Source organism: Vibrio sp. SCSIO 43133 (genome assembly GCF_023716845.1).
Classification (GTDB): domain Bacteria; phylum Pseudomonadota; class Gammaproteobacteria; order Enterobacterales; family Vibrionaceae; genus Vibrio; species Vibrio mediterranei.
The window spans coordinates 632,830-690,500 of sequence record NZ_CP068025.1 but is presented as its reverse complement, the minus strand read 5'-3'; the positions used below and the strand labels follow the sequence as shown (position 1 = coordinate 690,500).

The following is a 57,671-nucleotide window of genomic DNA, read 5'->3' as shown; positions in this document are numbered from 1 at the left end:
CTTTGATCGAGCAATTCACTGATTGCGTTACTGGTTTGTGTTGCGTGGTCATTGGCCAAACTATAATCCATACCAAGATAGCCTTGAATATATAGCCATATATGCGTGACGAGTTGCAACTCTTCCAGCACCGGTAGCCGAAAAGCCTTCGCATGTTTCTCTTCAAGCTGTTGATCGAATATGGATTTCATTTCAGAGATTTGCTCTATATGAGATTCAACTGAGGAAAGAGCTTCAACGTTTAACTTAGTGAAAAGGCCAAGAAGCAGGTGAGTTGGGCTAGATTCTGGCTTGTTCTCTTGAGCTGTTGCATACAGCAAGTTTTCTCGTTCACACAAATTATCCAGTGCTTCAGACTGAACATTGACAAGTTGAATTTGATTAACCTTAATACTGTTGAGCGCTTCCCTCAATTCGATCATTTGTCTTGCAACTCCTCAATCGTCACTTCTGCTGATCCAGTCTCTGCGTCAACAAATAATGAGGTTCCGGTAATCATGACTGAGAGATCCATTGTGCGAGTGACTAGCGAAGAGAGGGCTTCAATCGAGTCATTATTGAAACGATAAACACTGGCATCGAGGTAACCGAATTTACCTTGGTTTTGCTGCCACCATACGTCGCTTTTAGTGTTGAAGCTGTATACTTTGGTCTTTTTAGCCAAACGTGTCGCTTTTTTGACACGCTCAACGTCAGGCTCACCGATATCAATCCACAGTAAGGTTTGATCGTCGAGAGATTTTTCCCAGATATCAGGCTCTTCAATCGTCGATAGTCCCTTTGTGAACTGCAGATCAGGAGAGGCATTGAGACAAAAAGCCATGAGCCTTGCCATCATACGTTGATGGTTTTCAGAAGGGTGCAGTGCTACGGTCAGATTAAAAGAGTCATAATAATCTCGATTCATATCCGTTAACGCTACGCGAAACTTATATATGGTTGGTTTTAGTGCCATGGGAGTGTCTAATTCGTAGAATAGTGATGTCTATAGTACGCTTATGGGCGCAAAAGGGTATAAACAATAGAGAGAATGTGCTTCAAGTGACATAAAAATAGCCAGCTTAGCTGGCTATTTATCAAAGGTATTGCTTACTGGCAGTTATACCAAAGTAATCTCTTCAGCTTGAGGACCTTTTTGGCCTTGTGTCACTTTGAATGCCACTTTTTGACCTTCAGCTAGAGTACGGAAACCGTCCGCTTTGATGTTGCTGAAGTGAGCGAACACGTCAGGACCATTTTCTTGTTGAATGAAGCCAAAGCCTTTAGTTTCGTTGAACCACTTAACTGTACCAGTAACTGTGTTAGACATATCTATATCCTAAATTTTACTATCTTTTGTTTCTTGTTTGCCAAATCCGGCAGCTATAGCGTGGAAAAGTAAATTGCTATTGCGTACAACGCGTCGGGGGAATTCCGAGAATTCAACGAATGCCTTTTGTAAACAATGGAACTATTTTTCTAGCCAGTCATGAATATAAGGTAGTTCTTACTTAAGTCAAAGATAGTTACTTGGAAAGTTGCTGAATATTTGAAGTTCAGCTCGTTTTTAAGTGTCAATTACATGACATTTCAAACAAACGAGCTTATTTTTATGATCTAAGTCAATACAAGGGCTTTTGGTATAACTCTTTGATATAAAACATTATTTCGATTAGTGAATTAATAGTTTTGTAAAGATTTTGCAAACAATTCTATTATTATGAATCCCATTAGAGTTCTATAAAATAATCTTCTTATTAAGTATTTTATCGCTCAATCTTTGGTGAGTAGATCGAATATGCGGTTATTTGTCCGGCTACGATAGCAGAGAACATAAATAATGCGGATAAACCGATGTTTGGTATCGGAAGAATCGATTGTTCAAACACTGATTGACTTGCACTAACGAGAACGCGGCTACCAGGAACAAGAATAATAATGCCTTGAACAATATAAATTGAGCCTGTTAGATCCAAGCGTTTCGCTACCCATGTACCGTATAACGTTATCAATACAGTGGTGACCCAAGTACCGACGATCCAGCCGCTATCAAAGCCTAAATAAAATGGCCCCCACATACCTAATACAGCAACGGGAAGACCCAACAAAATATCCTTAGGTCTAGCGTTGAAAATCACACCGATTGAGGTAGAGATAAGCAGTAATCCAAAGCAATGAAGCCAGAGTGGCACCTCATTGGTATAAGAGAGTGATTCTGTTTGCCCCCATAAAGCTTCACCAATATTCAAGCCCATTATCACACCAATGAACAGTTTGATGAGGGTAAGGGCACTCTGTCCTAATAGTGCAGTACCTGAAACGAGATCATTGAACGCCAAACACTCCAAAGAGTTAGCAATGGATAGGCCGGGCACAAATAGTACCACCGATGCAATACATAGCGCCCAAATAGGAATGGCCGCACCTGTACTTGCAATGAAGGCAACCAAAACGCCTGTCAATAACGCAGATACAAACTCAACAGCAATGGAGTTGCGACCTTTATAAATAAGTTGGCATATCCAAACCATCAAACCCAATAAGATGGAGAAGCCAATCGCTTCAAGCGTGCTTCCTACCAACATAAGATAGGCTGGTGGAATCCCCATATTGGCTAGGGCAACCACCCATTTAGGGTAACCAACGGGCTCAGGAAGCGGTTCGTTACTTGGTTGGTTGATACGGATAATGGTATTCGCGAGCAAACTGAGGTTAATGGATGCTGGCTTTAAACGCTTCATTACTACCGTATTGTTTTTGTCCGGAAACTGATAGTTGATAGCGGTAGGTGTTGCTTGAACCATTACATCAAGTCCGTGCTTTTGAGCATAGTATTGCGCGTACTTTTCCACTTTATATGGAGCACAACCACTTCGATGAAGTGTGTCGCCAATTTCTACGATTTTTGTGATGGTTTGTGGAGAAGGCATAGTTCCGTCTAATCAATTAAAAGCACTCGATTTAATGGCGTAAAGGTAACAGAGCTTAATAGAATTATCGAGAGTGAATATTCGAAATATTGTCAATTCTATGCAGTTTTATAATCACTGGACTGCGAAAAGTGCAAGCGATTGCGTGAACCGTCTATGTTCGGTACGAGCAAGGTGCTCCACAATGATGATACATAACAAGGAGTGCTAATAAATGCACCAATTTAAAGTCATCAAATAAGGAAGATACCATGTCTCTACAACAAGAATTTCGTAATGCTATGTCTAAATTGGCTGCGGCGGTCAACATTGTCACTACCGGCGGAGAGGCTGGAACCGTTGGCATTACCGCGACAGCAGTTTGCTCGGTGACTGACTCACCGGCAACTGTATTGGTCTGCGTCAATCGCTCGAGTGCGTCAAATGAGATCTTCAAAGCAAATGGTCGTATGTGTGTGAATACATGTGCGAGTGAACACCAAGAAATGTCCATGCACTTCGCTGGGATGACTGGATTGGAAATGGAAGAGCGTTTTGCTTTAGAAGGGTGGAACCTAAATCAATATCAAGTTCCAGTGTTAAAAGGAGCATTAACGACACTGGAAGGGCGTATTAGTGATATGAAAGAAATGGGTACGCATACAGTGCTGTTCTTAGAGGTTGAAGCAATTACGACTCAGGATAAGGACGCACTCATGTACTTCGACCGCCAATTTAAACATCTGCAAGCTGACGTCAAAGTAGCGGAAGTGGCCTAATTGCCATAGTTAGAGTTCTAAACGTGAAAACACCCGCCTAAGCGGGTGTTTTAGTGCTTGCTATCAATAAGTTCGTTGAGCAAATTGGAAAGTTGTGAGTACTTCTCTTCACCCATCCGTTGTTTAAGTGATACATATTGCTCTTCGATGCGAGGTCGAAGCGTCTCAACCAGCGCAACGGCTTTATTGGTCAAATGGATGTATGATTTACGACCGTCATGTTCGCATTTTTTCTTTTCAACGTAACCAAGCTTCTCTAGCCTATTAATGATGCCAGTCAGACTTGGGCTTAGAATACAAGATTCGCGGGAGAGTGTAGTAAAGTCAATTTCCCCTTTCGTATCCAATACACGCATGACACGCCATTGCTGTTCTGTTATGTCATTGCTGGCTAAAACTGGGCGAAAGTATTCCATTGCGATGTCTCTGGCCCGAATAAGTTGTAGTGGGAGAGAATCTTCGTATTTAGTCACTAAGTTAACCTTCATAATTTCCTTACTCGTAATAAACCATATATCAGAAACGAGGCGAAGTCATCCTATTGATATATGGTGAGTTATTTGTCAGCTAATACATGTAGATACATTGCTCTAAACGAAAAAGAGCTTTCCTCTACGGAAAGCTCTTTCTTAGTTAATACAACATGTTAGGTAAAAACAGAACAATTGCCGGAACCAAAACAATAACTGCTAAGCGAACCATGTCGGCTACCCAAAACGGAAACACCCCTTTAAAGATGGTTCCGGTATTTATGTCCTTAATAATCCCAGACAGCACAAAAACATTTAGCCCGACTGGTGGTGTGATTAAGCTGATCTCTGTTACGACAACGACCACAATGCCAAACCAGATAGGGTCAAAACCAAGTTCTACCACTACAGGGAAGAAGATTGGTACGGTGAGTAGCATCATTGACATACTTTCAAATACGCAACCCAAGATAATGTATATCAATAGAATCAGCCCCAACGCCATCATCGGTGTAACGTTGGCTGCTTGAATCATTTCAACCAATGCGGTAGGTAAACCGGCTCGGTTGATGAAATTGGATAGAATCAGCGCACAGATGACCACTGCGAACAAAGAGGCAGAAGTTTTTGCTGTGTCGACAAGAATATCTCGCATGACCTGATAATTCAGTTTACGACGATACGCAGCAAGGGCAAACGCTCCAGTAGCACCTATTCCAGCAGCTTCAGTTGGCGTGAACGCACCGACGTATATGCCTCCCATGACTAGTACAAAAAGAAGTAGTGTCGATAGAATCCCTTTTAAGGCAACAAATCGTCCTTTCCAGTTAACGCGTTCTCCGGGAGGCGCGCTGTCTGGCGATCGAAAGACTACCCATTGAACGGCTGCGAGATAAAGACCAATACCAAGTAGGCCTGGTAGGAAGCCTGCGGCAAATAACTCTCGTATACTGCTCTCGGTTAATAGACCGTAGATAACGAGCATGACGCTTGGAGGAATCAAAATTCCAAGTGTTCCGCCAGCAGCAATCGAGGCCGCGGCCAAACCGTCTGAATATCCATATTTTCTCATTGGCGGCATGGCGACTTTAGACATGGTGGCAGACGTCGCTAAGCTTGAGCCGCAAATCGCTGAAAACCCACCACAAGCCAAAATGGTCGACATGGATAAGCCACCTTTTTTGTGGCCGACAAACGCATTGCACGCTCGGTATAGTTCATTGGATAGCCCTGCTTTGGTGACAAAGTTACCCATCAAGATAAATAGTGGTATGACGGAAAGACTGTAATCTTGTCCGGTGTCGATAATGCGTCTTGCTGCCATCGACATTGCCGCGTTCCAGTTGTAATCGTTGATGTACCAAAAGCCAATAAAGCCAACAACTCCCATTGCAAAAGCAAGTGGCAAGCGAAGAAATACCATGATGATAAGGGCTGTAAAGCCAATAATGGACTCTATCATTTAAGCCTCCTTGCTCGTTGTGTTTATCGTATTTTTTGCTGGTTTACTATTAAATAGACCCTTGGCATAAAGCAATGCGTTAAGGCCTGTTAATGCTCCGCCTACAAAGCCAGTAATCGATATCAAATACGTGACGTATCCCAGTGGCATCTCGAGTATTTCTGTTACTTCTTCGTAATCCAACGAGCGACCGGCTAACTTCCAGTTCATCATGGCTACAAGTATTAAAGAACATGAGCAAATGAGGTTGATGACCACCTGTCTTAGGCCTATCCATTTTTCAGGAAAGTAGTTATCCAAAAGGTCGACACAAATATTCTCTTCATTCCAAGAGACAAGAGGAAACGCCATAAAAACCATAACTGCGAGCAATACTTCAATAAGCTCAGTCGAACCCATCACAGGAGCGTTAAAGAAATATCGACCAGTCACATCAACAAACGTAATCAACATCATGAGCAGTAAGCTGATGGCAGCGAGAGCTTCAAGCCCTCGCTGTATGGTCTTAGCAATACTAAAACCATTCATAATTACTACAATCCTTGTTCAAGTTGTTGATAGAAGTAGTCGTAAGCCGCGTGACCATCAACTTTGCGTTTCTCCGCAACCTTGTACCAGTTGGAAACTAATGGCTCACTCGATTTCTTGAGTTCAGCGATCATTTCTGGGGAGGCTGGAGTGAAAGTATGGCCGCCTTCCAAAGCAGTGGTATAAGCGGAATTGTCCACGTCATCCCACATTTTGCCAAATAAGCGCGATAGCTTCTCACCCGATACATTCTTAATTGCTTCTTGGTCCTCTTTAGATAGGTCATGCAACGTGTCGAGATTCATGACGATTGCAAAACTACCGCGGTACAGACCACCAGGAATCACTAAAGTGTTATCTGCGACTTCTGCTAGTCGGAACGAGCTCAATGCTTCTACAGGTTGATAAGCACCCTCGACGACACCTTGCGAGATCGACTCGTAGACTTTGGTGGTGGGAATAAAGACAGGTGTTACCTTCATATCTTTAGCAACGGATGAAATAACACCACCGCCGACACGAATCTTTTTGCCTTGGAGAGACTCTAGTGATTTGACTGGATTTTTGGTGATGAGTTGTCCAGGTCCATGTACGCTTAGCGCCATTACTTCAACGCCACGATGTTCACGACCTTTTTTCAGATACTTCTCGTATGTACGCCAATAAGCCTGAGACATTAACTCTGAGCTAGTACCTTCAGAAAAAGTTGGAATTTCAGGAAGTTGAGTTAACTGAAAACGACCTGCTTTATGTCCATGGAAGATCCAAGTTACATCACCGATACCATCAGTAACTACATCTATCTGTGTTTGAGGTGGTGCAAGATCATACTCGATTTTAATACCAACCCGACCATCTGTAGCTTCTTCGATCCATTGACCCCAAGTTGGCCAAACCACTTTGTTGATACCATGGTTTGGGGAGCCCCAAGTGCTTATTTTAATTATTTTTTCTGGTTCTGCGTGTACAGAGAAAGAACTTAATAAAAGTAGAGCAGTACTAGTAATGTTGGCGACTTTGTTTACTCGCATAACGTATTTCCTTTCGTTTCACGGTTTATTTATTGCTCTGTTCCTGCTTGAGCATTGCCCACTTAGTGAGTCGTTGTTTGAATACTTAATATATTAACTACTTTTATCAGAATGCGAATCTGTTGTGTTAATTAAATGTAGGCAAAATGCTTAATATGTTAACTAGATCAATGAATCAAAAATTAATCACAGGTTTATAAAAAGAACTAAGTGATAAAAACCTCATTTCACTTCTTCTGTTGGCACAATAGTGTGATGTTAATCAATTTTACAATGTAAATGGATTACAGTCTCATGGTCTATAAAACGAAGATATATCAAATAATATATAAATATCAGTGTTTTATGTGGTGCGTTTGGGTTTCTGGACTTTATTTAATATATTAACTAAAGTACTTAACATGTTAATTAAATCGGCGAGTGTGTCGCTCGGTTTGCAAAGGCCAGTTGATAATTAAAAGGTCGAAATAGAAGTCAGTACTGAAACGAAAGGAAGTCGAATGTTAACAGAAGAGCAAATTCAAGTAGCTGCGGAACGCCTTTATAAAGCAGAGAAAAATAGAGAGCAAATTACCGCTCTTACGCTTGATTACCCAGAAATGTCGATGGAAGACGCATACAAAATTCAAAGTCGATGGGTGGATAGGAAGAAAAGAGAGGGTGCAAAAGTCAAAGGTTACAAAATTGGCCTTACGTCTCGAGCGATGCAAATGGCAGTCAGCATTGATCAACCGGATTATGGCGTACTGCTCGACGACATGTTTTTTTCAGACGGCTCACAGATACCTGTTGGCGATTTTCTCGATCCTCGTATTGAGGTTGAGCTTGCCTTCGTACTAAAAGAAAAACTCGAAGGTGACAATGTCACTATTTTTGATGTGCTTAATGCTACCGACTATGTGGTTCCAGCATTGGAGCTGATAGCTGCTCGCTGTCACCGAACTGATCCCGAAACTGGTTATACGCGAAAAGTTTACGACACAATCGCGGATAACGCGGCTAACGGAGGAATCATTATCGGTGGAAGACCAATTAAACCTACAGAATTAGACCTTCGTTGGGCAGGCGCCATGCTTTACCTCAACGGACAAATTGAAGAAACCGGGTTGGCAGCTGGCGTATTAGGGCATCCTGCGAATGGTATATGTTGGGTATGCAAACGCTTTGCACCGCATGGTGTTTCATTAGAGCCTGGACAGGTCATTTTAGCGGGTTCTTTCACTCGTCCCGTAGCAGTGAAAGAGGGAGATACGATTCACGCGGACTTTGGTCCATTAGGCGGAATCTCGGTCAAATTTGTTTAAGGATAATTGAGATGCTTGAAAACAAATTTAAACAATCTTTAAAAGGCCATGATCCATTGTGGGGGTTATGGTTGGGGTTACCTGACACGAGTTGTGCAGAGATCTGTGGAAGCGCTGGGTTCGATTGGGTACTCATTGATGGTGAGCATGCTTCGTTTGATCTAACGGGTATTAAGCATCACCTACAAGCTCTGGCGGCTCACAGTGCTTCACCAATTGTCAGAGCTGAAGACAGTAATCCAACACTAATCAAAAGGTTGCTCGATATTGGCGCACAAACGGTTTTAGTACCGATGGTTAATGATGCAAACGAAGCCGAGCAAGTGGTTAAGTCAGCACTTTATCCGCCACTTGGTCACCGTGGTATTGGCAGTGCTCTAGCAAGAGCGTCCCAGTGGAATAGAGTTCCTCAATATCTACATCGAGCGAATGAGCAGATCTGTATTTTGGTGCAAGTCGAAACCAAGCAAGCTATTGACAATATTGAAGCAATTGCAGCGGTGGAAGGTATTGACGGCATATTTATCGGACCTTCGGACTTGTCGGGCTCAATGGGGCATATCGGTAACCCGTCTCACCCAGAAGTTGTTGCAGCAATTGACCACGCGATAGAGGTCATTCAACACGCCGGTAAAGCAACGGGGATACTGTCATTAAACCCTCAGCAAGCACGCGAATATGCAGCGAGAGGCGTTAAGTTCATAGGTGCTGGTGTTGATACGTTGTTGCTCCGACTTGGTGCGGAACAACTTGCTTACAAGCTTAACCATGTAGATGACATTGAAACGCCAGTCATTGATAACGTTTATTAAGCAGGAAATATGATGAAAACAAAACTACAAGGAAAAGTGGTGTGTGTGGCTCTCAATGACCAACAGCAATTGGATCAGATGACGATTGAGTTTGAACAAGCACCCTACAAGGCTCTACCCACTGAACCAGTATTGTACTTCAAACCCCACAATACTTGGAATAATGACAATAGTCCCATTGATTGGCCGCAACAAGATAAAGCGTTGGTTGTTGGAGCGAGTCTTGCGGTTATTATCGGGCAGCAATGCTGTCGAGTCGCCGTGCAAAATGCCGAAGAGTATATTGGCGGCTTCGCGTTGCTGCATGACTTTTCCCTCCCAGAGAAAAGCTACTACCGCCCAGATATTAAAGGAAAATGTTTAGACAATTCCGCAACCTTGTCTGCGCCAGTATCAGCTTCTGACATACCGAACCTTAGAGAGCTTGAGCTGACGACGTCTGTGAATGGCTCTGTTAAACGTTACTTTCCAATAAGTCGTCAACACCGCTCGATTGAGGCACTTATCAGCAAAATTTCCCACATCATGACCTTAGAAAAAGGAGACGTAATTGCTGTTGGATTTGCTGGTGAGCGCGTGGAGTTGCAACCTTATGACCAAGTGAGTTCAAGCTTAGGTGATGTACTTCGCCTTGAAAACATTGTTACAGGAGGTGAGTAAATGAGACGGGCAAGAATAGATTATCAAGGGCAAATGCTAAACGTAACGGTGAATGATGATTTATCTGTAACGAAGCAATCTGGCGAAAAAATAGCAAAGGATACGTTTAAGTGGCTGGTACCAATAGAGAATCCAGGAACCATTTTTGCGCTGGGTCTTAATTATGCCGATCACGCTTCAGAGCTTGCTTTTGAACCACCCAAAGAGCCACTGGTTTTCCTTAAAGGTCAAAATACATTAACAGCACACGGTCAACCTTCTTACCGCCCTGATGATATCGAGTTTATGCATTATGAATGTGAGCTTGTTGCTGTGATTGGCAAGGAAGCACGAAACGTGAAGCGTCAAGATGCTTTGCAATACGTCTCGGGTTTGACGGTATGTAACGACTACGCCATCCGTGACTATTTAGAGAATTACTACCGTCCAAATCTACGAGTAAAAAGCCGAGACTCTCTTTGTCCGATTGGACCTTGGATAGTGGATATTGATGATATTGGAGATATCAACAACCTGACGTTGGAAACTCGTGTTAATGGTGAAGTCACTCAACAAGGTACGACGGCGGATATGATTTTCGACATTCCATTTCTTATTGAATATCTAAGCCAATTTATGACTCTTAAACCCGGAGATCTAATTGCGACGGGCACACCTAAAGGTCTGAAAGACATTCAACCAGGTGATGTAGTGACGTGCGAAATCGCAGAGGTGGGTACGCTTGAAAACCCAGTGTTATCTGAGCAGGCATTCTACGAACAACGATAAATTCAAAAGGATAAAGGAATTACATCATGGCTCAACAACTCGACTTAAATTTGACTAAAGCAGAACAATATCTCACTAAATACAGGGAACGCACTTTAGGTCACTATATTGGCGGCGAATGGACACTTGGAAGCGAAGGGGAAACATTTGAGAATCTCTCGCCAACGAATAACGAACCCTTGGGGTTGGTAGTTAAAGGCTCTGAAGAAGATGTAAATCAAGCGTGTTTAGCAGCACAGAAAGCGTTTACTGAGTGGGCCGATTTACCTGGTGCTCAACGTAAGAAGATACTTCATTGTTTAGCGGATAAAATAGAAGAGCGTGCTGAAGAAATTGCGCTTGTTGAATCTATGGATTGTGGGCAGCCATTACGATTTATGAAACAAGCTGCGATTCGTGGTGCTGCCAATTTCCGTTTCTTTGCTGACAAATCACCGGAAGCTAAAAACGGTTTATCACTTCACCAAGATGACCATACAAACTATACCGTTAGGACACCAATTGGGCCAGTGGGCGTGATTACGCCTTGGAATACTCCGTTTATGCTTTCTACTTGGAAGATTGCACCAGCGTTAGCCGCGGGCTGTACTGTTGTGCATAAGCCAGCCGAGTTTAGTCCTTTGACGGCAGCCATTCTTGCAGAGTGTGCCGAAGAAGCGGGGTTGCCGGCCGGAGTGTGGAACATGGTGAATGGTTTCGGTGAAGTTGCTGGCAAAGCGCTGACCGAGCACAAAGCCATAAAAGCAGTCGCGTTTGTTGGTGAGACAGTCACTGGTTCCATGATCCAAGCGCAAGGCGCGCCGACATTAAAACGTGTTCACTTTGAACTTGGCGGTAAAAACCCAGTGATCGTGTTTAATGATGCGGACTTTGAACGTGCACTGGATGCAGTGGTTTTCATGATATACAGCCTCAATGGGCAGCGCTGCACAAGTTCCAGTCGATTGCTAATTCAAAAAGGAATCAAACCTAAATTTATCGAAGCGCTAAAGGCACGTGTGGAAAATATTCAGGTAGGACATCCGTTAGACCCAGAAACAGAAGTAGGGCCGCTAGTTCATCAGTCGCATTACAACAAAGTGCTTAGCTATATGGATGCTGCAAAAGAGGATGGAGCGACAGTAGCAGTTGGTGGTCGAGCTATCAAGGAGTTAGGTAACGGTAACTACCTTACGCCAACGTTGTTTACTGAAGCCGATAATACTATGCGTATTGCTAAAGAAGAGATTTTCGGTCCAGTGCTTACTTGCATCGAATTTGAATCCGAGGAACAAGCGATTGAGATAGCGAACGATACGGATTACGGGTTGTCGGGATACATTTGGACATCCAATACGGGTCGAGCCATGCGATTGGCGAGTAAGGTGGAAGCGGGCATGATTTGGGTGAATTCAGAAAACAACCGCAATCTACCATCGCCTTTTGGAGGGGTAAAAATGTCTGGGATTGGGCGAGACGGGGGAGATTGGAGCTTTGACTTCTACATGGAAACTAAAAATATCTGTATTGCTCATGATACACACAACGTTCCGACGTTAGGAAAACGCTAGGTCATTTGACCATTCAGTATTCGTTAAAAGTAATGGCAATTGCGCAGGCTCGTTTCAGCGATTGTAGCGAGCCTATTTTAAGGAGATGAAAATGCCGCATTTCATAATGGAGTTCTCACCAAACATAGAGAAGGATGTAGACATACCGGAATTAATGAAAGTTATCCATCGAGAAGCCATTGCTACGGGTGTTTTTCCTAAGGGTGGAATTCGAACCCGTGCGGTTAAAAGTGATTACTATCTTATCGCGGATGAGGATCCAGAAAATAGGTTTGTCCACCTAACGGCGAAAGTCGGTACGGGCAGAGACCTAGATGTTAGAAGAAAAGCTGCTGAACAAATTTTCGAGGTATTCTCAGCGTATTTAAAGCCAGTATTCGAACAGCGATACTTAAGTATTGGCTTTGAGATGATAGAACTGCATCCAGAGCTAAATTTTAAGAAAAATAATATTCATCAGAAGCTTACTAGTCAGTCTCAGACTTGAAAGTGGAAGGAGAAGACTCGTGATAGCTATCGAACATCTCCAATATGTAGTGATGACTATTCTCCCGGTATTTCTTGTTATTGGCCTGGGTTACCTTGCTTCTAAGAATAGAATCATACCGGAAAATGGTCATAAAGCGTTGGCAGCGTTTGTTTTCAACTTCGGATTGCCAGCCGCTATTTTCAGTGCATTAAGTACTAAGCCTCTGGAAGAGGTATGGAATGTGGCTTATGTAATGGTGTACACCGTTGGTTCGCTTTTAGCCTTTACGTTTGTTGCTGTTCTTTGTGTTTTTGCGCTAAAAAAAACGGTCACAGAAAGTATTATTTTGGGGTTGGGAAGCAGCTTTTCCAACAGCTTGTTGATCGGTTTTCCCGTTATTTACTTCCTGTTCGGTACCTCTGCATTAGTACCATTTTCTCTGACCTTAGTTGTTGAGAATTTAATTATGTTGCCGCTTTTGTTAGCTCTTGCAGATATGTCTAACTCGAACAAATCTACTCGTTTTCTTAAGAAGCTATCAGATACAGGGAGAAGCCTTTTAAAGAATCCGATCGTATTGTCTATTTTGCTCGGGATGTTGGTCTCTGGACTGAACATCAATACACCAGAAATGGCTGAACGGATGGTCGAGATGCTCGCCAATACTGTTACCGGTGTTGCGCTGTTTACGATTGGCGGCGGCTTGGTTGGTGTGCGAGTCAATGGCATGAAAAAGGAGATAGGGACAGTAGTATTTGGAAAACTAGTCATTCATCCTCTGCTTCTGCTGGTGATGATTGTCCTTTGGTTCGATCTCGATCCTACGATGAGTGCAGTCGCTGTCATTTTGGCGAGTATGCCAATGTTTGGTGTCTATGCCGTAATTGGGCAGAGATACAACATGGGAGGGTTGTGTTCGGCGGTTCTACTACCTACCACCATTATAGCGATGGCAACGGTCAGTGTAGTGACGACCAGTGTCATTACGATCTTCAGTTTGTATTAGTTTTATATTCAATAACCTATCAACCAATAATGGAGCTTCTTGCCACAGAGCGAAGCCTTATTCAAAAGGAACCGAAAATGGGAAAATTATGTGTTGCCGCCAAAATTACTCACGTGCCTACCATGATCATGTCAGAGCAACCAGGCAGATTACATGGTTGTCGTAAATCAGCGATAGATGGGCATAAACAAATTGCTCAGATGGCTAAAGATCTTGATGTGGATACAGTGGTGGTTCTGGATACACACTGGCTGGTGAATGCTGGATATCATATTAACTCGCGAGATAGATTCTCGGGAAACTATACCAGTAACGAGTTCCCTCATTTTATCCAAAACCTAGAATACCAATATTACGGTAATACTGATTTAGGCGATAAAATCGCAGAGTGCGCGACTGAAAAAGGCGTGTTTACTTTGTCTCATCAAGTTGAATCATTAGACCTAGAGTACGGCACGCTAGTGCCAATGCGTTATATGAATGAAGACTGTCAGTTTAAAGTGGTCTCAATTGCTGCGTGGTGCACGGTGCATGATATTGAGTCTTCACGCAAACTCGGAGAAGCCATCCGTGAAGCGATAGAAGAAAGTAGCAGTCGAGTGATGTTACTAGCCTCTGGCTCGCTATCACACAGAATATGGAATAATGAGGAGTATGAAGCCAACAACGGCACGTTCACTATCTCAAAGGAGTTTAACCGCCAAGTAGACTTGCGCGTACTGGAACTCTGGGCCCAGCGTGATTACGGCACTTTCCTCGAGATGCTTCCTGATTATGCAAACCTTTGTTCAGGTGAAGGGGGAATGCATGACACTGCTATGCTATTTGGCGCTCTGGGATGGGATAAGTATGAAGGTAGAAGTGAAGTAATAACAGAATACTTCCCTAGCTCTGGCACAGGGCAAGTTAACGTAGTATTTGAAGTGACTGACTAGGAGAGCACATGAAACTCAATAATCCTAAATTATTGATTCAGCAACGCTGTTTTATTGGCGGTGAATGGTTTAGTTCACCTAACGGCACTTATGATGTGGTTTATAACCCATCGAATCAACAAGAGATTGGTTCAGTGCCTCGACTGGGCAAAGCGGAAGCAGAGTTAAGTGTTGAGGTTGCACAATCTGCATTCCAATTGTGGAAGGACACCACTGCCGAGCATAAGTCCGTGGTATTGAGAAAATGGTATGATTTGATTGTTGAAAATACCGAAGATCTTGCCACAATTTTAACCTCAGAACAGGGCAAACCACATGCAGAAGCGAAAGGTGAGATTACCTACGCTGCAAGCTTTGTATTGTGGTATAGCGAAGAAGCGAAACGCGCTTATGGAGAAATGATCCCTAGTCATAAGACTGATGGAAAAATCGTTGTGACTAAGGAGCCTATTGGTGTGGTCGCAGCAATCACGCCTTGGAACTTTCCTGCAGCGATGATCACCAGAAAATGTGCACCTGCATTTGCAGCGGGCTGTTCAGTAGTGTTAAAACCAGCGCCTGATACGCCTTTTACTGCATTTGCTCTCGCTGAATTAGCACAACAGGCGGGTATTCCTAATGGACTGCTAAACGTGATTACCGGTGACGCAGTTGAAATCGGCAGCGTTGTTACTGCACACAAATGGGTGCGCAAAGTATCGTTCACTGGGTCAACTAACGTAGGTAAGATCCTAATGAATCAATCGGCCTCATCTATTAAAAAAATGGCGCTAGAGCTTGGAGGTAATGCTCCGTTCATTGTATTTGATGATGCTGATATAGATGCCGCTGTTGAAGGGGCGATGATTGCAAAGTTCAGAAATGCTGGACAAACCTGTGTATGCGCAAACCGTATTTTTGTTCAGGAGGCGGTTTATGATGAATTTGCTTCTAAGTTAACCAAGAAAGTCCAAGCGTTAAAAGTAGGCGACGGTTTTGAGCAAGGCGTGACCATAGGGCCTCTGATTAATGCTCAAGCAGTGGCAAAAGTACAATCGCACGTGGATGATGCCATTGTAAAAGGTGCTCAGATTCGGTGCGGTGGATTTGATGAGCGCTATCGTCAGTTTGTGACTCCTTTCGTATTGACAGGTGTCACCGATGATATGTTAGTAGCACATGAAGAAACCTTCGGGCCGTTGGCGCCATTATTTAAGTTCCAGTCAGTCGAAGAAGTGATTGCCAGAGCAAATAACACAGACTCAGGATTGGCTGCTTATTTCTATACTCAGTCGTTGGCGAAGGCGTGGACAGTTGGTGATGCGTTGGAAGTGGGTATGATTGGTATCAATGAAGGTCTCATTTCTACTGCTGCTGCACCATTTGGAGGAGTTAAAGAGTCGGGGCTAGGGCGTGAAGGTTCCCGACATGGAATGGAAGAATTTATGGAGATGAAATACATGTTTATGGGTGGTTTAAAGTAATAAAAAGCGAGTGTCCACATTCACCATTCTTAACAGAATATTCAATACATCCTCATAGAGGAAGAGGCAGCTATTGCTGCTCTCTTTCTCTGAACTCTGTTGCCGTCTCACCAGCGTTTTTCTTAAAAAAACGAGCAAAGTAAGCGGGGTCTTGGTATCCCAATTCATATGCGACTTCTTGTACTGACATGGCCGTCAATAGTAATAGTCTTCTAGCCTCTTGCATTACTCTATCAGAGGCTAAACGTTTTGACGCTAAGCCACTAATACGTTTACAGATATCGTTTAACCGTGCTGTTGTTAATCCGAGTTTTTCTGCATACTGAGGAAGCGTCCAATGAGACTTGTAGTGTTGTTCAATAAGTTGGCTAAATTGATTAAAAATATGAACATCGCTACTACGATAAGTAGTATTGGTTGGTTGAGCATTTGCTAAGCGAATAACATCGATCAGTATAAGTTGTAAGATCGACTGGCAGGCGATGTCATTCATAAAATCTGATCCGCTTTGTTCCGCTATCAAATGCTCAAAAAGTGTCACTAAACGATGCCCACTTTCGAGCTCTGTGCAAAAAGGTTGCATGGCGGTAGAAGCAACATCATTTCTTCCAATTTCAATGTCTAATAACCTCCAAACAAGGGTTTGACTGGCTGTAATAACAAAGCCACTGGCGTGATCTTCTGTGACAAAAGAGTGAGGAACGGTCGGGGGAGTAAAGAACAGTGTGACACCGTTCCGCGAGTAGTGAGATTCATCGAGTAAAACGTGCGTGTTCCCTTCCAAAATACAGTGAATTTGATAGTAACGATCGTGATAATGAGTTGGCATGTTACGACCAAAGAACAAGGCTAGACTATCCAATTTTTCAACGTGAAAGTCATTATCCTGATAACGAGAGTCGTACACTTTACCAATATTCAGGTTAGGGATAGTGAGAGATTCCATACGCTTTATCTTCTCAATTTGAGTTAATAGTTAATATATTAGGTAACTCTGCGAAAAGTACAAGCAAACAAAGGTAACATCCATTTAACAACTTCGATTTTGTGAACATACTAGTCAGTAATTGCCCACCTGATAACGATTATAGGGCTAACCTTCAAAAGGAATCGATGATGAAAACACCTAATCCGTTACTCGAAAAACTACACGTTATTTTGCCAACTATCGCTAATAACGCGATGCAAGCAGAACAAGACCGAACGCCACCCGAAGAAAACATCCGATTGCTAAGAGAGATTGGGTTCTTTAGGGCGTTTCAACCTAAGGCTTACGGTGGCCTTGAAATCTCTTTGCCAGAATTTACTGATTGTGTCGCTGCACTTGCTGGTGCATGTGGAGGTACAGCTTGGGGCGCAAGCTTGTTGGCGACTCACAGTCATCAAATGGCTATGTTTTCCAAAGAAGCGCAGGAAGAGTTCTGGGGAAGTGACCCTGAAGCCACAGCGAGCAGCAGCATCGCTCCGTTTGGTAAGATTGATGAAACAGAAGGCGGCGTCATCTTCAACGGTGATATGCGTTGGAGTAGTGGATGTGATCATGCAGATTGGGCAATTTTAGGATTCAATCGTTTCGATGAAGATGGCAATAAATCTTATTGTTTTGGTATCGTTCCTCGCCATCAGTACAAGATTGTCGATGACTGGTATGCTGCTGGTATGAAATCAAGTGGTACGAAAACCCTAGAGCTTAGAGATGTTTTCATTCCGGAACACAGAATTGAAACCGCAAAAGGTATGATGGAAGGGGAGTCCGCTGGCTTTGACTTATACCCAGAGAGCGACATTTTCTACACACCTTATCGCCCTTACTTTGCATGTGGCTTTGCAGCTATTGGCTTGGGTATTGCTGAACGTATGTTGGATGTTTACAAAGAGAAGCAGAAGAACCGTGTACGAGCTTACACCGGCGCTAATGTTGGCGTAGCAACTCCTGCGTTGATGCGTCTTGCGGAATCAACACATCAGGTTGCCGCTGCTAGAGCCCTATTAGAGAAAACTTGGCAGGACCACAAGGAACATGGTGAGCGTAAGGAATACCCTTCAGCAGAGACCTTAAGCTACTGGCGCACAAATCAAGCGTATGCCGTTAAGATTTGCATTGAAAGTGTTGACCGTCTTTTCGAAGCCTCTGGCGGTATGGCATGGTTTAGCGACAACGAAGCCCAGCGTTTATTCCGCGACTCTCATATGACAGGTGCACATGCCTATACCGATTACGATGTTTGTGCTCAGATCCTAGGACGAGCATTAATGGGGTTAGAACCAGATCCAACAATGGTATAGTCCGACGTAGTCGATAAAGGGCTACTTGGTGTAGCCCTTTATCACATTTGTGCACCATATCACGGATTTTTGAAGGTAGGTGATTTGAAGCGGGTAAGAATTGTTCGTTAAGAATAAAAAATGTGCAAACAAACACTTAAGTCCTAATTAGTGCTTTTCTTTTGCCTCAGATATGGCATATTAACTCTCGTTCCACGATGATGCGTGCATCGTATAATGGCTATTACCTCAGCCTTCCAAGCTGATGATGCGGGTTCGATTCCCGCTGCACGCTCCAATTTCTCCCCCATGTTATTTACTCTTCACATAACACCTGAAACAACTAAGTGTTCTAGAATTACGTTCCTAAGCTTTCGCTCGCCATAAATGAACTACACCATTTAGATCAAAAATTGTCTGCTTGGACATCTAGGGTATTCAAAAATCGTGTCTGCTTATGTTGCAGTGATGATAGTACCGCCCGACTTGCAAACAGGCGGCACATAAGAATATCAATAGAACGTTACCTTCGCGTTATATTCTACTTGGTCATCATCGCCCACAACATTCTTGTAGTAGTCAACAGTAAAGTAAATAGGTTTGTCCTTTTTGACTTTTTCAGCAATCTTCTTGTCTAAATTCTCAACAGACTGGAAGTCATATACATGGAAAGTGTAACCAGGTTTTAGGTTCATCTCTTTAGCTTGTTTGCTCGTAATGTAAGTTTCTCGATAGATGGGAGATAAGTAAGAATCAAACTGCTGTCTAACCTCATCGCCATCCGATACTTCATATCCAAAATCATTAACAACCAACGTGCCACTTTGTAATGATTCCATGGACGCATCCATGTTCTCTTTATCTGAGCTTTGTGTTGCAGTACAAGCGATGGTTAGTATAGAAAAAGATACGAGCATCATGAGCCTGAAAATAGATTTATACATATTTAACCTCATACTTCCTTTTAGTGTCAATTTAGTCATTAGCCAGAATGTTACTGACAGCTATATTATAGGTAAGATTATGAGTAGTTCCATTGGTTGATTTTATCTATGGCAGTTATTTTACGAGTTGAAGGGTGACAAGGCGTTTTTTATAAAATGATATGGGGCAGTGCTAAGTTAAAAATGCATTAAATAAAAATGCTATCGTATTTTTTATCTCTAGAATCCGTACTCTAATAAATACTCAAGTGACTAAATAATTGGCTAACTCTAAATCCACTCATCACAATAGTAATCTATTCTAACGTTAATTAGGTGTCCTTTGTATGTGTAAAATTACTATCGTATTGATAATAAGGCTTTTTTGATTTAGTAATGCTAAAATCTCTTTGAAGTATAATTCAGTAGTCGTTGTGATATCTTCGCATTAAGATTAAATCACGATATTTCAGCTAAGCATGAGATTACTTGGATTTACAATTAGCACGAGTTAATCGTATTGTGATTAATTTGGTTTTGTTTGTTGAGATTTATAATTAACCTGTATTTTATTGAGGGTTTCTTTTCGATAATTGTTTAAATGAAAAGAAACTTCTTCGAGGAATAGATATGAGTATTGAAATACCTATACCAAATTGGGCTAAAACGATTAAAACGGTATATTTTGGATTTGATGGTACGTTAGCTGAGGATGGAAAGCTCATTGGGGGTGTCGAAAATAAGCTAAGAGAGCTTGCTTCATTAGTAGATATTTACGTGCTAACTGCGGATACATTTGGCACCGCCAAAGACGTTTTGTCATCTCTACCCGTTAATGTAGTCACTTTAGACCACTGTAATACTCAAAGACAGAAAAGCGAGTCTATATCTACACCATCCTCAAGCTCTGTTGCTATTGGTAGAGGTCTAAACGATGTACTTATGCTTGAAAAAGTGACGTTAGGCATTGTCGTTCAGACAGCGGAAGGCGTTCACCCAAAAGCACTTATGCGAGCAGATCTAATCTCTAACAGCATTCACGAAGCCATCGATTTACTTTTGAATCCGAAAAGATTGGTATCTGGTTGTCGTATATAAGTTCATTAGCAACATATTCAACATAACTAATATGCGGAGCAATCCAGTGGAAAGTTAACTGCTTACCAGTTGAATACGAATTAATAACCACGTGAGAACGAGAAATGAAAAGAAAATTAGTACTAATGATATTAGTTGCACCACTAACTCTATTTGGTTGTGCAAACAACATACACCAAGCCCCTAAACCGGTGAAAACTGAGGTTCAGCATTATTGTGAGGCGAATGGTGGTAGCTTTATAACCGCTTCTAATGAGTGCAAACTCGAAGATGGCAATATTATGGATGCGACGGTTTATTTTCAAGATCATCAACCGGACTATTAATCATAATACTTGCTGATGTTATGTCTTTAGTGATTCCTTGGGTTTAGGGAGATGAAGATGATTGCTCTGCATTAAATCCGTTGCGGATATTTGTGAATGTAATTGCTGCGAAGAGCGTTATCACCATTGATAAATGCCAAGGTTCACTCAAACCTATCCGAACCAATCCCATACTAACCAGGGATGATACAATCATCTGCCCACCTCCAGATAAAGCGGCGGCGACACCTGCTTGTTTTTTGTATGGAAGAAGGACCATTGCTTGAGAGCAAGGGAGTGCGATGCCGTTTCCTAAAATCATCAAAAACTGACCTAACATTAAATGGATAGGTTCGAGGGGAGATAGAAATAACCAAAGTGCTGCAATTAAGTGTATGAGAGGCGTACAAAAGAGCATGTTTCTTGTACCGATGATAGGACGTATTCGATTACATAGTGTCGTACCTAAAATCATACCGAAAGCCGGGATAAGCGCCCATAATGCGTACTCATCAGAATTCATACCAATTTGATTCTGCATGATAAAAGGCATAACGGATACGGTAGTGATCATTAAACTGAAGTTCAGCCATCCGATACTGGCGAAGCTCATAAAGTAGGTCGAACGCATCAGTTCCCAGTATTGGCACAGCATTTTTCGTGGAGATGGTATTGAAGATTTTTGAGCTACTGTTTCTTTGAATTGGAAAGCAATGACTATCCATGCCAATGCAACATAACTAAACAAGGAAACGAAAACCATGCTCCAACCGAAATGGAAGTTGATGAAACCGCCGAGGACTGGCGCAATGACAGGGGTTATGGAAGCGGCCATTGCGATGTAGGACATAGCAATTGGAAGATCAGCACCGTTAAACTGGTCTCTGGTTGATGCTCTAGCGAGTACGGCACAGCATCCCGTCCCTAAGCCTTGTAAAAATCGGCCTAATACCATCCCTTCAAACGTACTCTGAAAGACAATTATTGTTATTAGCCCCATTAAGGCGATGATGAGTCCCGATAACAGGACTTTTTTTCGTCCCACAGCATCTGAAATGGGACCATACAAGAATTGAGATGGTCCGAAACCCAATAAATAGATACCGACCAGAAGCTGTGCTTGGTCCAAAGAAATATCAAAATCCGCAGCAATCCAAGGCAGTGATGGGAATACTAAGCCCATACTCAACTGACCAACGCTAATAATTAGGCAGGCGAGTAGTATTACTTTGTAGCGAATTCCATTTGTCATTGGTGTTCCATCAAGAGACTCTAAGACTAGATAGAGGAGTTGGGAGTTGAATTTGTATTACATAATACTCTGTTTATTTCGATTATGCGCTAGGTTTGAATGTAAATCTTAGTAAAAAACCAACGGTAACAATGGGCTACCGTTGGTTAGCTAGGGCCTAAATACCCTTCGAATATTGGTGGTTTGTTGTTGGCGAGATGAGAGTCGCTATAACAGCACCTGATGTATGCTCTGGCTCAGCCAACCACTGCAAAAAACTGTTGATAATTAGCTGCTTATCGTCGTTGACCTTAGTTTCAGTTTGAATGTTGCGCATATCAATGAATACATCCGTAATTAGATCGTTGTGGTCATTGAGTACTTCAAGGTTTAGAACATTCAACTCACTATAAAGGCTATTAAACGAGCCTTTTTGTTTATCGACCACATATGGGTTGTCTTTTAAGTTAATGATGGACGTTCGTTTACTGCAGCGCTTCAAACAGCCATTATTTACCTTAATCTTTTTACATCCTTCAGTTTGTTGGAATAAGCACTGTCGACTGGTAAGTAACGTATTTGGGTGATAAACACTGTAGAACGTTCGCATCGTAGTTGGACGACGGATGTACTTGAGCTGTTTTTTGCTCAGTTCATTCGATAAGAACGCGCCACTGGCTTGGTATTCGTCGTTTAAACATTTGAGCGAATAAGAGTTCGCAGTGTTCATCTGAGGGCCGGCGATCCAATTCAACCCAGTACTTTGTGCGTAAAAGCCGACACCTGAATTATTAGTTACCAGTGTCGATGGATTAATGGCATCTAACAGCTGTTTCGCCGCCTCAAAATCATCACCAATTAAAATGGCAGGGAACCATGGTTTGAGTCGAGGATTAGCTTCAAGGAGTGCAATGAGTGATGTTAACTCGGCTTTTAGACCCATCGGCAATTGATAGTAGACATCGACATTATCGTTAAGCGTTAGACTGACGTCCTGTTCCGATGAAACAAGTATGGAAAGGCGCTTTTTACTACCAATTGTCGGGTTTTCAAGTAGAGGCGCTAGTTTAGGAGCTTCAATGGAGCCTTTTAAGCTGGTTACGGTATTCGTTGCACCGAGGTCCATCGCCGAAACTTCACACTCAACATGTTGAATAATTTTGGTTTTCTTATCGTAAAGACGACGTTTTACGGACTGAATTTCATCACTGGTAGTGCATTGATAGACCGTTGAGAAGTGCTTTACTGCGTGATCACGCGGGTTGTCGATATACATGTTTTTTCCAAACTCGCCTTGCAGGAAGCCATTGGAAAAATCACGATTAAATACGGTGTAAAGATCGGTTGTATCATTGGAGAGTGCTTTGCCGTCGCACAGACGGTCAATTTGTTTTCTCCAGTTATCAACGACAGTATAGACGTAATGAGGCTTCTTAATACGGCCTTCTACTTTGAGAGAATAAACTCCAGCATCGGCTAATGCTTGCAGGTCATTAAAAGCGGAATTGTCTTTTAAGTTTAATGGGTAATCGGAACCTACTTTTGTCGTCTCATACTGCTCACGACATGGCTGGCTGCAACGTCCGCGGTTGCCTGACGCACCATTGCGAGCAGAGCTAATATAGCAAAGGCCGGAGAATCCAATGCAATATGAACCATGGACAAAGACTTCCATTAACACGCTGTGCTGGTGGCCGAATTTGGCTAAATGGCCAATTTCTTTGATATTCAACTCGCGCGAAAGATTAACTCGACTTACCGTCATCTGCTTTAAGAACTCAATTTGCCCAGTATTGTGGGTATTGAGCTGAGTAGATGCGTGCACATCTAATTCAGGAAAATGGTGCTTGAGTAGGTAAGCGAGTCCTAAGTCTTGAACGATGACGCCGTCAATATCAGTTTGTGCTAACTGAGCAAGCAGTCGAATGACTGCTGGAATCTCACTCTCCAGGATCAACACATTAAGCGTCAGGAAAATCTGGCAGTTGTTAGCGTGTGCGAGTGTCAAAACACCTGTTAAGTTTTCTAAGGTTAGGTTTGCTGCGCGGTTTCGAGCGTTAAAGCGGTCTAGTCCGCAATAAACGGCATCAGCGCCTGCCGCAATTGCTGCTTTAATAGATTCAACATCACCACCAGGTGCTAAAAGCTCAAACTGATCTCGTGTCACAACTTATACCCTACCAATAAAAACGAGGGCGTATTCTACGGGAACTTAAGCAGAATTTCTCACCTTATTAACAATAAGGATAAGCAAGGTGTTAACGTTTGAGTGAAACCGCGACCGATTCATAGGTGAAAAGTGGATTAGAACCAAGCACCATAGATTCCCCGAGTACCGAATGAATATTGATGAGGTAGGTGGTTAATAACTCACGATAATCGGAGCGTGCTGAATAGATCGCTTTGTGCACTACCATGTCGAGTTCACTTGGGGCATACAAACGGCGCCACTGTTGGTAGTGATGAACGTGTAAGCTTCTAACCTGAGTACATCTACTTGTTAACGACAGAATGACCGAATTATGGTCAATATTCCTTAAAAAGAGCGTTAATCGTTACGCTCTTTAATCGTTATCAAATTTGTATCCCCTTACTTTATATCTATTATTCGACTTAAGTTATCCAGCCATTCGCGCTGATTTATCCGTTGAATGAAAGCTCAAATATCTGTCCTTTTAGAATGACAAATAACTTGGATTCTTCGTCTCTGGATCAAAAATCATCTTGACATAGTGGTAGGTTATTAATTAAGTTAATGACATAAACTTAATGGTGTTAACTTAATGAGAGTGACCAGGTAATGACAAACAAGAAAGGTAAAGGTCGCCCTGCGCAAATAACAAGATCTGAAGTGATTGAATGCGCACTACAAATAGGGTTGTCCAATGTGTCAATGCACACACTGGGTAAGCAACTTGGTGTGAGTGCGACTGCACTCTATCGTCACGTAAGTTCAAAGGAAGAGCTTATCGTTTGTTGCAGCGACTACGTAATTGAGAAAATCGAACTACCACAAGAGAAAGAGTGGGATAAGTATCTTTACGCGTTTGCAGAAAATTTCAGGTCGGTATTACTTTCTTATCCGAATTCCGTTGAGTTTGTTAGATACAACCAGCAGTTTACTCCCGCAAGTAGCGTGCTCGCCAATGATGTATTAGGGGTTTTTCGGAAATCAGGCTTTGAGGCAGAAGTTGGATTTATGGCGTTCGCGAGTGTTTATACGCGTGTAACGGACATTGTTCAGCACCAAGAACAAGCGAAACTGCAACCTCAAACTGCATCTAATCAAGAGCCTTCTTCTTTGATTGACAACACGTTGCCGAATCTAGCGTGGTTACTGAAACAGACGAAACCCGTTGACTATGAAAAGTACTTTGTTGACGGGATCAAAATTACTATCGAAGGGCTAAAAGTGGTGTATTCACAACGCAATAGTGAGGCTTAAATGTCGATTTTTATAGACAATGCAATAAGTGGATGGATTCGTAAAGCAGAGCAAACCGGGGAGTTAAAGGACAATCCCTACAAAGGAAAAAGTATTGATTTGGAAGATTATTTTAATACGCCAGCAGAGCACCGCATGGGTATGAAAATACTCAAAGATGCCAATTGCCTTCCTCCGGCAATTCAATTAATGAAAGAGATTGAAGTAAAGAAAGAGCAATTCCAACAAGAAGCTAACGAGCATTCAAAGGAGGCTCTAAGAAAAGAGATTATCTCTTTAGAGCTGAAAAGAAACCTGCTCCTGGAGAGCCAATAATGAAAGCTTGTCCATTTTGCGGAAGTAATATGTTACTAGTGGAATGGAGGACCTCAGCTTGGAATGAAAGATACTCAGATTGGCACGTGATTTGTCAAGATTGCGCTTGCTCCGCGCCGACCTATATTTGGAATAGAAGACACAACAGCTCAGGAACCGTAAAGCCTTTCAGTGAGATTGGAACAAGGAACGCGCTTGTCAATTTAGCTTAAAACACTTAAGTCAAAGTCTTGTGCTCAATCTATATGACCAATCAAGTGTCTAGAGTAGATTCTTTATTAGAGTCTACTCTAGAGTAACGAACTATTTGTTTAGACACACTTTCTGAAAGTCATTCCATTCACCCACCCCCGGAGCCACTTCTAAGCAGCCTTCCTTAGTGTCCATAACTGCGGTTAGCGTAGAGATAAAATCCGACCCATATGCTGCATGTTGAGCGATAGGTTTGGTATTAAGCACGTACTTTGCTGCGTCAACATTTCCCTCAGGGCTATTATCGATAAACTGTTGAGCAAACTCTGCGCGCCATTCAGTGTAGGCAGTAGCGATGGTGCGTTTTCTGCTTTTCTCGCCTAACCCTACTGATTCAGCAAAAGACTGCATCACGCCCGGACGTTCGGAATGGTTCGCATGACCGATACCTGCTGGACGTTTTATGACGTAATTATCGCCTTCTAGCATTTCTATACCAATGGTATCGCCATTTGCATCTGCAAAGTTAAAATGCGATGCAACAACCGTTCGGTGTTTCTCTAGAATTTTCTCTGCTTCTTCCACGCTTTTGGCATGACGAGCTAAGTAGTTTTGAAGAGCGCCAAGTTCGATTGCACTATTAGATTGAACACCTACACCTTTTGAGTCAGTGCCCTGAAAGTTAATCACCACACCTATGTCTTTGCCAAGCGTTTGGCCAGAGCCATAAAAACCGGACGCCATGACTTGAACGTAATCGTCAGCTTGAAGAACCCAATAGTTGCCGCCAGATAAAGAAGGGGTATCGTTGACTTGTCCAACCACCCCTGTACCTGCAAAACTAATGGTTGTACAGCCACTTAATGATGATTGGGCTGCTGACGCTAACGCGGCGTCAAGTTGAGATAATGTGAACATCCTTTCTACAGAAATACCTCCGACTTCTGCCAATGCTTCTACTATTTCAAAGTACTCGGGATTGAGTTTTCTCGAGTTCTCCAATACTTTCATGGAGTCTTTTTCGAATTCGACAACATCAATTCCCGCCAGTTTGTAAACATACTCTGCCTCTTTAATGCCTCGTCTCACCTCATCGCCAATTTGCTTTTCAAAAACCGTGACATAGCTTTTGGAGTCAAGACCTCGAATATCCACAACTGGCAAGCTTTTCTGTTGTACAAATGTCTCTGGAGCGTAATAGGGTTGATTAACATTCAAACCTTGCGCAGGCTCGAGAGATATTGCGTTTGCACCACTAGACAGCGTTAGTGCAGCGATGATTAAAGCTTGATGAGTAGTTTGCATAAAGGTGCCCTCAGTTAAAATATAAGGTTTGATAACTAGTGTTGTGTGTAACCTGGTATAAACTTATCATTTGATATATCCGTTATTCGGATAGGTTGGGCGTGTAAATTCCACATAATGGACAAATCGAAATGGCAGAGATTGAAACAGAAGGTTTTGAGTTTTTTGGGGTCGAGGAACAGGTGTTCCGAAAAATGGTTATAGAGAGAATGGAAGCATTGATGGTTCAGACCCAGCTTTCCAAGAACTCACTGGCAAAAAAAGCAGGAATTGGTCGGTCTGCGCTTTATGAGAAAATGGATAGAGAAGGAAAGAGCCATTTTACTATTCTAGATTTTTTCCGTATTGCGAAAGCACTTGATGTTAGTCTTCTTCAGCTATTCCCTATGACCAGCTTAGAACGACTTCATGGCGGGCAATTACCGTTATCCGCAAGCACGTTGAAGTTTCTGGATCTAATGTTGGCAGCTCCGAAAGAAGATGTTGAGTACTTATCAGAATTCTACCGTACATTGAAAAAACGAGACGAGCAGAAAGCATAGCAATTATTTGTTCATCAGGTCGTAAGTAGAAACGCCTTTCCATATTCCAGACAAAACAGGGCTATGTTTTCCATATAATGGACATTGTCTTTGATACGATTTTTGTCGTTGGCACAGTTGGTGTGCCTGTCGAAATGTTATCGGAGATCTTGTATGAAAACCTTACTTAGAACTGTCCCACTGTCTTTATTATTGCTGTTACCGTTGACCGTAAGTCACGCTGCTTCATCTCCCGAACCTACTGCTCGTGAGTCCCAAACCGAACAATACGCTATGGTGATCGCATCCGGAAAACTCCTAAGTCTGACGAAATGGAAAGTTGAAGTCGACTTTGGGCAAGAACTGGAGATTGGCGTTAGGAACAAAGACCTGCTACGCGACGAAAATGGCAAAACCATTGCGTTTAACTCGCCAATGGATGCCCTAAACTACATGAATAGTCAGGGATGGGTGCTTGTTTCTACAGCTACGACGGAGAGCAAGTTTACCGCTGTAATGAAGCGTACAGCGCATCAGTAAGTAGGTAGGTTGCGCGTATGATGAGCAAAGTAATAAACGTTTCGATGACTGACGTAGATAAGCAGGCTGAGCTGTGGCGGAATAGAACTGTAGCACCTCGACCCAAGGTACCTGCTTTGTGTGTGAATTCCGCATTAACGTATGTTCGAAATCTATTTCTTCACGAGTCGATTCTGCAAGAGCCGAGCCACGGCTGCGGTTGGTTAGATGATCTTCTAAGCGGATGTTCTCGATATAGTGCTCTGCATTACAGTGAAATTTTAATCGTCAGCAGTTTGGTAATAAAGCACCGTTTGGAATTTGAAGGCAATGGTTTACTAATTAAGCCAGCATTATACGGTGAGACGCTTGATGTTGAACCTATGTGGGGAGAGGGGGGAGATAAGCGCCAAACGCTCATTCATATCTTGTATTTGCTTAGTAATATGGTGAAACGAACAGGCACGCCAAGTAGTTCGCTTATTACTAGTGCTTTCGTTAGTGCTATAGAGTGCTTCGATGCGATTGGATTAGAGTGCAGGTCATGTTACTTAATCAAGACATCTAGTGGGATGCTGCAAATAAAAACGGCCACCTTGTCTTAGACAAGTTGACCGTTTAATTTTCAGCTACGCAAACGTAGATTAATCGCAAATCTCAATTGTTGTATCGCCTTTATTCACAATAGCCTCTAATTCTTTAGTCAAAGGCGCATCAGTGAATAAGCAACTTGCATCACTAATTGGGCCTAATTCAATGGACCCCTTTGGGATAAACTTAGTTGAATCCAAAGCGACCAACACATGTCGAGCCGATTTCATTACTGTTTGAGTAATCAGAGTTTCGCTCAAGTCATATTCCAATAAAGTGCCATCAACATCGATAGATGCTGCACTGGTAATAAGGAAATCAAAACGGAAGTTGGAAATAAAGTCCAATGCTTCAGTCCCGACAATACCACCGTTAAATGCCTTGACCTTGCCACTTGGTATCAGAACATCAAATGTCTTGTTACCGTGTAACACATTCGCAACACGTAAGCTGTTAGTAATAATCTGCAAGTTACTCTTGTTAAGCAGATGACTCGCAATAACTTCAGCGGTCGTACCAATAGTGATGAATACCGTTGAATTATCAGGAATCATATCCGCAATACGTTTAGCAATAGCGTTTTTTTGTTCGGTCTCTGACACCTTACGGACTTCGTAATCTAGGTTCGTTTTGGTAGCAGGAGAACTTGCTCCACCATGGTGACGTATTACAAGGCGCTCTTCACTGAGTTTCTTAATATCACGACGAATCGTTTGAGTCGAAACGTCGAGCATTTCTGCGAGTTCTTCGACGGTGTAGTAACCTTTGTCGTTAACGAACTGTAATAATTTATCTTGTCTTGGATTAGTCACGATAACCCTTCTTTTTTATTATTAGTTTTATATAGTGTCATCCACTTCTTTTCGGGTTGGAATACCTTCGCGGCCTCCAAGTTTCTTACATTTCAGCGCAGCTACGGTATTGGAAAAGATAATGGATTGACGCGTTTCCATACGCTCTGCAACAGCGACAGCAAGTGCTCCGTGGAAGACATCGCCTGCACCTGTGGTGTCAACAACATCTACTTTCAGACCTACTTGATGTGCGAGTTCGCCATTTTCAAGCCAATAACATCCTTTTGAACCGACTGTAACATAAACTCGTCCAGATGTCTTTTTTTGAGCGATTTTGAGACCTTCAACAGGATCGCTTGTTCCAGTGAATTTTTCGAGACCTGGCTCACTAAAAGCGACGTGATCTGCTAATTCTACAAGTTCATCAATGGGTTCGGGAGTTATGTCTGCATCTAAAACCGAGGGAATACCCAGTTCTCTTGCTTGCTGTAGTGCATATTTTGCGCCATCTATCCAACGAACATCTGTAAGAATTGTGGAATATGTCGAAAAATCAACATTTTTAAGAGGGGTAGCATCGCGCAATAGAGACTTGTCTTGATAGTTGACTATCATTCGTTCGCCTTCTTCATCGACGATGACTGCTGAAAATGCAGAGGACGCACCTTCGATTTTCACCATCTTGTCTACGCCAACACCATAGCTGCCCAATTCGGTCAACATGGTATCAGCAACGCTGTCACAACCAACACGACCTATGAAGTCAACGTCATGGCCTAACTTAGCCACTGCGACCGAAGCAGTAGCAGCTGGTCCACCACCAACTTCAAAGTAATCGTGTGCAACATATTTGCCGCCCTGAGTCGGGAGTTGGGAAACCAATTGCACTCGGTCTAATACTGTAATACCAACACAAGCTATCGCCATTTTATATCTCTTATCGTTTCAAACATCATTGGAAAAAAAAGTGGTGAAACTATCGTTAGCTTTAAGGAAAAATCTCCGTCGAAAACCATCGAGTGTTTTCACAACTCATGGGCTCATTATAAGGACTAAATAGATTTGCGATGAGAGTATTCTCACAAAAAGATAATAAATGGACACAAAACAACAAAATGTGACAAATGTTGTGGTTATTAAATCTCGAATGATTATAGTAAGTAGCAATTCAATAACAGAACTAAGGACTTTTTCATGTCAACAGTAGGATTCATCGGTCTAGGTCAAATGGGCAGCCCAATGGCAGCAAACCTTATTAAAGGTGGCCACTCTTTACGCGTGTTTGATATCAGCGAAACTGCTGTCGCAAAGATGGTTGAGTTAGGTGCTACAGCCGCCACATCACCAGCAGACGCTGCATCTGACGCTGAGTTTGTTATTACTATGCTGCCTAATGGCGCACTGGTCAAAAGTACACTCTTTGGTGACAGTGGCGTTACAGAAGGCTTAGATAAGCAGGCGTTACTTATCGACATGTCGACCATCCACCCGTTTGAAACTGATGCGCTTATTAACGAGATGTCCGAAAAAGGCTTCTCAATGATGGAAGCACCAGTAGGTCGAACATCTGATCATGCGATCAAAGGTGAGCTGTTGATTCTTGCTGGTGGTACTCCAGAGCAAATCGCCAAAGCACAACCATTATTTGATTGCATGGGTTCTGAAACAATTGATGCTGGTGGCCCAGGTAAAGGTATTCGCGTAAAAATCATTAACAACTATATGAGCATTGCTCTTAACGCATTGTCTGCAGAAGCGGCGACACTTTCTGAAGCTATTGGTCTTGAGTTTGATGCAGCATTGAAAGTCATGAGTGGTACTCCAGCGGGTAAGGGTCACTTTACAACAACCTGGCCGGGCAAAGTATTAGCAGGCGACCTAAGCCCTGCATTTATGCTGGATTTAGCGCATAAAGATCTAGGAATTGCTTTGGATCTTGCTAACCAAGTGAATGTACCAATGCCTTGTGGTGCGGCATCTCGCGAGCTATATAGTGTTGCGCGTGCAGCAGGCCGAGGTCGTCAGGATTGGACTGCGGTATTTGAACAGCTACGCGTTACTTCAGGTCTTGAAGCAAAAATTAAATAACGGATAGAGGCAATCACGTGAAACTGACTCAAGAAAACTGGGGCCACATTGAGGGTCAAGAGGTACCGGTTAAGCTCTTTACGTTGGCGAATGAACACGGTATGACGATACGTGTAACAAATTACGGGTGTATTGTCTCTTCCATTGAAGTCCCAGACCGTAACGGCCAGATTGCTGATGTGGTTCTAGGTTATGAAAGCCTTGAAAAGTATGTTGCTGGCCACCCGTTTTTTGGAGCAGTCGCGGGGCGCTTTGCAAATCGAATCAGAGATGGCCGTTACCAATTAGATGGACAAGTCTTTCAGTTAGAAACGAATGAGCTTCCGATGGGGCAGCATTTGCACGGTGGCTCAAAAGGGTTCGACAAATACGTTTGGAATTACACGCTAGAAGAGCAAAGTGAAGCGATTTTTGTTCATTTCAGTCGAATCTCTCCGGACGGTGAGTCAGGGTTTGGTGGCAACTTAGTCGTGACACATTCAATCGGCCTGGATGAACAGAACCAAGTCCATTACAACTTTACTGCTCATACCGATCAGTCAACGGTCGTCAATTTGGTCAATCATAGTTATTACAATCTTGGTGGGCATGATTCAGGAACCGTTGATAATCATCAACTAACACTGCACTCAGAGTTCTATACTCCAGTGGATGAAACCATGATTCCAACGGGAGAAATTTGTTCGGTAACGGGCAGTGATCTCGACTTTACCTCCCGCACAGAAGTAGGCAACAGAGAGTTTGACCACAACTTTATATTAAACGGCGATACAGACCGACGAGGTTATCGAATTGCTGCTGAACTGTATGAACCTAATAGTGGTAGAGCAATGACGGTCTTTACTACTCAACCTGCGGTGCAGTTCTATAACGGTTTCAAGTTGTCGAATAAGCCTTGGTATGGTCGCAACGGTCATAAGTATGAAAATCGTGAAGGACTATGTTTGGAAACGCAGCATTATCCGGATAGCCCTAACCAAGCGCATTTTCCATCCGTACGTTTGAATCCTGGTGAACTGTTCGAAGAAAAAACTATTCACCGTTTTGAGGTGAAATAGACCTAAAAATCAGCGAACCGCTATTGCCGTTCGCTAGATAACAATAATGATACTGAATTCAATGCGATGGACTGATAGGGTCGGTCGCAACAAAAAATAACGAGGAAACACCCTATGAAATGGATTAATACCCGATCCCATAACACATGGTTAGATAACGAAACTGACCGCATTTTTGAGTTTGGCAGAAACTCTGTGGTACCAAACGGTTTTGGTTGGATTGGTAACAACGGCAATGTGCGCGAAGAGATGGGCACACGTCTTTGGATAACTGCGCGCATGCTCCATTGTTATTCCTTGGCTGCACTCATGGGACGCCCTGGCGCCTATGACCTTGTCGAGCACGGTATTAAAGCTCTAGAAGGCCCGTTGAAAGATCAGGCTCACGGCGGTTGGTTTGCGACAATAGATAACGAAGGCGAAGGCATTGTTGATGAGTCAAAACAAGGCTACCAACATGCGTTTGTGCTCCTTGGCGCAGCGAGTGCAGTCACTACAGGTCACCCTCGTGCGCAAGCACTTCTAGAAGAAGCCATTGCCGTATATGAAAAGCACTTCTGGGTCGAAGATCGTCAAATGTGCTTCGAGTCTTGGGACAGAGAATGGACTGAAACCGAAGATTACCGCGGCGGTAATATGGCGATGCACTCTGTAGAGGCTTTCTTGATTGTTTACGATGTGACAAAAGATAAGAAGTGGTTGCAGCGCGCACTTAACATCACCGAGTTTATGATCAACAAAACAGCGAAAGGGTTAAGCTACCGCGTTAATGAACACTTTGATTCTGAGTGGAAACCTCTTCCTGATTACAATAAAGAAACACCAGCAAGTCATTTCAGAGCATATGGTGGTACACCAGGCCACTGGATCGAATGGGGACGTTTGATTTGTCACTTACGTGCAACCTTGCTAGAAATTGGCGAAGATTGTCCAGAATGGTTGTTAGAAGACGCTATTGGACTATTTGATGCTACGGTGCGTGACGCATGGCATGTCGACGGTGCGCCGGGCTTTGTTTATTCGGTAGATTGGGATGGCAAGCCAGTAGTTCGTGAGCGTATCCGCTGGGCTCCTGTAGAAGCGATTGGTACTGCTTATGCTCTATTTACAGTAACGGGTGATAAGAAGTACGAAGATTACTATCGTACATGGTGGGATTATTGCCGTACCTATTTGATTGATTATGAGGGATGTTCTTGGTGGCAAGAGCTGGACGTAAATAACCAAGCTGGTACTAGCAAGGTATGGGATGGTAAACAAGATATTTACCACTTAATGCATTGTTTGGTGATTCCTAGATTGCCACTGACTCCAGGGTTAGCTCCTGCATTATCTCAAGGCTTGCTTGACCAAGATATGAGATAACCTCCTAATATCATTGGATATTAATTTTAAGTCTTTCCGAAAGATGACGGTGTAGTGCCGTCATCTTTTTTTTGTTTTTAACATTTTGGTAGAGAAAATCAAAAAACAACATAAAGATGTGCTCTATAGCTCATTTTTGTCCTTAATTGAGCGTTTATGTCATAAAGTGATACATAACTAACAGAAGTGGACGTTTTGTACTGGTAAATTACTACAGTAACGAACAAATACAGAGGAACACTCACAATGCCTTATATGTCAGGTAAAACAATGATTCAAGAAGCGTGGAACAATGGCTATGCCATCGGCGCTTTTACTGCACACAACTTAGAAACAATTAAAGCAGTGCTTCTTGCCGCTGAGAAAGAGCAATCACCAATCATGCTTCAAATCGGCCAAAAAGCGATTAATGAAATGGGCATGAAACCGTTACGCGATGCTGTTGACTCTCTAATACAACATCACCAGATTTCAGTGCCAATCTGTATTCACCTTGATCATAGCCGCAAGTTCGAACAGTGCATGGAAGCAGCAACCCGTGATTTCCAATCGCTGATGTTTGACGGTTCGGCACTTCCTTTCGAAGAGAACATTCGCATTACTAAAGCTGTCGTCGACGTAGCTAATGCACTTGGCTTAGGTGCTGAAGGTGAGATTGGCAAAATTGGTGGTACTGAAGATGACATCACTGTTGATGAGAAAGATGCAATGATCACCACGGTTGAAGAAGCTCTGGACTTCTCTGAACGCACGGGTGTTGATTATTTGGCCGTTTCTATCGGTACCGCTCACGGTGTATATAAAACAACACCAGAGCTGAAATTTGACCGTTTAAGCGAAATCAAAGAAGCAGTGAAAAAACCTATTGTACTTCATGGTGGCTCAGGTGTACCTGATGACCAAGTAGTCGAAGCTGTGAAACGTGGTGTAGCGAAGATCAACGTTGATACTGAGCTACGTCAAGGCTTTATCAAAGGTGTTCAAGCTCACTGGAAACAGAATGAAAATGACTTCATTTTAGCGGATGTCATGAACACAGGTATTGAATCAATGATGGAAGTTGTTCAACACAAAATCCGTCTATTTGGCTCAAACGGTAAAGCTTAAAACGACCAAATGTCCATAATGTGACATTAACCCTACAAAAAACGACATATTGTTGCTCAGTGTGAAAACACTCACGGTTAAAAATTACTAACTGGGTTATCAATATAAATAGAGTGGACAATATGTCGTTTAAATAACAAAAATTATTATTTTTTATGGTGGTTCTATGCTTAAAGCAATGGAAAACGCTTTAAATACGATTAATGCGCCAATAGCGCGCTGGACAGCAAATATAGCAGGTTTCTTCTTGTTAGTGATGACTGTCATCGTATTGATTCAAGTAGCCTTTCGCTACATTTTAAACACTCCTTTGGGGTGGACAGATGAATCATCTCGTTTCTTGATGATCTACATGACTTATCTTTGCCTACCAATCATCTACCTAGATGAGCGTAATATCGCGATGACATTCGTCACCGACAAATTAAAAGGGACACGTATCTTCGAACTCTTGATGGTATTTGGCCATGTCGCTAGCTTGATCTTGTTCGCGGTCTGGATTTACTTCGGTTACGCGTTCTACAAAACAGGGTCGGTAATGGCGGACAGTCTTCCTATTCCAATGTTTGTCGTGTATGCGATTCCACCGATTATGTTGGCGATTTCGTGTCTATTTGCTCTCCAAAAGTTACTTGGCGCATTACACAACCTGATTCATTTCGATCCTGCTGAACATAATTCATCAGCAGTAGAAGCGGCCGAGTAGAGGTAACGTTATGGTTTCCCCAATTTTCCTAGTTTATTTCCTAGCATTCCTATTAATGGGTGTGCCTGTGCTGATGGCATTAGGTTTGTCGCCAATCATCACATTTATTCAAAATGACCAAGTACTGTTCATCAACATGCTTTATCAACGCTTGTACTCTGGTCTTGATAACTTTCTTCTACTAGCGCTGCCATTCTTTATGTTGGCGGGTGAGTGTATGTCGAGCGGCGGTATCACGCCACGTATTATCTCTTTCGCTCAAACTCGAGTTCAGCACCTACGCGGTGGCTTAGGACACGTAGTTATTCTTGCCTCCACGCTGTTTGGTGCACTAACCGGATCGGCAGTGGCGGCGACATCGGCGATCGGCAACATGCTGATTCCAGAAATGTCCAAATACAAGTATGACAAGAGCTATTCAGCGGCGTTAACGGCGGCGGCGACGGTACTTGGTAATATCATTCCACCTTCTGGTCTGATGCTGTTGTATGCGTTCGTAATGAATACTTCTGTCGCTGCTATGTTTATTGCTGGTATTGTCCCAGGAATCATCTTCTGTGTTGGCTTGATGCTGGTAAACCGAATGCAAATTCGTAAGTATCCTGAAGTACAAACTCTGCCTCGTGCTACAAAGCTAGAGCGCAGTCAAAGTTTGAAACTGGCGATTCTGCCGTTGTTGACACCAGTCATCATTCTCGGTGGTATCTATGGCGGTATCTTTACGCCAACGGAAGCGGCAGCAGTAGCAGTAGCTTATGCCATCTTCCTGTCGGTTTATGTCATCAAAGTGACCAATATTAAAGCTACCTATGCGTTGTTTGCAAAAGTAGCGGTGAACGCAGCAGCCGTACTTATCATTGTTGCAGCGGCAAGTGGCTTTGCGTCAGCGATCAGTTTCTCAGGTATTTCGAATACGGTTACAGAGTTCTTTAATAGCATTACTCGTGACCCACTGATGCTGTTCTTCATCATCAACATCTTCCTATTCATCGTAGGCATGTTCTTAGATGCTGGTCCAGCAATCCTAATCTTCGGTCCTATTATTGCGCCAATCATGATCAATGCGGGTGTCGACCCAGTGCACTTTGGTGTGGTGATGTGTGTCAACCTATCTATTGGTCTTGCGACACCACCTATGGGACTGGTTTTATTCGTTGCTTCGGGCGTATCCGGACAACCCCTACAGAAAATTTCGAAGGCGATCATTCCATTCTTGATTGTAGAGTTCTTGATCATCTTCCTCATCTCATTCTTCCCGGAATTAGTGATAGGCCTACCTAAGCTGTTGGGCGTGATGTAGAGCTGATTCAAAAGAATACGTGAAACAAAAATTTATAAAGATAAAAGGAACATAGAATGAAAAAAACACTACTAGCCGTCGCTGCCACAGCCATGCTTGCTTCTGGCGCCGCTTACTCAGCAGACTATAAACTGACGGTTCCACACGTGTCTAACCTAGATAGTTATAACCATCAATCGCTACTGGTTTTCAAAAACTTTGTAGAGTCTCGTTCTAACGGTGCGATTGAAGTAGACATCTATCCATCAGGTCAGCTATGTGGTACGGCGAAAGAGTGTATTGCTGGAGTTCAAGCAGGAATGTTTGATTATTTCCAAACGACAATTCCTGAGTTAGCGAACTTCTGGCAGCCTGTTGGCGCATTCGACTTACCTTACATGCTTCCAAATGACCGTGTTGCTGAGTGTGTATACGACAACGAAGAGTTCATTGGGGATGTACGTGGTGAGCTTCTAAAGAAAGCGCCTAACGTTCGTCTAATGATGGTATCGAACTCTGGTGGTTGGCGTAACATTGCTACGACTAAGAAGCAGGTGAAAACTCCTGACGACGTGAAAGGTTTGAAATTACGTACTGTACCCGCACGTATTCAACAAGAGCTTGTTAAAGAGCTAGGCGGTTCACCAACACCTATCGCATGGCCTGAAGTGTATACCGCTCTATCAACGGGTGTGGTAGATGGTACTAAGAACGGCATCGTTGATATCGTTCAAAACAAGTTCCACGAAAGCTTGGACTACATCATCCTTGATGGTCACGCGTACATGGGCGGTGCTTGGGTGTTCAATGACATGAAATTCAAGTCTATGCCTGATGAGTTGAAAGCAGTGCTCATTGACGGTGTTGCAGCACAAAACCAATACCTACGTGCTTATCCGAAGCACAAAGAGTTTGAAGCTTACGAAGAGTTCCGCAAAGCGAAAGGGACTATCTATAACCCATCTGCAGAGGAGCGTGCTGAGTTCCAAAAAGTAGCTGGTCCAGTGAAAGATTACTTCCTAAGTACTGCTGGTAAAGAAGGTGAGCAATGGCTACAGCGTTTTGAAAATGAGATCAAAACGTGTGAAGCGAAGATTGATGCTGAATACAAAGTTCAGTTCAAGTAATACGCCAGCTTTTGATTAACGATAGTAGGGCGCTAGGGCACAGACTTTAGCGCCTTCTTCAAATGATTTTTCGATTCAGATTTCTGAATTCTTTAGGGTTAATAAGATGAACTTAGTCGTTACAGAGCAAGGCTTTACCTTGCAACATAAAGGCCGCACGGTTGTCGAGCATAGCGTGTCTAAGCCTGCTCTTTATTTGGGTATTGGTGAAGGCAACTTCGACATGTATCGCGGTAATTTTGATATCACGGATTACGTGACTGAGCGCCTGCCACTACGTCAATTCAAAGTAGACAGTTTTACTCGTGAAGGCCAAGACTTTCATACCATTGGTTTCTATTTTGATGGTAAAGAAGTCATTAAAATGATTGTTGGTGAGACAGCTGAGTCACGCTTAAAAGCGGAATTTGAGGCGATTGATAAGAGCTTCAACCGTTTCTGGATGCGCATCTCAGCAACTGAAGAAGAACGTGTTTTCGGTTGTGGTGAGCAGCTAACGTATCTAAATCTACGTGGAAAAAATTTCCCGCTTTGGTCATCAGAACCGGGTGTTGGCCGTAATAAGAACACTTATGTGACATGGCAAGCGGACGTGCTTGATAAAGCAGGGGGCGATTACTACAACACTAACTACCCGCAACCAACTTTCGTTTCAGACAAAAAGTACTTCTGCCATTTAGAGACTACGGCTTACGCAGATTTTGATTTTACCAATTCAGAGTTTCATGAGCTGCAAGCTTGGGATATCCCGCAATACATTCTGTTTGATGCAGAAGACAGCTACCCAGAACTCATGACCAATATTACAGGTGTCTTTGGTCGTCAGCCAGAAATGCCAGACTGGGTGCATGACGGTGTGATTCTGGGTATTCAAGGCGGTACTGAAATTACCATCGAGAAAGTAGAAGCTGCTAAGAAAGCGGGAATTCAGGTAGCAGGTGCATGGTGTCAGGATTGGCAAGGTATCAAGATGACGTCGTTTGGTAAACGACTTCAATGGGATTGGCAGTGGAACAAAGACCTATACCCAGAGCTAGATACTAAGATTCATGAACTGAAAGAGCAGGGCATACGTTTCTTGGGTTACATCAACCCATATGTGCTTGAAGATTTTCCTCTGTATGACGAAGCACAACAAAAAGGCTACCTAGCTACAAAGGAAGATGGCTCTAAATATGTTGTCGACTTTGGCGAGTTTTATTGTGGCGTCGTTGATTTCACAAACCCAGAAGCTTGTCAATGGTACAAAGGTGTCATCAAAAGCAACATGATTGATTTCGGCCTTGACGGTTGGATGGGGGACTTTGGCGAATACCTCCCTACAGACTGCTCACTAAGCAATGGTGTAAGTGCGGAAATTGAACACAATAAATGGCCTTATCGTTGGGCGAAAGTGCAGCATGAAGCGATTGAAGAAGCGGGCAAAACCGATGATATTTTGTTCTTTATGCGCGCTGGTGGTACAGGCATTCAAGGATATTGTCACACCTTATGGGGTGGCGACCAATCAGTAGATTGGTGTCTTGATGATGGTTTGGCTTCTGTTATTCCAGCGGCTCTGTCTTCAGGCTTAATGGGTAACGGTATTCACCATAGCGACATCGGTGGTTACACTACGTTGCATGGTATGAAGCGTACTAAAGAGTTATTCCAACGCTGGGCAGAAATGGCTGCATTTACGCCAATTATGCGCAGTCATGAGGGTAACCGTCCTGGAGATAACCACCAATATGACTCTGATGAGGAAACCATGAGTCATTTGGCTAAGATGACTAAGATATTTGTCCACCTTAAGCCATACATTAAGGATGCAGTTGCACTTAATGCTAAGGAAGGTATGCCAGTTCAACGTCCATTGTTCATGCATTATGAGTCTGACGACGAATCCTACGACATTAAATATCAGTACTTATTCGGCCGCGATATCCTAGTTGCGCCAGTATACAATCAAGGCGAAACCGTAAAACGTGTCTATCTCCCTAAAGACAAGTGGATTCATGCTTGGACTGGTGAGGTATTTGACGGTGGATGGATAGACGTGGATGCGCCAATTGGAAAACCTGCGGTATTCTACCGCGAAGCATCGAGTTATCGTACTTTATTAGATGGCATTAAAAATGCGTAAATTCAGATAGTTATAGAACTAGTTAAAGCCCTGTGTTAACACAGGGCTTTTTGTTTTGTTGTTTTCAACATAAATGGACAAATAGTTACAATTTCATATTGACATGGTTCACAAAAGAGTGCAAAATTGCGACATAAATCACAAGGTGAGCTGGATTGCAGTTCGCTGCTTTAAAAGGAAAACACATGAACAACACAGCAACTATTGCTCTTGAACAACCAATTGAACTTATTGATTCAAAATCTAAAGTTATACTCCGTGAAGCGCTATCTTTAACAAAAATGGCTGCATCTATCGCAGTACCTCTTTTGCTACTTTCTCTTGCTTGGATCTAATACGATTCGTTATGCACACATGGAAGTGCATTACTAACCTTATCCTCTAACTTTCATAACATATCCCAATACTTTCTACAGATTAGCCTATTGCCGATCAGGCAAGGCCTAATACCAAAGAGTCAATTTTCAGTTAATTCTAACCAATTCTGACTAAGATCAGTGTTATTCGAATTAGTCATTAATGTCCATTCGTGTTGTGAATGCGATCACTCTCACTAATAGTGTAAGTCAGTAAAATACAGGGTCTGCACGATGTAGCAAGCCTACTCGTTAATTCGTATCCGTTTCGCTCAAAAGCGAACAACTCTGGTTAATCAATGCTGTCCATAGAAGATAACAAAAAGAAATGGGATTTTTTCCAAAAGCATCATTGGGTTTCCCCGGAATTCATGTTGTCACCAATTCTGGAATCGTGGGAGCGCTGCTCAAAGCAATCTAGCCCCTATAATTGGTCTAAGCCGCACATTGCCTCAGGTTACACCCTCAAATCACTCATCAAGCGTAATGAGCGAGTGATTACCTGTGCGACTACAGTTATTGAAGATACTTACGATTTGCTGCGTGATGAAGCTGTCATTCTATTTGTGACAGATGATAGTGGTTGTGTCTTATTTACCGTTGGGCATGATGATTTGCTGCGTGAAGTGAATGAACTTGGTTTAAAAAAAGGCTGCTTTTTTTCTGAGGGAAAAGTCGGCACCAATGCTATCAGTTTGACTTTGAATACCCATATGCCAGCGGAAGTATTTGCGGCCGAGCATTTTAATCGACATTTGCATCCTTATGCCACAACGGCGGCGCCTATTTTTGATACGTTCGGACGCTTGAGGGGCACTATTTCTTTGCTAAAACGCGCTAAGGAATACACCAAAGAAAACCATGTGATTATTTCGTCCTGTGCTAAGGAAATTGCATTGCAAATCCATGTGCAAAATGAGCAAGAGAATATGAACCGATTGCTGAATGCGCACAATGCAACATTAGAGTGTATGGATGACGGTTTACTAGCATGGAATGATGAAAACCGTATCACGATGGCAAACCATCAGGCAGAACGATTACTTAAATTTAAGACGTTAGATGTTATTGAAAAAGATATCTTTTCTATTGTTCGCTTTGCGCCTTCTATCTTGAGAAGTATTGAAGAAAACAGCACGATCCGCCGTAAGCAAACCACGGTAGAGATTGGTGGTGAGTTTATTGAATCGATCATCACACTCAGACCATTAGTGGATGGTTCTAAACTGCTCTTTATCCATCCAATCGATAAGATTCGTGAGTTAGCACAGCAGCAAATTGGCGGCAGTGCGAAATACACTTTTGCTAATCTCAACGCGCAGTCAAAAGGTATGAAGCATGTTATTACTGTGGCGAAGCGAGCGATCAAATCTAAGGCACCAATCTTAATTACTGGCGAAGAAGGCGTGGGTAAGTCTGACCTAGCTATGGCGATACACAACGAAAGTGACTTCAAAGATGGACCGTTCATTAGTATCAATTGTCGCTCACTCACTTCAGAAGCAATGATTCGAGAAATGTTGGGTTACGACGATGAAGATGGTCATGGCTTGCCTTCTAAATTCGAATTGGCGCACAACGGTAGCTTGTATCTGGAGAAGATCGAGTATTTAAGTCCTGAACTACAAACTGTGATTTTGAAGTTACTCAAGACTGGCTTGGTGAGTCGTAGTGACAGTCAGCGCTTGATTCCAGTAGCATTTCAGCTTATTACCAGTACCACATCTGACATTAGTGAATATGTGGCGCAGCGCTCCTTTGGTCGTCAACTCTATTACGAAATCTCGTCCAACGAACTCAATATCCCACCATTAAGAAAGCGCAAGGAAGATATCGAGCAATTAGTGATGATGATTATTACCAACTATGAAAAGCGTCACAATGTGGCGGTGTCGATTGAGCGCACAGTAATGGAAGCTTTGGTACAGTTTAGTTGGCAAGGTAACAATTCAGAGTTGAAAAGTCGTATGGAACGAATTCTACTCAACCGCAGTTCCAATATGATTTCGCTCGAAGATATCCCAGAAGAGATTAAACATAATTCTAATGACGCGATGGGAAAGAGTGGTAAGCAAATACTGACACTCGAAGAAGTAGAGAAGAAAGCCATTATCCAAGCTTGGAATATGTTTGATGGCAAGATGCAAGATATGGCAAAAGCGCTTAACATTGGTAGAACAACCTTGTGGCGCAAGATCCAAAAATATGGCTTGGATGATCAAACATTAAGCTGATGTACTAAGAGCATGTTTTGTACGGCGCAATTCTGCCGGATTAATACCGTAGTGGCGTTTGAATTGTTTGCAGAAATAACTGACATCACCGATGCCGATTTCTTCGGCAATTTGACCAAGCGGCAGGCTTGAGTTGTTTATTCGCCAATGTGCATGCCCAAGACGCATCTTTAACCAGTAACCTTTTGCCGTGGTATCGTGTGCTTCCTTGAACAAACGATCTAACTGGCGACGACTTATACCAATCTCGCTCGCGATAACATCGATAGTTTGTCTCTTCGATAGCATTTGACGCATTAATGCTATTGCACGTTTGGTTTGCGTAGGAGAAGCAGCATTGCCATCCTGCCCAAAATAGAGGGATTTCACTCCATGCTGACTCTGCCTTGCCTCATCGACGAACATATCGGCGAGTCCTTTTAGTGCTTTTTGTCGGCCACAATGTCGACTGATTAACTCAACGGCTAACTCAATCGCAGCGGTGCCTCCAACACAAGTTATTCGATTTTTATCAACGTGATAGAGCTGATCAGAGAGCAATGGAATATCAGGAAATTCACTAGCAAACTCTTGTTCGTGACGCCAATGGACGACAACACTATGTCTATTCAGCAACCGACATGCTGCGAATAGGAAGCTAGCATTATCGATAGCAACTAAAGTTGCACCCCGTGTCACTGCTTTTTTTAATAGCGGCTTATATTCCGTCGCATTCTCCATACTTTTCGTAGCGCCTCGTGAGCCGAAAACAACAACATAATCGTAATGCTCAAATTGAGCGTCTTTTAACGCAAATTCAGTTTCAACCGCAACGCCACTGCTTGAGGTGATCGTGCCATGTTTTAGAGAGGAGATGTTCCACTGACAATAGCGCTGCTGGCTGTAATCTTCTTCGTCCGCTGAAAAACGTAATTTATCCAAAAAACCGCCAAAAGGTAGCATGTTGAATTGGTCTAGGACGACTAAAAGAAAGCGAACATCCGTATGGTCAGGTGAGGCAGTCATGAGAGCTCCGTTGATGATGTAATGTCCAAATATTACCGTATTAAGTCTATATATCACCCAGAGAAAACGCTAGTGATTCGTATACTGACGTCATAAGTAATTCAATTTAATGGTTAACGATGACGTTTGATGTTTGGTTAGTGTATCTGTTTAGTGTGGTGTGTCTGTCTTTGGCTCCTGGTCCGAATGGCATGCTTGCATTGAGTCATGGGGTCGTCTACGGCAAGACAAAAGTGTTAGCGACGATTACCGGGGGCGTGATTGGTTTTGTGTTGTTGATTGCACTGGCGATGTTTGGTGTAGGTGCCGTCATGTTAGCGACTTCGGAAGCACTTACGATCTTAAAGTGGGTGGGTGGCGCTTATCTTATCTATTTGGGTTATAAGCTATGGAATAGCCCGAGTCCAGAACAGACAAGTGTCGAGAAAACTGTTAACGCCAGAAAACGTGGTTTGTTTATTCAAGGCTTTTTGGCGGCGGTGTCTAATCCCAAAGTGTTGTTGTTCTTTGGTGCATTTCTACCTCAGTTTATGAGTTCCACCACACCATTGATGCAGCAATTTGTGGTTATTGCTGTAACCTTTGCTGTAGTGGAATTTGCTGTTGAGTATCTTATTGCTCGTCTGGCAAATAGGTTGCGTCCTTGGTTGGCTCGGCATGGAAAGCGCTTCAACAAAGGATGCGGTTCTATATTTGTGATATTGGGGGGCAACTTCATCGCCTCTTAAACAAAGTACTACGGCTGACTGTAGACGACTTCGCCTTGTAGCATGGTCATCATAAACTTTGCTGAAGGGATATCTTCTACTGCAACCTTCGTGATATCACGATCAAGAACAACAAAGTCAGCAGATTTTCCAACGCTAATGCTGCCAGTAATATCACTAATACCTAGACTCTTTGCGGCATTAATTGAATAGGCATCGATCGCCGTACTTACATTGGGAAGTCCTTTACTGCCCATGTGAATACTATTGGCTATGCCAACTAACGGGTTGATGTCATGCACATTCCAGTCACTACTTAAGGTTAAGTTTGCACCGCTAGTAAATATGGCGCGCAAGTTCATCAAAGCGTGAGCACGTCTTGCGCCAAGAAATACTTGTGCCCATTGATGGTCATTGTTGGCGACGTAGTCGGAACCAACTTGAAAGTCGGCGGTGACATTTAACTCGGCAAAACGAGGAATATCATCGTTGTCGATCAACTCCACATGAGTCAGGGTGTAGGGTTTAGTAGAACCATGGCGACGAACTTTTGCTATCGCGTTGAGTGACTCTCTGATTGCGCCATCACCGATAGCGTGGATGTGTGCACTGTAGCCAATTGCATCAAGTGCCGTCAGCCATTTCTCCATATCGCCAGGGGCGATGTAATTTAGGCCGTAAGGTTGGTCTGGAACATAAGTATCCAAGTAGGGTGCTAACGTTTTCGCAGTTCCGTTGATAAAGATGCCATCGCTGTACATTTTGACTTGGTCTACAATCAGTCGTTGTGAGGAGTCGCTAGTGTGTATTTTCTTCAGATAACCTAATTGGGGTTTCATAGTGTCAGTGGGGTAAATCCAAGGACGCAAAGATACACGAGCGGTTAAATCGCCGTTGCGCTCGGCTTCTTTCCACACATCAAACCAACCTCGCTTCCAATACAGGCGTCCATCACCAATCGTGGTAATACCATGAGCAGCCGCTTCTTCTAGCCCAACCATTAAACCATCGTAACTTTGGTCGAACTGGTTATTCATGCTATTCCATGCCAACTCCATAACGATGTCGCCAGCGTTATCCAAAAGGATACCGTTGAGCTCTTCGCTCTCTTGATCTTTGAGGATTTTGCCGCCTTGAGGATCAGGCGTATTGTTAGAAATTGCTGCGAGCTCCAAAGCCACGGAGTTGACCCACATAGAGTGCGAAGTTTGCTCCATTAGGATAACCGGACGGTTAGGGAATATCTCGTCTAGAACTTGCAACGGGCTGTTCTCGTTGTCGTCACTTAAAATAGCCTCTAGTGAAAAACCGTATCCAATCAACCATGAGTTGTCAGAAGGGTATCGTGCACAGGCTTTTAAGTAAGGGATTTGCTGTTCCAACGTTGCATCCAATCCCAGCGCACAGTTTCCGCCAGCCTCTGAAGCTGCTTCAAATACGTGATTGTGATTATCAATAAAACCAGGCAAGACATAAGTTTCTTTAAGATCGATAATCTCAGTGTGCTTATCTTGGTAAGACTTAATATGTAAGAGGTCACCAATAGACTGGATTTTGCCATCTTGAATGGCAATGGCCGTTGCATTGTCGTAGCCGTATATCTTGGCATTAATCAACAGAGTATCAGCGCTACTGGTAGCATTGGCGTAACTACTAATAGTAAACCCAAAAGCAGCGAGTAGAGCGTAGGTGTTTTTCATGATCATTCCTTCTGTCCCTCACTCATTATGAAAGGGATTGTAGAAAATAACTACTACTCAAAGTGATTGATTTGTTGAAGAAATTGAAAATGGGCTCTGCGTACGGTAACTGTAATAATAGCCATAAAGTCGGCAGCTACGCCGACTCACGAATGATCAGTTGAGGTGGTTGAATAAGACTATACGGTTGAGAATGTTCTTGTTCTAGTTGGCTAATAAGACGTTTCGCAGCCTGTCTACCCATTTCTCTTGCGTTGAAGTTGACGAAAGTAAGCGGAGGCTCGGTTAACTCTGCTTCTTCTACGTCATCAAAACCGATAAGTGATACTTGTTCACCAATAAACTGATCTTTGCCAATTTGTCGACCAGAACGATGAATGCCATACACAGCACCAAGCGCAGTGGAAGAGTGGTGGCAAAGAATTGCGGTTATTTGCGGGTGTTCAGACAGTAGCGTTTGTACTGCGTTAGCGGCCGCCTTTTGACCTTTTTCGCATTCCACAACCCATTCTGGTTTAAATGGCAAACCAAATTGCATGAGGGTGGAACAGTATCCACCGATTCGCTCGGCTCTGCACAACGAACTGCTTGCACCTCCAACGTATGCGATTCGGCGATGTCCTTGTTTTATTAGATGTTCGGTTGCAAGCTTCGCCGCATAGTTATTATCAGGGCCGACAAAATCTATTTGCTTGTCGAGCGATGCACGAGAGACGCAGACCAAAGGCAGGTTTTGTTCCTTCATTTTTTCGATATTAAATTGCTGGTTGTCAGCGATAGGGCAGAAAGCGATACCACCGACACCTTGCCGTGACATTGTCATCATGCACTTTTCAAATCGTTCCTGACTATCGCCACTTTGAGCCAGAATCAACATATAGCCTTGGCGTTCAATCTCTTCGCTAATTCCAGATGCGACTTCGGAGTAATAAGGGTCACTAATGTCTTTAAGGATCAGACCGATTATTTCGCTCGAATTTGAGCGTAAGTTTGCTGCAGCGCGATTACGAATGTAGCCAAGCTCTTCAACAGCTTGGTTAACCTTGTCTATAGTGTCGGGAGAAATACGTCCTTTGTTTCCCAATACCATGGAAACAGTTGTGACGGAGACTCCCGCATATTTAGCGACTTCTGTAATGGTCACTTTTTTTGATGACATAGTTTCACTTAATGTAGGAAAAACGTTTTATCAAATTACTTTACCTTCATTGTGTTGTTTTTTAAAGCCTTACTTTGGCTATGGGATTTGTTGTTTAAGTGGATCACAGATTTACTGATAAAACGTTTTATCAAAAGTTTTATCAGCTTATATTTGCGTCATAAATACAAAATATCATGCCCATCAGCAGTGGTGAGTATGAGCCCTACAAGCTCTTAATCTTTTGGAGACGTACTATGTCTACACGCAATAACAAATCGACCATGTGGGAGTTTCTGCAAAGCCTCGGCAAGACTTTCATGTTGCCTGTCGCACTTCTTGCTTTCTCAGGTATCTTACTTGGGGTGGGGAGCTCACTGTCGAGCGCGGCAATTAAAGAAGCGATCTCTTTACTAGATAATACCTTGTTGCAATACCTATTCATGTGGATGACAAAAATAGGTCTTGTTGCGTTTATTTATCTTCCAGTAATGTTCGCTATCGCCATTCCTCTTGGTCTAGCTCGCGAAGAAAAGGGTGTGGCGGCCTTTGCGGGTTTTGTTGGTTATGCAGCGTTTAATCTCGCAATCAACTTCTTCCTAACCGTGGCTGGCGTGCTAGGTGATAGCGCCCAAGAAAAAGCGTATGGTGTAAAAAGTATTATCGGTATTGAGTCGATAGATACAGGCATCTTAGGCGCAGTCGTTGTGGGTATTATCGTCGCAAAACTGCACCAGCGCTATTACACCTTTAAAATGCCTGATGCATTAGCCTTCTTTGGTGGTGCGCGTTTTGTCCCGATTGTATCTGCGATTGTGCTAGGTGTGGTTGGTGTATTTATCCCATTTGTTTGGCCATATTTCGCAGCGGGTATCAACGGTATTGGTCATGTTATCGAAGGCGCTGGCGAGTTTGGTCCGATGCTATTTGGTACCGGCGAGCGTTTGTTATTACCTATTGGTTTACACCACATCTTAGTTGCTCTGATTCGTTTCACTGAAGCAGGCGGTACAATGGAAGTGTGTGGTCAAACGGTTTCTGGTGCATTGAATATTTTTTACTCTGAGCTGTCTTGTCCTGATACTCAAGGATTCACACCTGAAGTTACCGCTTTCCTTTCTCAAGGTAAAATGCCGACTTTCCTAGGTGGTTTACCAGGTGCAGCATTGGCTATGTACCACTGTGCGCGTCCAGAAAATCGTTCAAAGATTAAAGCACTTTTGATCTCTGGTGTTGTAGCGTGCGTGGTAGGGGGTATTACTGAGCCTCTAGAGTTCTTGTTCTTATTCGTGGCACCAGTTTTGTATTTTGTTCACGCAATCCTGACTGGGCTTGGCTTCATGATTATGGGACTGTTAGACGTCACGATTGGTAACACCGACGGTAATATTATCGACTTCTTCGTCTTTGGTATTCTCCAAGGAACAGCGACCAAATGGTATTTGGTACCACTAGTCGCGGGTGTTTGGTTTATCGTCTACTACTCAGTGTTCAAATTTGCCATCACTCGTTTTAACTTGAAAACGCCGGGGCGTGACGTTGATACGGCTGAAGTCGATAGCCAACTTGAAGCAGCGTTTGTAAATGAATCTGGCAAAGGGGCTGCGGTGTTGGCTGCGTTAGGTGGAAAAGAGAATATCACCTCTCTCGATAACTGTATTACGCGCCTTCGCATGTCTGTTAATGACATGAGTTTAGTGGATGATGCGAAGTTAAAAGCTAACGGTGCTCTGGGTGTTATTAAGCTTGATGAACATAACTTACAGGTGGTCATTGGCACTCAAGTGCACTTAGTTAAAAACGAAATGCAGGCTTTAATGAGCGCAAGCTAGTTCAGTGTTTTGCTCTGCCTCAGTGTCGATTGTCTGACACTGAGGTTTATTCATTTTTGGAGACAGTAATGACTCAAGAGTTTGATTTTGACACCGTAATAGATCGAAAAGGCACTTATTGCACTCAGTGGGATTATGTTCAAGACAGGTTTGGGAAAGCAGGCTTGCTGCCATTTACGATTTCCGATATGGATTTTGCCTCTCCTCCAGCGATTCAAAGTGCGTTGAAAAGCCGAATTGAACACCCTGTTTTTGGTTATAGCCGATGGAATCATGATGATTTCAAAGCCTCGATATCTCACTGGTTTTCAAAAAGATTCCGTACAACGATCGACAAAGGTGACATTGTTTATGGACCATCCGTTATCTATATCATCTCTAAGCTCATTGAACGTTGGTCGAAAGCAGGAGAAGGGGTAGTCTTTCACACACCGGCTTATGACGCGTTCGACAAAATGATTGAAGGGCAAGGTCGCGTTTGCGCAAGGAGTACACTGCTAAAAGTTGAGGGCCGCTATCAAATAGATTGGCAGAGCTTTGAATGTCTAATTGCTCAGCCTGAAAATACGATTTTACTACTTTGCAGCCCGCATAACCCTACAGGAAGAGTTTGGACTCATGAAGAGCTGACCAAAATGGCTGAGCTCTGTGCCAAGCATGGTGTGCGAGTTATCTCGGATGAGATTCATATGGATGTCAGCTTTAGCACTCATTTCCCATTTACTGGATTTGATCAATCAATGGAATGGGCGTTAGTAACCTCAGCATCGAAGTCGTTCAATGTCCCTGCGTTAAACGGCGCGTATGCATTGATTCCTAATGCTCAAACGAGAGAAGATTACTTATTTAAATTGAAGCAAGTAGATGGATTGTCATCCCCTTCAATTCTTGGCGTTATTGCCACGATGGAAGCGTATAATCACTGTGAAGATTGGTTAGAAGCACTCAATAACTACGTTTACCAAAACCATAGTTATGTACGAGAATCGCTCAATGCTGCGTTTAAAGACCTTCAGTACGTTATACCAGAAGCAACCTATCTGGCGTGGATAGATCTTTCACCGTTAGCGCTAGATATGGATGTACTTAATAGGACATTAATTGATGATTATGGTGTAGCAATCATGTCGGGCGAGGTATATGGAGAGTCTGGGCTTGGTTATTTGAGACTGAACCTTGGTTGTTCACGCGAGAAAGTGAAGGCAGGGGTCCAGTCATTGATTCAAGCAATTCAATGCCAATTAAAGAGTTAACTGATTAATTCTATTGGCTAGAAGTAAAACAAAAGCGAGCATGTAAAGATGCTCGCTTTTAGGTTATTCAGGAAGTTAATTGTCGATTAGGACGATTAATTCTCTTTCATTGCCGATATTACCGACGGATCATTAAGCAAGTTAAATAATAAACTCTTAGCTGAAGAGCGCTGAGAATCAGAAAGCACTTTCTTAGGATTATCTCTGGTTTGAGTAATAATGTTTTTGACGAAACGGCTGTTGGTACCAGAGAGTTCATATACATAGCTGAGTGTGCTGATTAACTCGTCTTGAGGAAGGCTATAAACAGCCATTTCACAGCTTAAACCATCCATTGCAAGAAAGTTGTTGACCACTTCTTTTCGCTCAGCATTGAACTTCTCTTTCGCTATAAAGCCATCAATCAATGCTTGTACTCTATCAGCGATAGCGACAGGTACTTCCATTGTTTTTGTTTCATGGGTCATAATTGAATCTCCTCTACATGGGATTAACCGCTGCTTGTACGTAGCTACTGATTATTTCAACCATTATACTCATTCTGTAAATAATGGAGGATCGAGCTTTCGTTGTTGTTTAATCATTCTGCCATACGCAGAGCATGCTTAATAGTCACGAACGCGCAATTTGGCTCTATTTGCTGTTGAATTGGTCAATCAATTACGGTGGATTAACTATTGGCTTGAAAGTCTAGCGGTTACTGCGGATTTAGTAAGGCGAGTGTGGTAGGAAAATAAAGAGAAACAGCTGAAGCGCGGGGCTTCAGCTGAGAAGAGTTATTTTTGCGTGTTGTATTAGTTCGTTACGCGTTCAAGTACGGACGAATCTGTGTGAGCAAATTCACCATCATAGATGCTCAGTATTGTCGATTGAGAATAAGTCAGCGTGTCACCGTCAACTTTGATATTCATTGTGAAACCGGTTGTGCTTGCTTTTTCTTTCATAAAGTTAGATTCAGCGACACCTCTTTCTGACATCACTAATGTCATGTCATTACCAGCAGCACCTTCTGCAGTGACACAAGTGGTTCTCGGTACGCAGAACGAGTTGTAAACGATTTGGTTCTCTTGGTCATAGATAAAGTAACCGCGTTGGTCGTGGAACTTAGTATCGTCTGCTTTGCGGAAAACTTCTTGCTTGTAGTAAAGCGCAACAAGCGTTTGCTCACTGGCATTAACCGCATCTGCTGCGACTTCAAACGTCATGGTCTCGTAGAACGGCGTAATGGCAGGTGCACCTTTACCTTGTTCGGTACCTGCCTGAGCTGGAGAGATATCGACACCGCCGCTTTCTACTGATTTCCATGTTCCGACAAGTTGAGCTAGAGGACCGAAGTCCATACCGTCGATTACCGTGTGATCTGCCAATGCTGGAATTGGAGCTAAAAGTATCGCCGATAAACTTAGTACTGCTGTTGATTTCATTACTGCTTCCTTATTGATATTAGAGTTATTTTTCACAAGAGATACTAAGTGCATATTGATGTGCAAAAATTAATCTAAATCATGTTTGCTTCCGCAAAATAAATTCAACTGATTCATAAGGTTAGTATCTGTTTCTAGATGTGAATTACGCTTATGAAGTTTCAATTCTGTGGGTTTGTTTGGGCAAAGAAACGACGAAAGGCCTACATAGTAGGCCTTTCTAAGTGTCAACTTATAAAGGTATTTTAATTACTCTATTTGTTTGTTCGTACTTGACCGATTAACGGATTTTTCACTGGTTGAGCTATACCGTAAACCACGACAATACCGTTTCCTCCTCCCATGGTTGATGTTCTGCGCTCAGGATTTTTATCAGTTAAAGCAGTAATAACGTTCCAGTTATTGGCTACCCATACGTTACCTGCGTCGTCCACCATTGTGTCGGTTGCTTCTTGCATAACACCACTTTTGTATGAGTGAATAAGGTCACCCGTTTTGGTATCCGCAGGGCAGCTAGAAGTATCTTCACCGCACACTTGAGCAAAACCTGTACCTAAGAAGTTACCCACAAAGACATTGTCAGCACCGTCAATACTAACCCCCCATGCTGCATAGATTTCTTTATCAAGTAAGTTAGATTTTACCACTTCACCATCTGGAGAAATCATAGTTACGTTGCCTGTTTTTGGTATATCAGCTTGGTGCGCAAATATGTTCTCAATTGAGATACGGAATTCATCAATAATGCTCGTTCCTTTTGGAATGTTAGGTAACGGGTAACCTGGAGACAAGTTAGCGCCTACCCATACGTTGCCTTTTGAATCAATAGCGAGACCACGTGGAGCAATACCAGTTTTAATTTGTTTCGCATTAGCAGGGTTATCTGCCTCAAAACGTGTGACTGTCATTGAGCCGTTATTTGTTACCCAAACCACGTTATTGTTGTCTACAGCGACCGCAAATGGTCGTTTAAGTCCCGGTACATCAACGATCTCGCCTTTAGTGTAATCGCCTTTAGGGAAACGTATCATATGATTGTACTGGTTATCACAAACCCATACATCGCCATTTGGAGCAGTTGCTAGACCCTGTAATTGGCCGTGCTGACCATTAATAGTTGCAGGGCCGAGTGCTTTACCTGTCAGATCGAATACACCAACTTTTGCATTGAATGTACTAATCCAAACCTTGTCTTTTGACACAGTAGTACCCCAGCCGCTGCCATCGAGTCCTTGACTGTTATACCCAACTAGAGGAGGGGACAGTGGCTTGCCACTCGGCGCCATTTTTACTACGCCACCGCCAATCGCTGTACTTAAGCCCGACTGAGAACCCGGCATCCAGTTTTGTCCGCTCCAAAGCTGACCTTCGTTATCAAACATCAGGCGACCCGGAGAATAAATACCGCCACCAGTGAAACGAACCATAAGTGCAAAATCATCTGGCCTGTAGCTCAAGTATGGTAAAAAGTCGGTATCTCGACGCTGCTCCCCCTTTGGATAGACATAGGCATTAGCAAACTGATCAAACAAAGCCTTAGTGTGTAAATAGGGCTGTTGGGCAATCTTGGATAGTGCTTCCAAAGTATCATCACTATTTGTGATCTCTAAGTATTGGTCACATAGGCCGCGTGCTTGCTCTGCACCACAAAGCGCAGTTAATGCTGCAAGCGTATTCATTCGAGCGACGGTCTCGGAGTCTGCTGAGTTAACTCCGTTGAGTACGGTAGCGCCAAACTGGCCTGTTTGCACATCTACTAAGTTTTGAACTTGCTCTGAGCCGATAAGTAACCCGTTATTAGATCCACTTAAACCATAGTTTTGAACGTATTGTTGGGCATTTGGCCAAAGTGAACCGATAGTAGAGAGTTCATTCAGTACAATGTCACCTTGCTGCTGGCTATTTAAAATCGCCAAGCTTCGGTATTTTTCGACGGACTTGCCTTGGATAGTGCCGCCTTTTGCCGTTAGGTAATAGACCCCGTCGTCTTGTCGTGTATTCTCAGAAAATGATACCTGGCCATCGTGTCCACTTTTACCTTCAGCCATAAGCACTGGTGATTGACCAGCTTGTGTATACCACAATGATACTTGAGCATCGCTAATTTGTTGATGGTCAGATTCTACCGTCACATCAAACGACAGTGTGTCACTTGCATGGACGCTAGCGGATAGCGCAAGAGCAGCAGGAAGAATAGTCGCGAGTTTAGAAGCTTTCATGGTAATCCTCATGTGTAAATTCAGTAAGTTGTTCTTAGACATAAAGAGAAGAAACTTCCTAATTTGCTGTCTCGCCTCAGTTGATGAGGTAATACTAACCATCCGGTCGGTCGAGAACAATCAACAGCACTAAGATGTGGATTAAGTTTGGTTCACTTAAAGTTAAACTCAGATAAATGTATGTTAGTTAACAACTAACACATGCACAGAGGTGAGGAAGGAAGAGAGTAGTGTTAGGTAACAGGGCAGTTTAGTAAACGTTTGAACACTAAAGTACTTCCATCAACAAACAATGCTTGTCGTTGATGCTCTTCGTAAACTAGGTTCTGCGCTGTAGACATAAACATTGAATAGACAGACTCAACTAGCACTTCTGTACTCTCATTTTGTAAACCATTACGGTGTTGGGCTTCCTGAATAAGACGGTGCAGTCCATCAAGTGATTGCTGTTTAGCTCGCTGACGAGCTTCTCTAGGAACAGAGCGAGATGTGTAATACATGCTCAAAAATGCTACTTTCTCTGGATTTACAATTGCCCAAGATAGGCTTTCTCGCCATAAAAGCTCTAATCGAGCATTGATATCTAGGGTCTCATGGCCAGTAAAAAAGTCGTAATCTGTCTTGATCGATTCATAAATTGCATTTGTGAGAGCCTGTTTAGATTTGAAATGATGGAATAGCGTTGCTTTTGCAACCTCTGCCTGTTTCGCTACCTCAATGGTGGATAAGGAATCGATGCCTGTCGTTGTTGCTAGCTCAAGAGCCACTTCTAAGATACGTTGCCTTTTGGCTGTCACTGTCCTAACTCTCTCTTTTTAAGAACCTTTTTGAGTATAGATAGTAAATTGGCAGTAGGGAACATCGACCAAAAAAAAGAGCCAGCTTAAAGCTGGCTCTTGATTCTCATAACGACAGGGAGATTACTTTTGACCGAGTTGGTGTGCAGTAAGGATCGCCGCGAACACACTGTCTGCAGTAACAGGGAATGGCATGTTGTGAATGGTCTCACCTTCAGCCGTTGCGCCTTCTGCTACTTCAAATAGCTTGTCTTTGTTGATTTCTTTTACGCCCATTTCAAACAGGTTAGTTGGTAGACCTACTTCGCGGCAGAAGTTGATTACAGTGTTAATCTCTTCCATTGGTGCGTTTTCTAGAACAAGTTGAACCAACGTACCAAATGCTACTTTTTCGCCGTGATACAGGTGGTGACATTCTTCAAGTTTCGTTAAGCCGTTGTGAATAGCGTGCGCAGCCGCCAAACCCGAGCTTTCAAAGCCGATACCGCTTAGGTATGTGTTTGCTTCGATGATGTTTTCAACAGCCGTAGTGCTGACGCCATTTTCAACGGCAACTTTTGCTTTTAGGCCATCTTCAAGCAGCGTTTCGTAGCAAAGTTTTGCCAGTGCTTGGGCAGAGCGTGTTGGTGCGCCACCGGCCATTGTTGCTTTGCCAGATGTCATATTGGCACGTGCTTCGAAGTAAGTAGATAGAGCATCACCCATACCAGCTACAAGAAGACGAACTGGTGCGCCAGCGATAACTTTGGTGTCCATAACAACCATATCTGGGTTTTTAGGGAATAGCAGATACTCAGCGAATTCACCTTCTGGTGTATAGATAACCGCTAGTGCACTTGTTGGCGCATCAGTTGAAGCGATAGTTGGTACTACAACAACTGGGATCTTAGTGTAAAACGCTACTGATTTAGCCGTATCTAGCGTTTTACCGCCACCGATACCGATGATGACATCGTTCTTTTGAGTTGCGCAGATGTCAGTAAGGCGGTCGATTTCGACACGTGAACATTCACCGTTAAATACGTCCATTGCCAACGGCATATCTTCTTTAGAGAAGCTTTCTTTAACTGTGTCGCCTACAAGGCCAGTTACAAATTCATCAGCAATAGCAAGTGGGTTAGCACCAAGTGCTTTTACATAGCTAGCGATAGAGCCTAATACGTTTTCACCTTGAACATACTTACTTGGGCTAATAATAATTTTGTCCATTTTTTCAGACCTTCTGTTAATGGTTATCTTTGTTTCAACGTTGGATTCATCATAGATATCAAGGCTGCGTTTACTAAGTCATTCTCCACTGCGCTTGTTGTTTTTATGACATGGCTAGCAAAGCCAGATTTGCGAAGAATGGAGAGTATGCTCATATCTTGGAGTAGATCACTAAAAGGACAAAATAGCGACGTTGGCGTTCCAAAATGAAACGATAAATAAACGGAAACGTTTCATTATGAAACGCAAATTCTTTTCGTTGTCGGGGGAGGATTTGTTCATATTATGGACCTAAACCTACACAAATCCAATTAAACGAACATTAAAAATTACAAAAGAGAAACAAGGTATGAAAAAGCTAATAAATAGTGTTGAAGACGTTGTAAAAGAGCAAATGGAAGGTCTTGCTGCCTCTCGCCCGCAATTAAAAGCTAACTACGAGCCACGTTATATGTGGCATGAAGAAACGCCAGGACAAGTGGCGCTAGTCTCCGGTGGCGGTGCGGGTCACGAACCATTGCATGCGGGCTTCATTGGTAAGGGTATGTTGACGGGTGCTTGCCCAGGTGAAGTATTTACCTCACCAACACCCGACCAAATGTACGAGTGCGGTAACCAAGTGAATACGGGCGAAGGCGTTTTATTCTTCATCAAAAACTATACTGGTGATGTCTTGAACTTTGAGACAGCGGTGGAACTTCTTCATTCTGACGGCATCAAGGTTGGCTCAGTGTTGATTGATGATGACGTAGCGGTAAAAGATAGTCTATATACCGCAGGCCGCCGTGGCGTTGCTGGCACAGTACTTGTCGAGAAAATCGTGGGTGCAGCAGCAGATAAAGGTTACTCATTAGAACAGTGTGAAGAACTCGCTCGCCGTATTAATAATAACTGCCGTTCGTTCGGTGTTGCTTTAGATGCATGTGTAGTACCAGCAGCGGGCAAACCATCTTTCCAACTTGCAGATGACGAAGTTGAATTTGGTGTTGGTATCCACGGTGAACCGGGTATCGAGCGCATTAAATACACCAACGCTGACGAGTTGGTTGACAAGATGTTCCTTGAGCTAAAAGAAAACATCGCTTATAGCCGCACGCTGCGTATTTGGAATCGTGTCGAAGGTGAATGGGACGAAGTAGAGTCAACGATTGAGAACTTTGAAACAGATCATGACTATATCGCTATTGTGAACGGTCTTGGTGCAACACCAGAGTCGGAACTTTACGGTGTATACAACCGTTTGGCACATAACTGTGAGAAAGAAGGTTTCCGTCTTGCTCGTAACCTAGTGGGTAACTACTGTACGTCTCTGA

The 57,671-nt window shown here is 43.0% G+C and carries 56 protein-coding genes and 1 tRNA gene (2 of these 57 only partly in view); 33 read left to right on the top strand and 24 right to left on the bottom strand.

Features of this window, described 5'->3' with window-relative positions; genetic code table 11:
* The 4 genes from JKJ11_RS19965 to JKJ11_RS19950 all read right to left on the bottom strand — a co-directional run.
* A protein-coding gene (locus JKJ11_RS19965) for a hypothetical protein (protein WP_252039859.1) crosses the window boundary here: on the bottom strand, window positions 1-422 show its 5' portion. Its footprint begins 118 nt before the window's first position; 422 of the gene's 540 nt are visible here — the first part of the coding sequence; it begins with the start codon at window positions 420-422; its stop codon lies beyond the left edge, outside the window.
* A complete protein-coding gene (locus tag JKJ11_RS19960) occupies window positions 419-955 on the bottom strand; it encodes a YaeQ family protein (RefSeq protein ID WP_006069559.1) in 537 nt (178 codons plus the stop codon). Before JKJ11_RS19960 ends, JKJ11_RS19965 begins: the two co-directional genes overlap by 4 nt.
* A gap of 144 nt (window positions 956-1,099) precedes the next feature.
* The gene (locus tag JKJ11_RS19955) at window positions 1,100-1,309 is read right to left on the bottom strand and encodes a cold-shock protein (RefSeq protein WP_006069560.1); all 210 of its coding nucleotides are present in this window, start codon (window positions 1,307-1,309) and stop codon (window positions 1,100-1,102) included.
* 436 nt (window positions 1,310-1,745) lie between these two features.
* Window positions 1,746-2,909, bottom strand: coding sequence for a threonine/serine exporter family protein (locus JKJ11_RS19950; protein ID WP_240205483.1), 1,164 nt, complete (start codon window positions 2,907-2,909; stop codon window positions 1,746-1,748).
* A gap of 251 nt (window positions 2,910-3,160) precedes the next feature.
* Here JKJ11_RS19950 and hpaC point away from each other — a divergent pair, with 251 nt between their 5' ends.
* Window positions 3,161-3,667 (top strand): 4-hydroxyphenylacetate 3-monooxygenase, reductase component, encoded by a 507-nt coding sequence (gene hpaC / locus JKJ11_RS19945; RefSeq protein WP_006069562.1) that lies wholly within the window; start codon window positions 3,161-3,163, stop codon window positions 3,665-3,667.
* A gap of 50 nt (window positions 3,668-3,717) precedes the next feature.
* Here the strand turns inward: hpaC and hpaR are convergent, their stop codons facing one another.
* The 4 genes from hpaR to JKJ11_RS19925 form a co-directional block, all read right to left on the bottom strand.
* A complete protein-coding gene (hpaR, locus tag JKJ11_RS19940; RefSeq protein WP_006069563.1) occupies window positions 3,718-4,155 on the bottom strand; it encodes a homoprotocatechuate degradation operon regulator HpaR in 438 nt (145 codons plus the stop codon).
* 145 nt (window positions 4,156-4,300) lie between these two features.
* Window positions 4,301-5,599: a TRAP transporter large permease gene (locus JKJ11_RS19935; RefSeq protein WP_124942190.1), complete on the bottom strand. Its 1,299-nt coding sequence runs from the start codon at window positions 5,597-5,599 to the stop codon at window positions 4,301-4,303.
* Complete coding sequence (locus JKJ11_RS19930; protein WP_006069565.1) at window positions 5,600-6,127, bottom strand: TRAP transporter small permease; 528 nt, start codon at window positions 6,125-6,127, stop codon at window positions 5,600-5,602. It lies immediately after the preceding gene.
* A 5-nt stretch (window positions 6,128-6,132) separates the two neighbouring features.
* Window positions 6,133-7,158, bottom strand: coding sequence for a TRAP transporter substrate-binding protein (locus tag JKJ11_RS19925; protein WP_252039857.1), 1,026 nt, complete (start codon window positions 7,156-7,158; stop codon window positions 6,133-6,135).
* 500 nt (window positions 7,159-7,658) lie between these two features.
* Between JKJ11_RS19925 and hpaH the strand changes: the two genes are divergently transcribed.
* From hpaH to JKJ11_RS19880, 9 genes are all read left to right on the top strand, one after another.
* Window positions 7,659-8,462: a 2-oxo-hept-4-ene-1,7-dioate hydratase gene (gene hpaH, locus JKJ11_RS19920; protein WP_006069567.1), complete on the top strand. Its 804-nt coding sequence runs from the start codon at window positions 7,659-7,661 to the stop codon at window positions 8,460-8,462.
* Window positions 8,463-8,473: 11 nt separating this feature from the next.
* Window positions 8,474-9,274 (top strand): 4-hydroxy-2-oxoheptanedioate aldolase, encoded by an 801-nt coding sequence (hpaI, locus tag JKJ11_RS19915; RefSeq protein ID WP_198559009.1) that lies wholly within the window; start codon window positions 8,474-8,476, stop codon window positions 9,272-9,274.
* 9 nt (window positions 9,275-9,283) lie between these two features.
* The gene (locus JKJ11_RS19910; RefSeq protein ID WP_252039856.1) at window positions 9,284-9,934 is read left to right on the top strand and encodes a fumarylacetoacetate hydrolase family protein; all 651 of its coding nucleotides are present in this window, start codon (window positions 9,284-9,286) and stop codon (window positions 9,932-9,934) included.
* Window positions 9,935-10,702: a fumarylacetoacetate hydrolase family protein gene (locus tag JKJ11_RS19905; protein WP_252039855.1), complete on the top strand. Its 768-nt coding sequence runs from the start codon at window positions 9,935-9,937 to the stop codon at window positions 10,700-10,702.
* A 26-nt stretch (window positions 10,703-10,728) separates the two neighbouring features.
* Window positions 10,729-12,252, top strand: a complete 1,524-nt coding sequence (hpaE, locus tag JKJ11_RS19900) for a 5-carboxymethyl-2-hydroxymuconate semialdehyde dehydrogenase (RefSeq protein WP_171390964.1) — start codon at window positions 10,729-10,731, stop codon at window positions 12,250-12,252.
* 91 nt (window positions 12,253-12,343) lie between these two features.
* Window positions 12,344-12,739, top strand: a complete 396-nt coding sequence (locus JKJ11_RS19895; protein ID WP_031494961.1) for a 5-carboxymethyl-2-hydroxymuconate Delta-isomerase — start codon at window positions 12,344-12,346, stop codon at window positions 12,737-12,739.
* Between the two features lie 19 nt (window positions 12,740-12,758).
* Entirely contained in the window at window positions 12,759-13,727 is a 969-nt protein-coding gene (locus JKJ11_RS19890; protein ID WP_252039854.1) for an AEC family transporter, read from the top strand.
* A 77-nt stretch (window positions 13,728-13,804) separates the two neighbouring features.
* Window positions 13,805-14,662, top strand: coding sequence for a 3,4-dihydroxyphenylacetate 2,3-dioxygenase (hpaD, locus tag JKJ11_RS19885; RefSeq protein WP_006069574.1), 858 nt, complete (start codon window positions 13,805-13,807; stop codon window positions 14,660-14,662).
* 8 nt (window positions 14,663-14,670) lie between these two features.
* Window positions 14,671-16,125 (top strand): NAD-dependent succinate-semialdehyde dehydrogenase, encoded by a 1,455-nt coding sequence (locus tag JKJ11_RS19880; RefSeq protein ID WP_006069575.1) that lies wholly within the window; start codon window positions 14,671-14,673, stop codon window positions 16,123-16,125.
* Window positions 16,126-16,195: 70 nt separating this feature from the next.
* On the opposite strand, the gene hpaA is transcribed toward JKJ11_RS19880, so the two are convergent.
* The gene (gene hpaA / locus JKJ11_RS19875) at window positions 16,196-17,071 is read right to left on the bottom strand and encodes a 4-hydroxyphenylacetate catabolism regulatory protein HpaA (protein ID WP_006069576.1); all 876 of its coding nucleotides are present in this window, start codon (window positions 17,069-17,071) and stop codon (window positions 16,196-16,198) included.
* Window positions 17,072-17,238: 167 nt separating this feature from the next.
* On the opposite strand from hpaA, the gene JKJ11_RS19870 reads away from it, so the two are divergent.
* Together JKJ11_RS19870 and JKJ11_RS19865 are read left to right on the top strand one after the other, a co-directional pair.
* Window positions 17,239-18,411, top strand: a complete 1,173-nt coding sequence (locus tag JKJ11_RS19870; RefSeq protein WP_206379155.1) for a p-hydroxyphenylacetate 3-hydroxylase oxygenase component — start codon at window positions 17,239-17,241, stop codon at window positions 18,409-18,411.
* Between the two features lie 202 nt (window positions 18,412-18,613).
* A tRNA-Gly gene (locus JKJ11_RS19865) sits at window positions 18,614-18,688 on the top strand.
* Between the two features lie 214 nt (window positions 18,689-18,902).
* Here the strand turns inward: JKJ11_RS19865 and JKJ11_RS19860 are convergent.
* Window positions 18,903-19,334, bottom strand: coding sequence for a hypothetical protein (locus JKJ11_RS19860; RefSeq protein WP_062461199.1), 432 nt, complete (start codon window positions 19,332-19,334; stop codon window positions 18,903-18,905).
* A gap of 609 nt (window positions 19,335-19,943) precedes the next feature.
* Here JKJ11_RS19860 and JKJ11_RS19855 point away from each other — a divergent pair.
* The gene (locus tag JKJ11_RS19855) at window positions 19,944-20,411 is read left to right on the top strand and encodes an ATPase P (protein WP_252039853.1); all 468 of its coding nucleotides are present in this window, start codon (window positions 19,944-19,946) and stop codon (window positions 20,409-20,411) included.
* 104 nt (window positions 20,412-20,515) lie between these two features.
* Window positions 20,516-20,737, top strand: a complete 222-nt coding sequence (locus JKJ11_RS19850) for a hypothetical protein (RefSeq protein ID WP_252039852.1) — start codon at window positions 20,516-20,518, stop codon at window positions 20,735-20,737.
* 43 nt (window positions 20,738-20,780) lie between these two features.
* On the opposite strand, the gene JKJ11_RS19845 is transcribed toward JKJ11_RS19850, so the two are convergent.
* From JKJ11_RS19845 to JKJ11_RS19835, 3 genes are all read right to left on the bottom strand, one after another.
* Window positions 20,781-21,968 carry a multidrug effflux MFS transporter gene (locus JKJ11_RS19845; RefSeq protein ID WP_252039851.1) on the bottom strand — a complete coding sequence of 396 codons (1,188 nt, stop codon included), beginning with the start codon at window positions 21,966-21,968 and terminating at the stop codon, window positions 20,781-20,783.
* 157 nt (window positions 21,969-22,125) lie between these two features.
* Window positions 22,126-24,114, bottom strand: a complete 1,989-nt coding sequence (locus tag JKJ11_RS19840; protein ID WP_252039849.1) for a peptidase U32 family protein — start codon at window positions 24,112-24,114, stop codon at window positions 22,126-22,128.
* 91 nt (window positions 24,115-24,205) lie between these two features.
* Window positions 24,206-24,364 carry a hypothetical protein gene (locus JKJ11_RS19835; RefSeq protein ID WP_156020610.1) on the bottom strand — a complete coding sequence of 53 codons (159 nt, stop codon included), beginning with the start codon at window positions 24,362-24,364 and terminating at the stop codon, window positions 24,206-24,208.
* Between the two features lie 383 nt (window positions 24,365-24,747).
* On the opposite strand from JKJ11_RS19835, the gene JKJ11_RS19830 reads away from it, so the two are divergent.
* Window positions 24,748-25,392 carry a TetR/AcrR family transcriptional regulator gene (locus JKJ11_RS19830; protein ID WP_252039848.1) on the top strand — a complete coding sequence of 215 codons (645 nt, stop codon included), beginning with the start codon at window positions 24,748-24,750 and terminating at the stop codon, window positions 25,390-25,392.
* Window positions 25,393-25,707, top strand: a complete 315-nt coding sequence (locus JKJ11_RS19825) for a DnaJ family domain-containing protein (RefSeq protein WP_006069605.1) — start codon at window positions 25,393-25,395, stop codon at window positions 25,705-25,707.
* A gap of 303 nt (window positions 25,708-26,010) precedes the next feature.
* On the opposite strand, the gene JKJ11_RS19820 is transcribed toward JKJ11_RS19825, so the two are convergent.
* Window positions 26,011-27,204 carry a C45 family autoproteolytic acyltransferase/hydrolase gene (locus tag JKJ11_RS19820; RefSeq protein ID WP_252039847.1) on the bottom strand — a complete coding sequence of 398 codons (1,194 nt, stop codon included), beginning with the start codon at window positions 27,202-27,204 and terminating at the stop codon, window positions 26,011-26,013.
* 131 nt (window positions 27,205-27,335) lie between these two features.
* On the opposite strand from JKJ11_RS19820, the gene JKJ11_RS19815 reads away from it, so the two are divergent.
* The 3 genes from JKJ11_RS19815 (at window position 27,336) to JKJ11_RS19805 (ending at window position 28,849) form a co-directional block, all read left to right on the top strand.
* Window positions 27,336-27,746 (top strand): helix-turn-helix domain-containing protein, encoded by a 411-nt coding sequence (locus tag JKJ11_RS19815; protein WP_006069607.1) that lies wholly within the window; start codon window positions 27,336-27,338, stop codon window positions 27,744-27,746.
* Window positions 27,747-27,899: 153 nt separating this feature from the next.
* Window positions 27,900-28,265, top strand: a complete 366-nt coding sequence (locus JKJ11_RS19810) for a hypothetical protein (RefSeq protein ID WP_171390311.1) — start codon at window positions 27,900-27,902, stop codon at window positions 28,263-28,265.
* A 17-nt stretch (window positions 28,266-28,282) separates the two neighbouring features.
* A complete protein-coding gene (locus JKJ11_RS19805; RefSeq protein WP_252039845.1) occupies window positions 28,283-28,849 on the top strand; it encodes a hypothetical protein in 567 nt (188 codons plus the stop codon).
* Between the two features lie 39 nt (window positions 28,850-28,888).
* Here the strand turns inward: JKJ11_RS19805 and JKJ11_RS19800 are convergent, their stop codons facing one another.
* Window positions 28,889-29,647, bottom strand: a complete 759-nt coding sequence (locus JKJ11_RS19800) for a DeoR/GlpR family DNA-binding transcription regulator (RefSeq protein ID WP_124942181.1) — start codon at window positions 29,645-29,647, stop codon at window positions 28,889-28,891.
* Between the two features lie 27 nt (window positions 29,648-29,674).
* Window positions 29,675-30,556 (bottom strand): sugar kinase, encoded by an 882-nt coding sequence (locus JKJ11_RS19795; protein WP_252039844.1) that lies wholly within the window; start codon window positions 30,554-30,556, stop codon window positions 29,675-29,677.
* 267 nt (window positions 30,557-30,823) lie between these two features.
* Between JKJ11_RS19795 and yihU the strand changes: the two genes are divergently transcribed.
* From yihU to dhaR, 10 genes are all read left to right on the top strand, one after another.
* Window positions 30,824-31,717, top strand: coding sequence for a sulfolactaldehyde 3-reductase (gene yihU, locus JKJ11_RS19790; protein ID WP_006069612.1), 894 nt, complete (start codon window positions 30,824-30,826; stop codon window positions 31,715-31,717).
* A 17-nt stretch (window positions 31,718-31,734) separates the two neighbouring features.
* Window positions 31,735-32,775 carry an aldose epimerase family protein gene (locus JKJ11_RS19785; RefSeq protein ID WP_252039843.1) on the top strand — a complete coding sequence of 347 codons (1,041 nt, stop codon included), beginning with the start codon at window positions 31,735-31,737 and terminating at the stop codon, window positions 32,773-32,775.
* Window positions 32,776-32,889: 114 nt separating this feature from the next.
* Window positions 32,890-34,140, top strand: coding sequence for an AGE family epimerase/isomerase (locus tag JKJ11_RS19780; protein ID WP_006069614.1), 1,251 nt, complete (start codon window positions 32,890-32,892; stop codon window positions 34,138-34,140).
* Window positions 34,141-34,386: 246 nt separating this feature from the next.
* Window positions 34,387-35,247, top strand: coding sequence for a class II fructose-bisphosphate aldolase (locus JKJ11_RS19775; RefSeq protein ID WP_006069615.1), 861 nt, complete (start codon window positions 34,387-34,389; stop codon window positions 35,245-35,247).
* A 166-nt stretch (window positions 35,248-35,413) separates the two neighbouring features.
* Window positions 35,414-35,953: a TRAP transporter small permease gene (locus tag JKJ11_RS19770; RefSeq protein WP_006069616.1), complete on the top strand. Its 540-nt coding sequence runs from the start codon at window positions 35,414-35,416 to the stop codon at window positions 35,951-35,953.
* A gap of 10 nt (window positions 35,954-35,963) precedes the next feature.
* Window positions 35,964-37,253, top strand: coding sequence for a TRAP transporter large permease (locus JKJ11_RS19765; protein ID WP_038221714.1), 1,290 nt, complete (start codon window positions 35,964-35,966; stop codon window positions 37,251-37,253).
* Between the two features lie 56 nt (window positions 37,254-37,309).
* The gene (locus JKJ11_RS19760) at window positions 37,310-38,359 is read left to right on the top strand and encodes a TRAP transporter substrate-binding protein (RefSeq protein WP_062461282.1); all 1,050 of its coding nucleotides are present in this window, start codon (window positions 37,310-37,312) and stop codon (window positions 38,357-38,359) included.
* A gap of 106 nt (window positions 38,360-38,465) precedes the next feature.
* Window positions 38,466-40,484, top strand: coding sequence for an alpha-glucosidase (locus tag JKJ11_RS19755; RefSeq protein ID WP_252039842.1), 2,019 nt, complete (start codon window positions 38,466-38,468; stop codon window positions 40,482-40,484).
* Between the two features lie 185 nt (window positions 40,485-40,669).
* The gene (locus tag JKJ11_RS19750) at window positions 40,670-40,819 is read left to right on the top strand and encodes a hypothetical protein (protein WP_038227019.1); all 150 of its coding nucleotides are present in this window, start codon (window positions 40,670-40,672) and stop codon (window positions 40,817-40,819) included.
* A 320-nt stretch (window positions 40,820-41,139) separates the two neighbouring features.
* Window positions 41,140-43,074 carry a dihydroxyacetone kinase operon transcriptional regulator DhaR gene (gene dhaR, locus JKJ11_RS19745; protein WP_088878623.1) on the top strand — a complete coding sequence of 645 codons (1,935 nt, stop codon included), beginning with the start codon at window positions 41,140-41,142 and terminating at the stop codon, window positions 43,072-43,074.
* Here the strand turns inward: dhaR and JKJ11_RS19740 are convergent.
* On the bottom strand, window positions 43,066-44,079 hold the full coding sequence (locus JKJ11_RS19740; protein ID WP_252039841.1) for a GlxA family transcriptional regulator: 1,014 nt from the start codon (window positions 44,077-44,079) through the stop codon (window positions 43,066-43,068). The two genes, dhaR and JKJ11_RS19740, sit on opposite strands and share 9 nt — an antisense overlap.
* A gap of 119 nt (window positions 44,080-44,198) precedes the next feature.
* Between JKJ11_RS19740 and JKJ11_RS19735 the strand changes: the two genes are divergently transcribed.
* A complete protein-coding gene (locus JKJ11_RS19735) occupies window positions 44,199-44,807 on the top strand; it encodes a LysE family translocator (RefSeq protein WP_252039840.1) in 609 nt (202 codons plus the stop codon).
* 8 nt (window positions 44,808-44,815) lie between these two features.
* Here JKJ11_RS19735 and JKJ11_RS19730 read toward each other — a convergent pair whose 3' ends face one another.
* Both JKJ11_RS19730 and malI read right to left on the bottom strand, forming a co-directional pair.
* Window positions 44,816-46,486, bottom strand: a complete 1,671-nt coding sequence (locus JKJ11_RS19730) for an amidohydrolase (RefSeq protein WP_252039839.1) — start codon at window positions 46,484-46,486, stop codon at window positions 44,816-44,818.
* A gap of 136 nt (window positions 46,487-46,622) precedes the next feature.
* On the bottom strand, window positions 46,623-47,645 hold the full coding sequence (malI, locus tag JKJ11_RS19725; protein WP_006069625.1) for a Mal regulon transcriptional regulator MalI: 1,023 nt from the start codon (window positions 47,643-47,645) through the stop codon (window positions 46,623-46,625).
* 236 nt (window positions 47,646-47,881) lie between these two features.
* Between malI and malX the strand changes: the two genes are divergently transcribed.
* Together malX and JKJ11_RS19715 are read left to right on the top strand one after the other, a co-directional pair.
* The gene (gene malX, locus JKJ11_RS19720; protein ID WP_252039837.1) at window positions 47,882-49,456 is read left to right on the top strand and encodes a maltose/glucose-specific PTS transporter subunit IIBC; all 1,575 of its coding nucleotides are present in this window, start codon (window positions 47,882-47,884) and stop codon (window positions 49,454-49,456) included.
* Between the two features lie 68 nt (window positions 49,457-49,524).
* Window positions 49,525-50,709, top strand: a complete 1,185-nt coding sequence (locus JKJ11_RS19715; RefSeq protein WP_252039836.1) for a MalY/PatB family protein — start codon at window positions 49,525-49,527, stop codon at window positions 50,707-50,709.
* 95 nt (window positions 50,710-50,804) lie between these two features.
* Here the strand turns inward: JKJ11_RS19715 and JKJ11_RS19710 are convergent, their stop codons facing one another.
* The 5 genes from JKJ11_RS19710 to JKJ11_RS19690 all read right to left on the bottom strand — a co-directional run bounded on the left by JKJ11_RS19710 (window position 50,805) and on the right by JKJ11_RS19690 (window position 56,358).
* Window positions 50,805-51,176, bottom strand: coding sequence for a hypothetical protein (locus tag JKJ11_RS19710; RefSeq protein WP_006069628.1), 372 nt, complete (start codon window positions 51,174-51,176; stop codon window positions 50,805-50,807).
* 327 nt (window positions 51,177-51,503) lie between these two features.
* Window positions 51,504-52,133 carry a heme-binding beta-barrel domain-containing protein gene (locus JKJ11_RS19705; protein WP_006069629.1) on the bottom strand — a complete coding sequence of 210 codons (630 nt, stop codon included), beginning with the start codon at window positions 52,131-52,133 and terminating at the stop codon, window positions 51,504-51,506.
* 254 nt (window positions 52,134-52,387) lie between these two features.
* Window positions 52,388-54,352, bottom strand: coding sequence for an NHL repeat-containing protein (locus JKJ11_RS19700; RefSeq protein WP_252039835.1), 1,965 nt, complete (start codon window positions 54,350-54,352; stop codon window positions 52,388-52,390).
* Between the two features lie 233 nt (window positions 54,353-54,585).
* On the bottom strand, window positions 54,586-55,149 hold the full coding sequence (locus tag JKJ11_RS19695) for a TetR/AcrR family transcriptional regulator (protein WP_236110260.1): 564 nt from the start codon (window positions 55,147-55,149) through the stop codon (window positions 54,586-54,588).
* A 123-nt stretch (window positions 55,150-55,272) separates the two neighbouring features.
* Complete coding sequence (locus JKJ11_RS19690; RefSeq protein WP_063606919.1) at window positions 55,273-56,358, bottom strand: glycerol dehydrogenase; 1,086 nt, start codon at window positions 56,356-56,358, stop codon at window positions 55,273-55,275.
* Window positions 56,359-56,707: 349 nt separating this feature from the next.
* Between JKJ11_RS19690 and dhaK the strand changes: the two genes are divergently transcribed.
* On the top strand, window positions 56,708-57,671 hold the 5' portion of the coding sequence (gene dhaK, locus JKJ11_RS19685) for a dihydroxyacetone kinase subunit DhaK (RefSeq protein ID WP_006069633.1). Its footprint extends 95 nt past the window's final position; the window shows 964 of its 1,059 coding nt (coding positions 1-964); it begins with the start codon at window positions 56,708-56,710; its stop codon lies off the right edge, out of view.

What these genes read in the sequence shown, in the direction of transcription:
- JKJ11_RS19960 (WP_006069559.1), bottom strand. Translation starts at nt 955, where the DNA reads ATGGCACTAAAACCAACCATATATAAGTTTCGCGTAGCGTTAACGGAT.
- JKJ11_RS19955 (WP_006069560.1), bottom strand. Translation starts at nt 1,309, where the DNA reads ATGTCTAACACAGTTACTGGTACAGTTAAGTGGTTCAACGAAACTAAA.
- JKJ11_RS19950 (WP_240205483.1), bottom strand. Translation starts at nt 2,909, where the DNA reads ATGCCTTCTCCACAAACCATCACAAAAATCGTAGAAATTGGCGACACA.
- hpaC (WP_006069562.1), top strand. Translation starts at nt 3,161, where the DNA reads ATGTCTCTACAACAAGAATTTCGTAATGCTATGTCTAAATTGGCTGCG.
- hpaR (WP_006069563.1), bottom strand. Translation starts at nt 4,155, where the DNA reads ATGAAGGTTAACTTAGTGACTAAATACGAAGATTCTCTCCCACTACAA.
- JKJ11_RS19935 (WP_124942190.1), bottom strand. Translation starts at nt 5,599, where the DNA reads ATGATAGAGTCCATTATTGGCTTTACAGCCCTTATCATCATGGTATTT.
- JKJ11_RS19930 (WP_006069565.1), bottom strand. Translation starts at nt 6,127, where the DNA reads ATGAATGGTTTTAGTATTGCTAAGACCATACAGCGAGGGCTTGAAGCT.
- JKJ11_RS19925 (WP_252039857.1), bottom strand. Translation starts at nt 7,158, where the DNA reads ATGCGAGTAAACAAAGTCGCCAACATTACTAGTACTGCTCTACTTTTA.
- hpaH (WP_006069567.1), top strand. Translation starts at nt 7,659, where the DNA reads ATGTTAACAGAAGAGCAAATTCAAGTAGCTGCGGAACGCCTTTATAAA.
- hpaI (WP_198559009.1), top strand. Translation starts at nt 8,474, where the DNA reads ATGCTTGAAAACAAATTTAAACAATCTTTAAAAGGCCATGATCCATTG.
- JKJ11_RS19910 (WP_252039856.1), top strand. Translation starts at nt 9,284, where the DNA reads ATGATGAAAACAAAACTACAAGGAAAAGTGGTGTGTGTGGCTCTCAAT.
- JKJ11_RS19905 (WP_252039855.1), top strand. Translation starts at nt 9,935, where the DNA reads ATGAGACGGGCAAGAATAGATTATCAAGGGCAAATGCTAAACGTAACG.
- hpaE (WP_171390964.1), top strand. Translation starts at nt 10,729, where the DNA reads ATGGCTCAACAACTCGACTTAAATTTGACTAAAGCAGAACAATATCTC.
- JKJ11_RS19895 (WP_031494961.1), top strand. Translation starts at nt 12,344, where the DNA reads ATGCCGCATTTCATAATGGAGTTCTCACCAAACATAGAGAAGGATGTA.
- hpaD (WP_006069574.1), top strand. Translation starts at nt 13,805, where the DNA reads ATGGGAAAATTATGTGTTGCCGCCAAAATTACTCACGTGCCTACCATG.
- JKJ11_RS19880 (WP_006069575.1), top strand. Translation starts at nt 14,671, where the DNA reads ATGAAACTCAATAATCCTAAATTATTGATTCAGCAACGCTGTTTTATT.
- hpaA (WP_006069576.1), bottom strand. Translation starts at nt 17,071, where the DNA reads ATGGAATCTCTCACTATCCCTAACCTGAATATTGGTAAAGTGTACGAC.
- JKJ11_RS19870 (WP_206379155.1), top strand. Translation starts at nt 17,239, where the DNA reads ATGATGAAAACACCTAATCCGTTACTCGAAAAACTACACGTTATTTTG.
- JKJ11_RS19860 (WP_062461199.1), bottom strand. Translation starts at nt 19,334, where the DNA reads ATGTATAAATCTATTTTCAGGCTCATGATGCTCGTATCTTTTTCTATA.
- JKJ11_RS19855 (WP_252039853.1), top strand. Translation starts at nt 19,944, where the DNA reads ATGAGTATTGAAATACCTATACCAAATTGGGCTAAAACGATTAAAACG.
- JKJ11_RS19850 (WP_252039852.1), top strand. Translation starts at nt 20,516, where the DNA reads ATGAAAAGAAAATTAGTACTAATGATATTAGTTGCACCACTAACTCTA.
- JKJ11_RS19845 (WP_252039851.1), bottom strand. Translation starts at nt 21,968, where the DNA reads ATGACAAATGGAATTCGCTACAAAGTAATACTACTCGCCTGCCTAATT.
- JKJ11_RS19835 (WP_156020610.1), bottom strand. Translation starts at nt 24,364, where the DNA reads ATGGTAGTGCACAAAGCGATCTATTCAGCACGCTCCGATTATCGTGAG.
- JKJ11_RS19830 (WP_252039848.1), top strand. Translation starts at nt 24,748, where the DNA reads ATGACAAACAAGAAAGGTAAAGGTCGCCCTGCGCAAATAACAAGATCT.
- JKJ11_RS19825 (WP_006069605.1), top strand. Translation starts at nt 25,393, where the DNA reads ATGTCGATTTTTATAGACAATGCAATAAGTGGATGGATTCGTAAAGCA.
- JKJ11_RS19820 (WP_252039847.1), bottom strand. Translation starts at nt 27,204, where the DNA reads ATGCAAACTACTCATCAAGCTTTAATCATCGCTGCACTAACGCTGTCT.
- JKJ11_RS19815 (WP_006069607.1), top strand. Translation starts at nt 27,336, where the DNA reads ATGGCAGAGATTGAAACAGAAGGTTTTGAGTTTTTTGGGGTCGAGGAA.
- JKJ11_RS19810 (WP_171390311.1), top strand. Translation starts at nt 27,900, where the DNA reads ATGAAAACCTTACTTAGAACTGTCCCACTGTCTTTATTATTGCTGTTA.
- JKJ11_RS19805 (WP_252039845.1), top strand. Translation starts at nt 28,283, where the DNA reads ATGATGAGCAAAGTAATAAACGTTTCGATGACTGACGTAGATAAGCAG.
- JKJ11_RS19795 (WP_252039844.1), bottom strand. Translation starts at nt 30,556, where the DNA reads ATGGCGATAGCTTGTGTTGGTATTACAGTATTAGACCGAGTGCAATTG.
- yihU (WP_006069612.1), top strand. Translation starts at nt 30,824, where the DNA reads ATGTCAACAGTAGGATTCATCGGTCTAGGTCAAATGGGCAGCCCAATG.
- JKJ11_RS19780 (WP_006069614.1), top strand. Translation starts at nt 32,890, where the DNA reads ATGAAATGGATTAATACCCGATCCCATAACACATGGTTAGATAACGAA.
- JKJ11_RS19775 (WP_006069615.1), top strand. Translation starts at nt 34,387, where the DNA reads ATGCCTTATATGTCAGGTAAAACAATGATTCAAGAAGCGTGGAACAAT.
- JKJ11_RS19770 (WP_006069616.1), top strand. Translation starts at nt 35,414, where the DNA reads ATGCTTAAAGCAATGGAAAACGCTTTAAATACGATTAATGCGCCAATA.
- JKJ11_RS19765 (WP_038221714.1), top strand. Translation starts at nt 35,964, where the DNA reads ATGGTTTCCCCAATTTTCCTAGTTTATTTCCTAGCATTCCTATTAATG.
- JKJ11_RS19760 (WP_062461282.1), top strand. Translation starts at nt 37,310, where the DNA reads ATGAAAAAAACACTACTAGCCGTCGCTGCCACAGCCATGCTTGCTTCT.
- JKJ11_RS19755 (WP_252039842.1), top strand. Translation starts at nt 38,466, where the DNA reads ATGAACTTAGTCGTTACAGAGCAAGGCTTTACCTTGCAACATAAAGGC.
- JKJ11_RS19750 (WP_038227019.1), top strand. Translation starts at nt 40,670, where the DNA reads ATGAACAACACAGCAACTATTGCTCTTGAACAACCAATTGAACTTATT.
- dhaR (WP_088878623.1), top strand. Translation starts at nt 41,140, where the DNA reads ATGCTGTCCATAGAAGATAACAAAAAGAAATGGGATTTTTTCCAAAAG.
- JKJ11_RS19740 (WP_252039841.1), bottom strand. Translation starts at nt 44,079, where the DNA reads ATGACTGCCTCACCTGACCATACGGATGTTCGCTTTCTTTTAGTCGTC.
- JKJ11_RS19735 (WP_252039840.1), top strand. Translation starts at nt 44,199, where the DNA reads ATGACGTTTGATGTTTGGTTAGTGTATCTGTTTAGTGTGGTGTGTCTG.
- JKJ11_RS19730 (WP_252039839.1), bottom strand. Translation starts at nt 46,486, where the DNA reads ATGAAAAACACCTACGCTCTACTCGCTGCTTTTGGGTTTACTATTAGT.
- malI (WP_006069625.1), bottom strand. Translation starts at nt 47,645, where the DNA reads ATGTCATCAAAAAAAGTGACCATTACAGAAGTCGCTAAATATGCGGGA.
- malX (WP_252039837.1), top strand. Translation starts at nt 47,882, where the DNA reads ATGTCTACACGCAATAACAAATCGACCATGTGGGAGTTTCTGCAAAGC.
- JKJ11_RS19715 (WP_252039836.1), top strand. Translation starts at nt 49,525, where the DNA reads ATGACTCAAGAGTTTGATTTTGACACCGTAATAGATCGAAAAGGCACT.
- JKJ11_RS19710 (WP_006069628.1), bottom strand. Translation starts at nt 51,176, where the DNA reads ATGACCCATGAAACAAAAACAATGGAAGTACCTGTCGCTATCGCTGAT.
- JKJ11_RS19705 (WP_006069629.1), bottom strand. Translation starts at nt 52,133, where the DNA reads ATGAAATCAACAGCAGTACTAAGTTTATCGGCGATACTTTTAGCTCCA.
- JKJ11_RS19700 (WP_252039835.1), bottom strand. Translation starts at nt 54,352, where the DNA reads ATGAAAGCTTCTAAACTCGCGACTATTCTTCCTGCTGCTCTTGCGCTA.
- JKJ11_RS19690 (WP_063606919.1), bottom strand. Translation starts at nt 56,358, where the DNA reads ATGGACAAAATTATTATTAGCCCAAGTAAGTATGTTCAAGGTGAAAAC.